The organism is Sinomonas susongensis (genome assembly GCF_005877005.1).
In the GTDB taxonomy this organism is placed as follows: Bacteria; Actinomycetota; Actinomycetes; order Actinomycetales; family Micrococcaceae; genus Sinomonas; species Sinomonas susongensis.
Map to the genome: position 1 here is coordinate 1 of NZ_SSNH01000015.1, position 56,306 is coordinate 56,306.

The window sequence follows — 56,306 nt, forward strand, 5'->3', positions numbered from 1 at the left end:
CCTACCTCGAGGCCATCGCCTTCGAGATGAACAACCGGCCACGCAAGACACTAGGCTTCAAAACACCACGAGAAGTCTTCCTCGAAGACATCGAACAGGCCGTTGCCAACATGCCTTGAATCCGCCTATCTTCGCTGACGCCACTGTGCCTCGGCGCGTCGTTCACGGCGCGCCGAGGCACAGTCGTAGAAACGGGCTGGACGCGGCGCCGATCCGGCAGCACCGACGCGTGCGCGCCTACTCGTCACCAGCCACGGCCCGCTCGATCCGCCGGTCCGGCACGATCCAGACGGCCGCGACCGCGACGTACGCTGCCGCGCTGATCCACACCGAGAGGTAGGCTCCCAGGCACCCGATCGCATAGAGGGCCAGAGACCACTTGCCCTTCGCGTCGTTCTGGATCGCACGCGCGAGCCGGCTGTCCGCGCCCTGGATCCTGATGAGCCTCGTCTGCAGGATCGTGTAGGCGATCGCCGCGAGCAGGAGGTTGATCCCGTAGACGAGCACGGGGAGGGGGCTGAGGCTGCTCTCGTCCATCCACCGGGTCGTGAACGGAACGATCGAAAGCCAGAACAGCAGGTTGAGGTTGGCCCAGAGCGCACCACCGTCGACCCGCTCGCTCAGGTGCATGAGGTGGTGGTGGTTGTTCCAGTAGATGCCGATGTAGACGAAGCTCAGCACGTACGTGAGGAACGTCGGGAGGATCTGCAGTACGCCGCGCAGGTCAGGGGTGTCAGGCGTCTTGAGTTCGAGCACCATGATGGTGAGCGCGATGGCCATGACGCCGTCGCTGAAGGCCTCGACCCGGTTGGTCTCCACGCAGACGATTCAATCACCACGAGCCGGCCAAGACACCCCGTGTCGCTGGCCCGGGCTGGCAGGATGGTGGAATGCGCATCCTGATCGCCCCGGACAAGTTCAAGGGCTCCCTCACCGCCGCCGAGGCCGCCGACGCTATGGCCGAGGGCGCCATGAGCGTCTACCCGGACGCGCAGATCAGCCGGGTTCCGATCGCCGACGGCGGCGAGGGAACCCTCGAGGCGGCCGTCGCCGCGGGCTTCGAGGAGCGGAACAACGCCGTCGTCGGACCGATCCTGCGGCCCGTGGGCGCCTCGTGGGCGCTCAAGGGCACGACCGCCGTCATCGAGACCGCACAGTCCTCGGGCCTTGCCGCCCTCGGCAGCGAGCCCACTCCCGAAACGGCCCGGCGCGCCCATTCGTACGGCGCAGGCCAGCTCATCGCCGCCGCGCTCGACGCCGGCGCAACTGAGATCATCCTCGGCCTCGGGGGTTCGGCCATGACCGACGGGGGCTCTGGCGCCCTCCGAGCGCTCGGGCTCACGCCCCTCGATGCCGCCGGCAACGTCGTTCCGCTCGGGGGCGCCGCGCTCGCGGAAGTCGTCGCCGTCGACGCCTCGGCCCTCGACCCCCGGCTCGCGCGCACGCGGTTCCGGATCGCCGTCGACGTCCGCAACCCCCTGACCGGGCCGGACGGCGCGGCGTACGTCTTCGGGCCACAGAAGGGAGCCGACGCGGAGGCCGCCGAGGCGCTCGACGCAGGCCTCCGGACGTGGGCGCGGGTCCTCGCCGAGGCCGGGGGACGCGACGTCGACGTCCCCGGGTCCGGCGCCGCCGGCGGCTTCCCCGCGGCCTTCCTCGCTTACACCGATGCTGAGCTCGAGAGCGGGTTCGAGCTCGTGGCCGACCTCGTCGGCCTTGATGCCCAGCTGGACGCGGCCGACCTCGTCATCACCGGTGAGGGCTCCCTCGACGGGCAGTCGCTCACGGGCAAGGCGCCTATCGCGCTTGCGGACCGCGCCCGGGAACGCGGAGTCCCCGTCGTCGCCGTCGCGGGGCGCATCCTCGTGGCGCCGGAGGAGCTGGCCGCGCACGGGATCGAGGTCGCGGGCGCCCTCGTCGACCTCGCCCCGAGCCCGGCGGAGGCTATTGCCGAGGGCGCCGCCTATGTCCGGCGCGCGGTCGCGGAGCTCCTGGCCGGCGCCTGACCCCGGGCTGTTCAGGGAGGGCCGCCTGCCCGCAGGCAGGTCGTCAGTCGGGCGTGCCGCTGGCCGTCGTCGTCTCGTGCCGCGGGCTTTCCGGGTTCAGCAGAGAGTGCCGACGCGAGTAGCCGAAGTAGATCGCGAGCCCGATCACGAGCCAGACGGCGAAGCGCACCCAGGTCTCCCACGGCAGCGAAATGATGAGCCAGAGGGAGAAGAGCACACCGACGGCGGGCACCACCGGCATCCACGGCGTCCGGAACGTGCGGGGGATCTCCGGGCTCCGGTACCGGAGCACGATGACCGCCACGCAGACCACGACGAACGCGGACAGGATGCCGATGTTGGTCAGCTCGGCAACGGTGTTGATGGGCAGGACGCCCGCGAGGACGGCGGATCCGATGCCGACGATCCACGTCACCCGCGTGGGGACGTGCCGTTCCGGGTGCGTCTTCGCGAACCACTTCGGCAGGAGCCCGTCGCGGCTCATCGAGAACCAGACCCGCGTGACGCCGAGCATGAACGTGAGCATCACGGTGAGGATCGAGATGATCGCGCCCACGGCGATCACGTCCGCGACGGCCGGCAGCCCGACGGCTGAGAAGGCGCTCGAGAAGCCGGACTTGGGGTCGATCTCGGTGTACTTCTGCATCCCCGTCAGCACGAGGGTTGCGAGCACGTAGAGGGCCATCGCGATCGCGAGCGAGTAGATGATGGCCTTCGGCATGTGCCTCGTCGCATCGCGCGACTCCTCAGCGGCCGTGCTCATTGCGTCGTAGCCGAACACGGCGAAGAACACCGTCGCGGCCCCCGTCATGACGCCCCCGAAGCCGAACGGGAAGTAGGGGTGGTAGTTCGCACTGTTGATGTGGAACACGCCGAGCACCACGATCGCGACGACGAGCACCACCTTGAGCGCGACGATCACGAGCTCGAAGCGCCCCGTGCTGCGGATTCCCCGCGTGAGGATCCACGCGGTGAGGAGGCACAGGATGATCGCGAAGAGATCCACGACGTGGCCCGGCCCGGTGCCGGACGCTCCGAGCATCCAGGCTGGGAGGTTGACGCCGAACTGCCCGAGGAGGAAGCCGAAGTAGCCCGAGATGCCGATGGCGACGACGGCGACGATGGCCGTGTACTCGAGGAGGAGGTCCCAGCCGATGAACCAGCCGACGATCTCGCCGAGCGCCGCGTAGCCGTAGGTGTACGCAGAGCCGGCCTTCGGGATCATGCCTGCGAACTCTGCATAGGAGAGCGCCGCCGCGGCGCTCGCCACACCTGCCACAAGGAAGGAGATGAGGACGGCGGGGCCCGCTGTCGCGTGGGCGACGGCGCCCGCGAGGGAGAAGATCCCGGCGCCGATAATGCCGCCGACGCCGATAGCCGTGAGCTGCCACAGCCCGAGTGATTTGGAGAGCTGGCCGACGCCGCGCTCTTCCTCGATCTCGCCGATCGGCTTCCGCCGGAGTATGGACTGCTGCGTCATCGGACCCCTCCTGCTCACGTTCGCTCTTGCATCGGTGGGCGGCATTCTACGCCGGGGCCTGCCGCGAACGGGCGAGCTGAGGGCGGCCGGCTAGACCCGCTCGGTCTCGGGCTCCCGCACCGTGCCGCGCCAGCGCGCGAGCCCCGTCATGCCGTGGTAGATCAGCAGCGCGGCAGCCGAACCGAGCGCGATTCCGGCGAAGCTCAGCTGGCCCACGTTCCACGTGTAGTCGGCGACGCCGACGATGAGCGCCACCGCCGCCGTCGTGATGTTGATCTGGTTCGAGAAGTTGACCCTGCCCTGGACCCAGATCTTGACGCCGAGGACGCCGATCATGCCGTAGAGCATCGTCGCCGCACCCCCGAGCACGCCCGGCGGGACGGTCGCGATGAGCGCGCCGAACTTCGGCGAGAAGCTCAGCACGAGCGCGCAGAGGCCCGCGACCCAGTAGGCCGCGGTCGAATACACCTTTGTCGCCGCCATGACCCCGATGTTCTCGGCGTACGTTGTGGTGCCGGAGCCGCCGCCCAGACCCGCAAGGACGGTCGCGAACCCGTCGGCGATGAGCGCGCGCCCCGCGACGCCGTCGAGGTTCTGGCCGGTCATCGCGGAGACGCTCTTGACGTGCCCGACGTTCTCGGCCACCAGCACGAGCACTACGGGCACGAACAGGCCCAGGACTCCGAGGTGGAAGGTGGGCGTCTGGAAGTGCGGGAGGCCGATCCAAGCCGCGGAGTCGACGTTGGAGAAGTTGATCTCGCCCCGCGCGACCGCCACGACGTACCCCACGAGGACGCCGATGAGGATGCTGAGACGTCCGAGGATCCCCCGGAAGAGGACGCTCGCGAGGATGATGGCGAGAAGCGTCACGAAGGCCGTGAGGGGGGCCGCCACGAAGTTCTGCTTGGCCGAGGGCGCGAGGTTGAGGCCGATGAGCGCGACGATCGACCCCGTCACGACGGGCGGCATGACGACGTTGATCCAGTGCGCGCCGAACGCCTGGACGACGCCGCCGACGAGCGCGAGGACGATCCCCGCGGCGACCACCCCGCCGAGCGCGCCCGCGACGCCGAACTGCTGCTGGGAGGCGAGGATCGGGGCGATGAACGCGAACGACGAGCCGAGGTAGCTCGGCACGCGTCCCCTCGTGATGACGAGGAACAGCAGTGTCCCGATGCCGGAGAAGAAGAGCGTCGTGGCCGGCGGCATGTGCGTGAGGATCGGGACCAGGAACGTCGCCCCGAACATCGCCACCACGTGCTGGAGGCCGATCCCGATCGTGAGGGGCCATGCGAGCCGCTCGTGCGGTGCGACGACCTCGCCGGGACGGACGGAACGACCGTCTCCGTGAAGCTTCCATCTGGTTCCGAGCAGGCTCATGCAGGGCCCTTCCGATGCGGGGGATGTGGGGATGCCGGAGAAATCTTACCCGTGGGCTGCGACGTCCGGGCCGGGAGGGACGCTCTCCGTGTGTCGAACCTCACCACGGATGTCGGAAGCCTAACGGACGACGGCGGGTTTGACCCCTTGAGAGGACGGCCGCTCGGCCGCCGTCGTGAATGTGGAGAAGGAGACCCCTTGAGCATCGCCCACCAGGAAGCCGCACTGGATGCCGCCGCCGTCGACGCCCTGTTCGTCGAGGCGCGCACGGCCAACTCGTTCACCGGAGAGGTGACCGAGGAGCAGGCACAGGCCATCTACGAGCTGACCAAGTTCGGCCCGACCGCCTTCAACAACCAGCCTCTCCGCGTCACGTACGTGCGCTCGGCCGAGGCCCGCGAGCGGCTCGTGGCCCGCATGATGCCGGGCAACCAGGAGAAGACGCGCAACGCCCCGCTCGTCGCGGTCCTCGCGTTCGACACCGAGTGGCATGAGAAGTGGGAGGAGTTCCTCCCGGCGGCACTCCGCGTCAAGGCCATGTACGACGCCGACGAGTCCCTGCGCTACGGCACGGGCCGTGACAACGCGCACCTCCAGGCGGGCTACTTCATCCTCGCCGTCCGCGCCCTCGGCTTCGCCGCCGGCCCGATGACGGGTGCCGACTTCGAGGCGATCGATGCCGAGTTCTTCCCCGAGGGTGGCCGCAAGAGCTTCCTCGTGGTGAACATCGGCCTCCCGGGTGCGGACGCCTTCGGCCCCGCAAAGCCGAAGTTCGCGTACGAGGACGTCGTCGAGGTCCTCTGACGGGTCCTCTGACCTTCGGGTCTGACCCCCGCGTCACGCAGGCTGATCCCCCGTTGCCACCTCGGCAGCGGGGGATCAGTGCTTTAGGTCAGTTCTTGAGCGGCTCCCGCGCGGCCGCCGCGGAGTCGCCGGTGTCGACCGTGCCACTCTTCCCAGGCTCGGGGACCGGCGCCGTGACGGGGGTGTTGAGCACGGTGGGCCGCTCGGCGGCCGCTGCGGCCGACCCCGCGCCGTCATTCGTCTTCCGGGCCAGCTCCTCGTCGTGCCTCGCCGTCCAGACGGCCCGCAGCTGGTCGCGCAGCGTTCCCTCGCCCCAGCGCGTGAGGGCGACGACGCCGAGGACGCCCGCTACGAGCGCGGCGAACCCCCCGATGACGATCGACCAGCGCGCGCCGGCGGAATTGGCGATCCAGCCGATGATCGGTGCGCCGATCGGGGTTCCGCCCTGGATCACCGCCATGTACAGCGCGAGTACTCGCCCGCGGTACCGGGCGTCCGTGCTGAGCTGGACGATCGTGTTGCACAGATTGAGGAACGTGATCGAACAGAGCCCGACCGGGATGAGCAGGATCGCAAACCACAGGTAGCTCGGCATGGCGGCGGCGACGATGGTCGCAACACCGAGCAGGATCGCCGCGGCGACGAGCAGGCTCATCCGCGCGCTCCGGCGCCGGGCCGAGAGCAGAGCACCGAGAAGCGTTCCGACGGCCATGACGGAGCCGAGGAGACCGTAGGCATCGGGACCGGTGCGGAAGACGTTCGCCGCCATCAGCGCGTTCGTCACCTGGAAGTTGAGGGTGAACATGCCGACGATGCCCGCCATGGCGAGGATGAGCACCGTCCTCGGCTGGCTGCGGACATAGCGGATGCCCTCGATGATCTGATGCTTCCCACGGGGCACGGGTGCGGACCGCTCCAGGAGGTCCACCCGGAGCTTCATGAGGGAGGCGATGACGGCCGCGAAGGAGACCGCGTTGAGGAAGAACACCCATCCGGTGCCGATGACGCCGATCAGGACACCCGCGACGCCCGGCCCGGCGAGGCGGGCGAGGTTGAACGACGCGCTGTTGAGCGCGACGGCATTGGGCAGGTCCTGCCGGCCCACGAGCTCGGAGACGAAGGCCTGCCGCGCCGGGGCGTCGAAGGCGCTCGCGACGCCGAGGAGCAGCGCGATCGCGTAGATCTGCCACAGCTGCGCGGTCCCGGAGAGCACGAGCGCGGCCTGCAGGAGAGCGAGCGCGCCCATGGCGCACTGCGTGCCGATGAGGAGCTTGCGCTTGTCGAGCCTGTCGCCGACGACGCCGGCGTAGGGGCCGAGCACGAGGATGGGCAGGAACTGGAGCCCAGTCGTGACACCGACGGCTGCGCCGTCGTGCTGGGTGAGCTGGGTGAGGACGAGCCAGTCCTGGGCCACGCGCTGCATCCACGTGCCCACGTTGGACACGAGGGCGCCAGCAGCCCAGAGGCGGTAGTTCGGGTGGCGGAGGGCGCTGAAGGTCTTGTTCATCGGGCGCACATCTCCACGAGGAGCTCTGCGGCACGGTGCATGACGGCCCTGTCCTGCTCGGGTAGCCCCTCGAGCCGGCTCGCGAGCCACTCGGATCGCAGCCGCCGCGACTCTTCGAGGACGGCGGCGCCCTCGGGCGTGAGGGAGACGACGACCTGACGGCCGTCCGTGGGGCTCTCCTTCCGCTCGACCAGGTTCTGCGCCGACAGCGCATTGACGGTGCGCGTCATGCTGGGCGCCTGGACGCGCTCGGCGTCGGCGAGCTGCCGCATGGTCTGCGGGCCGCGCTTGGCAAGGAGGCCGAGCACGGTGGTCTGACCCGGAGTGACGACGTCGCTTCCCGCCTGCGTGCGGAGCACACGGGACGTGCGCATGACGGCGACGCGCAGTTCGACGGCGAGCTCGCCGAGGCCCGGGAGGGTTTCCAAATCTGAGGTTGCTGGTGGGGTCATCATCGATACTTAGCATAGTTCATTACTCTGGCTAAGTATATGAGGCCGGTCACCTCGCCCCGGTGCCTTGGTCACAAGGTGGGCTGTCCCTAGGCGATGACTGAGTCGACGAGCGCCTTCGCCTCGGCCTGCACCTGCTTGAGGTGCTCCTCACCCTTGAAGGACTCTGCGTAGATCTTGTAGACGTCTTCGGTCCCTGACGGGCGGGCGGCGAACCAGGCGTTCTCCGTGGTCACCTTGAGGCCGCCGATCTTCGCCCCGTTGCCGGGCGCCTCGGTCAGCTTCGCGGTGATGGCTTCCCCCGCGAGCTCGGTCGCCGTGACGTCGTCCGCCGAGAGCTTCCCGAGCTTCGCCTTCTGCTCCCGGTTCGCTGCGGCGTCGATCCGCGCGTACGACGGCGATCCGTACTTCGCGGCGAGGTCGGCGTAGCGCTGGGAAGGGCTCTGCCCCGTCACGGCCTGGATCTCGGAGGCGAGGAGGCATAGGAGGATCCCGTCCTTGTCCGTCGTCCAGACGCCGCCGTCGAGCTTCACGAAGCTTGCGCCCGCGCTCTCCTCGCCGCCGAACGCACCCTCCCCGCTCAGCAGGCCCGGCACGAACCACTTGAACCCCACGGGCACCTCGACGAGCTTCCGGCCGAGACCCTCCGCGACCCGGTCGATCATGGTAGAGCTCACGAGCGTCTTGCCGACGACCGAATCGGGGCGCCAGCCGGACCGGTTGCGGTAGAGGTAGTCGATCGCGACGGAGAGGTAGTGGTTCGGGTTCATGAGACCTGCATCCGGCGTGACGATGCCGTGCCGGTCGGCGTCGGCGTCGTTGCCCGTGGCGATGTCGAACTTCATGTCTCCCGAGTTGACCTTCGAGATGAGTCCGGCCATTGCCGAGGGGGAGGAGCAGTCCATCCGGATCTTCTCGTCCCAGTCGAGGGTCATGAAGGCCCACTGCGGGTCCACGGTCGGGTTCACGACCGTAAGGTTGAGGTGGTGGCGCTCGCCGATCTCCCCCCAGTAGTCCACGGAGGCGCCGCCCATCGGGTCTGCTCCGATCCGCACCCCGGCGTCGCGGATGGCCGCGATGTCGAGCACGAGGGGAAGATCGTCGACGTAGCTCGAGAGGAAGTCGTACTGGCCGGTCGTGTCGGCAGAGAGCGCCTCCTGGAGCTGGACCCGCCTGACGCCCTCGAGGTTCGCCTCGAGGAGTGCGTTGGCCCTGTTTGCGATCCAGCTGGTCGCGTCGGTATCGGCGGGGCCGCCGTGCGGCGGGTTGTACTTGAAGCCGCCGTCCGCGGGCGGGTTGTGGCTCGGCGTCACGACGATGCCGTCCGCCCGAGCAGGATCGTCCTCGGCGCGGCCTGCGTTGTACTTCAGGATGGCGTGGCTGAGCGAGGGCGTCGGGGTGTAGCCGTGCCGAGCGTCGACCAAGACCGTCACACCGTTCGCCGCGAGCACTTCGAGGGCAGTGTTCGTCGCGGGTTCGCTCAGGCCGTGGGTGTCCTTCGCGAGGAAGAGCGGGCCGCGGATCCCCTGCCCGGCCCTGTACTCCACGATGGCCTGGGTAATCGCGGCGATGTGCTTCTCGTTGAAGGAGGCCCTCAGGCTCGAGCCCCGATGGCCCGACGTGCCGAAGGCGACTCGCTGGCCCGGGTCGCTGAGGTCCGGGGAAATGTCGTAATAGGCATCGAGGAGTGCCGTGATATCGACGAGGTCACTGGGAAGGGCAACGGTGCCTGCTCGGTTAGCCATGCTCATAGCTTTGCAGAGAACACGGAGGCTGGGTGCCGTCCGGGTAAAGATTTCCGGTGGGAATCCCCGCTGGGAAACCATCGGTCCGGCCTTTCGTGGCCTGTCCAGCCGTCGCGAGTAGGCTGGTGCCAGCATCCCGCCGGATTCCTTCCCGCGGGGCGGAAGCTCTTCTACACCGAGGGGGAGACGTGTCCGAGACCAATGAGGGCCCCGATCAGTCCGAGCCGTCGCGGCCGTCCGCCGACGAGCGCCCAACCGAGCCGATCTCCCGCGAGCATCGGCACGCGACGAGCCCCATCCCACCGGTTCCCCAGGCGCCCACGGTTCCCGGCGGCTCCGCCTCCCCGTACGGCGCGGCCGGCGCGCACAGCCAGAATCCGTCTGGGCAGAACGCGTCTGGCCAGAACCCCTACGGCCAGAACCCCTACGGCCAGAACCCCTACAGCCAGCCCCAGGGCAGCAGCCCCTACAGCCAGAGCCCCTACGGGCAGGGCTCCTACGGGCAGGGCCCTTACAGCAGCAGCCCGTACGGGCAGGGCTCCCAGAGCCAGCCCACCCCGCCGCCCTACGGACAGCAGTACCCGCCGTCGTACGGCTACCAGCAGTGTCCGCAGCCGTACGCCTACGCCCAGCCCGAGCCGCGCACACTCAGCATCGTCTCGATGGTGTGCGGCATCGCGTCGCTCCTCGGCTTCGGCTTTCTGCTCCTCCCGCAGCTCGCGGCGATCGTGCTCGGCCACCTCGCCCTTTCGCGTGAGCCGGCGGGGCGGGGCTTGGCAATCGCCGGGCTCGCGACCGGCTATTTCTGCCTGCTCATCACGGTGGTCGTGATCGCGTTCATCGTGATCGGCATCGCCTCGATCAGCCAGTACCACTCGGGCTACTCAGGCGCGAATTTCTGATGCCTGTGCCGCCCTGTGCGGTTGCGGCGCCTCGAGGATCCGGGCGAGCTGGAGGAGCCGCGCCTCCGAGCCCGTCGGCCCGATGATCTGCACGGCCAAGGGCAGGCCGAGGTCGGTCCACGCGACCGGCACGCTCACCGCGGGAAGCCCGCAGACGTTGACCATCGATGACCAGGGCGCGAACTCGCACTGCCTCGCGTAGTCGTCGTCCGCCGTCGTCTGCCACTCGGGCCCCGAGAACCACCCGACGGGGCGCGGAGTCTGCGCCAGGGCGGGCATGAGCATGACGTCCCACCGGGAGTACTGGGCAATCGTGTCCCGCTCGAAGCGCCGGAGGAAGTGGAGCGATTCGGCGAGCTTGGCCGGGGTCCGCTGCTGTGCGCGGCGCCGGAAGGCCCGCGTGATCGGGGTGAGGAGGGGCTCGCTGTGAGAGGCGAGACGCAGCAACCCGACTCCGGCTGTCCACGCGGCCGTGAAGGCGTCGGGGTAGCGGTTGTCGTAGCGGACGTCGGCCTCGCCGACATGATGCCCCTGAGCCTCGAGCCTGGCGGCCGCGACGTCGAGTGCCGCCAGCACCTCGGGCTCTGGCTGGATGCGGTACCTCTGGTCCCAAGGGCTTGCGAGGGTCACGCCGATGCGGAGTCGCCCCGGGTCGCGCACCACGGCGTCCGCGTACGACGCCGCGTGCCGGCCGTGCGCCTCGGCCTCGCCTGGGTGCCCGCCGCTCCGGTTCGGCGGGCCGACGAGCGCATCGAGCAGCACCGCGGCGTCCTCCGCGGTGCGGGCGAGCGGCCCGGATACCACGAGCCGCGCGGCATCGCCCGTACCCTGCGGCAGGGCTACGAGCCCACGGCCCGGCTTGAGCCCGACTATCCCGCAGGCTGCGGCGGGGATCCGGATCGATCCGCCCCCGTCGCTCCCGGGCGCGAACGGGAGCATCCCGGCCGCGACCGCCGCGGCCGAGCCTCCCGAGGACCCACCCGAGCTGAGGGCGTGCCCGTGCGGATTGCGGGACGGCGGAGCGATGCGGTTCTCGGAATAGGCGGTGAGCCCGAATTCGGGCACCTGCGTCTTGCCGAGGGAGATAGCCCCCGCCCTCCTGAGGAGGGCCACGACCGGGCCGTCGTGCTGGGCGGCCCGGGCCTCGACGGTTGCGCTTCCGTGGGTCGTCGGCACACCTTTGACGTCGACGAGGTCCTTGAACGCTGTCGGGACGCCGTGGAGCGGCGGCAGGGTTTCGAGGTTGCCCGCGCGGCGGGCCGCCGCGTGGGCCTCGTCGGCCGTCGCGGCCTCGGCCAGCGCGGATTCGGCGGTCACCGTCACGAAGGCCCCGAGGTGCGGGTTCTGGGAGCTGATCGCCTCGAGGAAGTGCGCGACGGCGTCCCTCGCCGAGAGTTCACCGCTGCGCAGCGCGTCACGGAGGCCACGCGCCGAGAGGCTGGCCACGCCGTCGTCCATGCCGTCTCCCTCCGGGCGTCCGCTGGGGCCTAACCACTATAGGCTGGAGGGAATCCGCTCTCCGTTCCGGGTCCATACGTTCGCAGTCCACTGGAGGAATCAATGGCCGACTTCGAATCCGTGCGCATCGACGCCCTGCCCGCCGGCACGCTGCTCGACGTCCGTGAGGACTACGAGTGGGAGGCCGGGCACGCCGAAGGAGCCGTGCACATCCCCATGGACCAGCTGCCTTCGCGGCTCCATGAACTCGACCCCGATGAGGACCTGCTGGTCGTCTGCCGCACGGGCGGACGCTCTGCGAGGGTCACGAGCTGGCTCGTTGCCCAGGGCTATTCGGCGATGAATGTCGTCGGAGGCATGGACGCTTGGCTCGAAGCCGGACGTCCCCTCGTGGCCGAGAACGGCCAGCAGCCGACCGTCCTCTGAGGCCCGCCGGGTCCTCGCCTGCAGCTCCCTGGCAGCCTTCTCGCTCTGGCGCCTAACTCGCTACGCGCACGAGGAGCGAGAGCGGATGCACCTCGACCTCGATGTCGGTTGCGGGGCCGGTGGGATCTCCGTCAGCCTGCGTCTCGACCGGCTCCGCGCTGCGCAGGCGCACCTTCTGCGCCCCGTAGAAGGACATGACGGGGAGCGGCCCGTTGTGCTGGAACAGGATCTTGATGTACATCGCCACCCAGCCAATGAGGCTGCGGGGACTCATGACGACGATGTCGAGGACGCCGTCGTCGATGTAGGCCTCGGGGATGAAGTCGACCCCGCCCGGCAGCTTGCTGCAGTTCGCGAAGAGCACGCTTCGGACGCGGCGCGTCTGGAAGTCGCTGTCGTTGAGCGAGATTTCGACGCGTTTGCGTCTCCGTCCCGGCATGTGCCGGATTCCCGCCTCGGTGTACGCGATCCAGCCGACGGCCCGCTTGAGGTCCTCGTTGGTATCGCTCAGGATCTCGGCGTCCAAGCCCACGCCTGCGATGACGAGGAACGTGTGCGTCGACTTCTTCCCGGTGGTGCGGTCCTCGAGGGACATCGTTGCCGTGTCGATCCGCCGCTGTCTGCCGAAGAGCGCCGTGTGGACGCACTGCGAGATCCGGGTGATGTCCAGATCCAGGTTGCGCGCGAGGAGGTTTCCCGTCCCGAGCGGTACGAGACCGAGCGGGACATCCGTGCCGGCGAGGGCTTCGGCGACGACCCTGACTGTCCCATCGCCTCCGCAGGGGATGACGACGTCCGCCCCCGCCGCGAGCGCCTTGCGGGTCATGGAGTGACCTGGGTCCTCGGCCGTCGTCTCGAAGACGAGGGGCTTCGGCCAGCCCGCACCGCGGCACGCGGCCTCGATGAGCATCTCGGCCTCAGCGGCCCGGGCCTTCGTAGGGTTGAGGATGACGGCGACCTGCTGGGGGCCGGGCGGCGGCGCCTGGGCGGGCTCCCCCACGGCGCTACGGCTGTGCTGCTCACGCAGCCGCCGCACACCCCACCAGCTGGTGACCGCGACGGCCCCAGCCGTCGTGACGGCTCCCGCGATGATCCAATTGCGCATGGTTTCCTCACTCTATCCCGCGTCGACGGGACGTACGGGCGCCTCCCGTTAGGCTAGGGGGCGTGATCGACGTTCGAGAGCTCAGCGAGAACCCCGAGAAGTTCCGGTCCAGCCAGCGTGCCCGTGGCGCGGACGAGTCCCTCGTGGACCGGCTCCTTGCTGCTGATTCCCGTCGGCGGGCTGCCCTAACCCAGTACGAGACGCTGCGCGCCGAGCAGAACTCCTTCGGCCGGAAGGTCGCGGCGGCCAAGGGCGAGGAGAAGCAGACCCTGCTCGCGGAGGTCAAGGAGCTCGCGGCCAAGGTGAAGTCGGCCTCCGCTGACGCCGATGCCGCGCAGGCCGAGCAGGACGAACTGCTCAGGGTGTTCCCGAACCTCGTCGTCGACGGCGTGCCGTCAGGTGGGGAGGACGACTTCGTCGTCGTCAAGACCGTGGGGACGCCCCGCGACTTCGCCGCCGAGGGCTTCGAGCCCCGCGACCACCTCGAGATCGGCGAGCTGCTCGATGCGATCGACATGGAGCGCGGCGCCAAGGTCTCCGGGGCTCGCTTCTACTTCCTCAAGGGCGTGGGCGCACGGCTCGAGCTCGCGCTGCTCCAGATGGCGTTGGACCAGGCGGTTTCCGCTGGCTTCATCCCGATGATCACGCCGACGCTCGTCCGCCCCGAGACGATGCAGGGCACGGGGTTCGACGTCAAGCACGACGCCGAGATCTACAGGCTCGCCGAAGACGACCTCTACCTCGTGGGCACTTCCGAGGTTGCGCTGGCCGGCTATCACGGGGACGAGATCCTCGACCTCTCGGACGGTCCGATCCGCTACGCGGGCTGGTCCTCGTGCTATCGCCGCGAGGCGGGGTCGCACGGCAAGGACACGCGCGGCATCATCCGGGTCCACCAGTTCAACAAGGTCGAGATGTTCTCGTACGTCCCACTCGAGGAGGCTGAGGCCGAGCACGCCCGTCTCCTTGCGTGGGAGGAGGAGATGCTCGCGAAGGTCGAGCTGCCCTACCGGGTCATCGACACGGCGGCGGGTGACCTCGGAATGAGCGCCGCGCGCAAGTTCGACTGCGAGGCCTGGGTTCCGACCCAGGGTCGCTACCGAGAGCTGACGTCCACGTCGAACTGCACGGGTTTCCAGGCGTGCCGCCTCAACATCCGGGAACGGACCTTCGACGGCGACGGCGCCCCGAAGGGCACGCGCAGCGTCGCGACGCTCAACGGCACCCTCGCCACGACCCGCTGGCTCGTCGCGATCCTCGAGCACCACCAGAACCCGGACGGCTCCGTCACGGTGCCAGCGGCGCTCCGCCCCTACCTCGGCGGCCTCGAGGTCCTCCCGGTCCGCTGAGCCCCGCCCCCGGTTCTGCCCCGGTTTTGGACTTCGCCCCCCGCTTCGGCCCGGGGCAGTGTCCGAAACGCGGGGCAATCGCGGAAGTTGTCCACATGGCAGCCGATCGCGCTGTCTCCTGCCGGGCCCGTGCGTTTGGCTGGAGGGATGCAATTCCCCTCAGTCCGCTTCCACAGTTCGGCAGCTGCAGCCCGAACCGGGCGCGATCCCCGGTCTCTGAGCCGGGCCTACGCCGCCGGCGACCTCGTCAGGCTGCGCCGTGGGGTGTACCTCCCAACCGCGGACTGGCTGAACGGGACGGCGCTGAGCCGCTACGCCTTGACGACGGCGTCCCTCGCCGTATGCGGGCCTGCGCCAGTTCTCTGCCGGGAGACTGCCCTCATAGCGTGGGGCCTCGGGTTCGCCCGAGTTCCTTCCCATGTGCACTACCGGACGACGCGGCGATCGGCGGTCGGTTCGGCGGCGCCCGTCGCCCTCTACGGCGACCGGGCAGCAGTCCTTGCCGCCCACTCGGCGACGACTCCGGGAACGAGTTCGGGGGCGCGCAGGCTGCCCTCGGGGTTCCCTGATGCCCGCCACTTCGAACTGACTTCCTCGTCTGTTCCCCTGCGGATACCGAACCTCGGGCTCAGCCTGCTCCTCGAGCCCTTCGACGTTGCGTTCCCCGACACGCTGCACCGGCTTCCGTTCGCCGACGCCGTGGTCCTGTCGGACGCGGTGCTCGCTGGCCGCGGCCTGCATTCGGTCACAAGGTCGCGCGACGCACTGCTGGCGCTGGCGTCGGGTCTCCCCTCGGGCGCCGCACGACGTCGCATGGTCGCCGTCGTCAGTTTCGCGGACGAGGGCGCCGAGTCGGTGGGCGAGTCGTACAGCCGTGCCCTCATGCGGGAGCTCGGCTTCGAGCTTCCCCGTCTCCAAGTCTGGCTGGATCGGGATGGCCGACGCATCGCGCGCGTGGACTTCTACTGGCCGAGACTCCGGCTCGTGGGCGAATTCGACGGAGTGATGAAGTACACGCGGTCGAAGGAATTCAGCGGGCAGGCCCCGGCCGAGGTGCTCGTGGCGGAGAAGCGACGCGAGGACGAGATCAGGGCCTTGGGGGAACGCGTTGTCAGATGGGGCTGGGACGACCTCATGCACCCCCAGCGTTTCGGGCGCAATCCTCCACCGGGCGGGGGTCCTCAGGGCGGCCTGATCCTGCCCCGGGTTTTGGACTTCGCACCCCGCTACGGCCCGGGGCAGTGTCCGAAACCGGGGGCAATCCCGGCTCGCCGCCTTCCGAAACTGCTCGGAGGTTGTCCGGGGGGAGTGGTTCACTAGACCCATGACTACAACGATCAGGGCTGGCATCGACGACCAGCCGATTCCAGCACTTCCAAAGCTCGTCGCGCTCGACGTCGACGGAACCCTCGTGGACCACGACGGCCACATGAGCCCCGAGGTCCGGGAGGCCGGCCAGGCTCTCGTCGCGGCCGGACACGAGTTGGTCGTGGCAACCGGCCGGTCGCTGGGCGCGACCCTCCCGATCGTCGAGCTGCTCGGCATCGAGCACGGCTACGCCGTCTCCTCGAACGGCGGCGTCGTGACCCGCATCGACGCCGGGGCGAACGGTGGCTACACGGTCATCGACCGGCGCCTCTTCGACCCATCGGCCGCGCTCCTCGCGCTGCGGCATCGCCTGCCCGGCGCCAAGTACGCGATCGAGGACGCCGAGGGGAACTTCTTCTCGACGGAGCGGTTCCAGGACCCGAGCTTCGGCGTCGAGGCCAGGGGCGTCTCCTTCGAGGAGCTGCTCGAGCTCACTGCCGTCCGCCTCGTGGTGTTCTCGACAGACGCGACCGCGGAGGAGTTCGGCGACGCCGTCGAGGTGATCGGCCTCCACGGGGTCACCTACTCGGTCGGCTGGACGCCGTGGCTCGACATCGCCGCCCAAGGCGTCACGAAGGCGAGCGGCCTTGAGCTCGTCCGCCGCCGGGTGGGGATTGACGCCGCCGACACCGTGGCCGTCGGCGACGGGCGCAACGACATCGAGATGCTCCAGTGGGCGGGTCGCGGGGTCGCGATGGGGCAGGCCCCCGAAGAGGTCAAGGCCGCGGCCAACGAGGTCACGTCTACGGTGGAGCAGAACGGGCTGGTCTCCGTCCTGCGCTCGCTCGTCTGACCCCGCGCGCATCTGACCCGTCCGCTCCCGGCGGCTCGCCGCCCAACAGCTCGCGCCCAACAGCTCGCTGCGAGACTCTCAGTGCGGCTCGAGCATGAGCCGCAGGAGGTGCGCGACGGCCGGCCGCGCATCGAACTCCTCGTTCCAATGCGCTCGTGCGATCGCCTTCGAGACCGCCTGCGCCGTGATCCCGAGCGCCTCCGCAATCGCCTTCTGCTGTCCCCGCACCCCAGGCGTGAGGAGCTCGAGGACCCGCCATTCCGCCGTCGTGCGGCGCGCCACGGTGAGCGCGAGCAGCCGGAGGACGGCCCCCGCCTCGGCGGCGAGCACGCGGTCCGGACCGTCGACGGCGACGGCACCCTCGTCCTTGATGTGCTGGGCGCGCTCGACGGCGCGGCGGGAGTAGACGAGCCCTAGGCCCGTGACGTCCTGCATTTCCTTCGGCAGCGGTTCCCCGAGGGGGCCGACGCCGATGCCGACGTTCCAGCGGACCCCACCGCATGCGTCGGCGTGCATGGCGGTCAGGGCGGCGTCGACTGCGGGCTCTGGAGCGGAGAAGACGCCCTGGACTTCGTCGCCGACGGTCCGGGCGAGCGGCACGTCGGGCGTGAGCCGGGCCAACGCCCGGAGAAGCTGGGGAACCCGGTCGCCCGGTGCGCGGTCGCGCTGGTTGATCGTGACCGTGTACATGGGGTCGAGCCTAGCGGGGGAGGGGTTACCGGCACGGGAGGCCGGAGCCGCAACACGAAGGACGGGACCCTGCGGCTGCGGGGTCCCGTCCCGGGTGATTCTGGGTTGCTAGTGTCCTTCGCCGAACCGCTTGATGGAGGCCTCGAGTTCGGCCTCGGCGGCAGCGCGGTCCGCCCAGCCGGCGGGCTTGACCCACTTGCCCGGCTCGAGGTCCTTGTAGCGGCTGAAGAAGTGCTCGATCTCCTTCACAAGCCACTCGTCGAGGTCGGAGGCCTCCTGGATGTGGTCGAACCGCTTGTCCGCGGGGACGCACACGAGCTTGGCGTCTCCGCCGGACTCGTCCTCCATGTTGAAGACGGCGATCGGGCGCGCCTCGAGGACGATGCCCGGGAAGAGGTCGACGTCGGGGTAGAAGACGAGGGCGTCGAGCGGGTCGCCGTCCTCGCCGAGGGTGTTCTCGAAGTAGCCGTAGTGCGTCGGGTACTGCATCGAGGTGAACAGGACGCGGTCCAGGCGGACTCGGCCGGTCTCGTGGTCCACCTCGTACTTGACGCGGGACCCGCGGGGGATCTCGATGGTGACGTCGTGCTTCATAGTGCTCCTTGAGGTCGTGCCGGTGCGGCAATCAGTGTCTTGGGCGGCAACTAGTATTGAGGATATCTGCACTGGGGGCGCGCCCTCCCACTGCGCAGAGAACCGCGCAGCCCGCCGTAAAGCCCGACCCCAGGACCACAACGCATGATTTCGTCGCCCGAGCGCGCCCATCGAGCCGTGACATGGGGCCTCGTCTCCTTCCTCGTCCTCGTGGTCTCGGCACTCGTCGGGGCGGTCCTCGGACCGGTCATCGCCCCGGTCTTCCCGGCCTCGCTCCTCGCCCCCCCGACGCCCTCGGCGAGCGTGCCGCCGTGGCTGCTCCCGCCGTCGTCCGACGCGCCGCTCGCAGGGGCGACGCCGCTCGCGACCACCGCGCCCGAGCCCGTCCCCGCCTCGGTCGCGAAGCAGCTCGACGGCCTGCTCGTCGCGGACGGCGGGAGCTTTTCGGGGGAGGTGGTCGATGGGGTGACCGGGCAGAGCCTCTACAGCCGGGCGGGCAACCAGCCGGTGGCCCCCGCGTCGAACCTCAAGCTCCTCACCGCCGCGGCCGTGCTCACGACCCTCGGCCCGGACGCCGTCCTCCAGACACGGGTCATGCGGGGGAGCACGCCCGGCAGCGTCGTGCTCGTGGCGGGCGGCGACGTCTTCCTCGGCGCGGGCGACTCGCAGCCCGGGCAGGTCGTGGGCCACGCAGGCCTGGCCACGCTCGCGCGCGAAACGGCAGCCGCGCTCGGTCCGGTCCACGGGCAGGTCTCGGTACAGCTCGACACGTCGCTCTTCACGGGGGCCCCGCTCAATCCCGCGTGGGCCACGGGCGACGTCGACGCGGGCGAGATCGCTCCCATCGCGCCGATCGCGCTCAACGTTGCCGGCGCCCAGCCCGGCGACACGGCCCCTCGGCCCTCCGACCCGGCCATGGCCGCGGGGAATGCCTTCCGGGACGCGCTCGCCGCCGCGCTCGGTCCGGGAGCGAACGTGGCCGACGGCGTCGCCCTCGGTTCCGCGGGGCAGGGGGCGCAGCAGCTTGCGAGCGTCGCCTCATCGCCGATCGCGGACCAGCTCGCCTACACGCTCCGTGAGTCGGACAACTACGCGGCCGAGACGCTCGCTCGTCTCGCGGCCGCGGCAAGCGGCAAGGAGGCAAGCATCGCCGGCGCCCGCGCCGTCCTGGAGGCCACCGCCCAGCGCATCCTGGGGACGACGGCGGGGCTCCAGCTCGACGACGCGTCCGGCCTTGCCATCTCGGACCGGATCTCGCCCGCCGACCTTGCCGCGCTCATGCGCGCCATGACGACGGGCGACGACGCGCGGCTCCGGAGCGCCCTCGACGGCCTCCCCGTCGCAGGTCTGACGGGAACGCTGGCCAAGCGCTACCCGGACAACTCGCCGGGGGCCGGCTTCGTGCGGGCCAAGACGGGGACCCTCAACACCGTCATAGGCCTCACCGGGTACGTCGTCGACGCCGACGGGCGACTGCTCGTGTTCTCGTTCGTAGGAAACGGGCTCACCCCCGGCAGCACGGCCAACGTCTCAGCCGTCGACGCCGCCGCCTCGGCCCTTGCCGGCTGCGGCTGCCGGTAGGAATCCGCCCCGCGGCGAGCAACAGCCCTCAGCGAACGCGGTCCTGCGCCTGCCCGGAGCCCATGTGCTGCGTCGCGTCCGTGTGGTCTGATGGGGTGTATGGATGTCCATGAGACGGCCCCGCAGCTCATCAAGTGGGACCTCGCGGCCGCCACGGCAGCGCGTCTGAGCCCTCCCGGGCCGCAGCTCGAGCCGTGGGAGGCCGCCGACGCCGTCGCGAGCCTCCACCGGCTCGCCGACGCCGCCGTGCCCCACGTGCACCGCATCACGGGCCTCGCGGCCGCCGAGGACCTGCGCGATTCCCAGGTGCTCGTCGTCGACCGCGGGTCCTGGGCGAAGGCGAACACGCAGGGCTTCCAGGTCATGCTCGGGCCGGTCCTCACGCATCTCCTGGAGAAGAGGGCGAGCGATATCACGCCGTCCGCTGCCCGGATGGGCGGCGCGATCACGGGTGCCCAGCTCGGCGCGGTCCTCGCATTCCTCTCGAACAAGGTGCTGGGCCAGTACGAGCCCTACTCCGCGCTCGCTCCCGGTTCGACGGTCCCCGAAGCCGGCCGCCTCCTCCTCGTCGCGCCGAACATCGTGCAGATCGAGCGCGAGCTCAACGTCGACCCGGAGGACTTCCGGCTCTGGGTGTGCCTCCACGAGCAGACCCACCGGGTCCAGTTCGCTTCGGCCCCGTGGCTGCGCAACCACATCCTGGATCAGGTCGCCCAGCTCTCGGACAGCCTCATCGGCAACATGGATTCGCTCATGGAGCGCGCCACGGCCGCGGCGAAGTCGCTCCGCGACCGTCCGTGGGCGGGCGTCGGCCAGCCCGTTCCGAGCAGGGGCGCGATCCTCGACCTCCTCCAGGACCCTTCGGAGAAGGCCGCGATCTCGCGGATGACGGCGATCATGAGTCTTCTCGAGGGGCACGCGAGCGTAGTCATGGACGCAATCGACGACGCCGTCGTCCCCAGCGTGCGCACCATCCGCCAGCGCTACAACGCGCGCAGCGAGAACAGGGGGGCGCTCGAGTCGTTCGTCCGGCGGCTCCTCGGCCTCGACGCCAAGATGCGGCAGTACACGGACGGCGCGAAGTTCGTGAACGCCGTCGTCGACCGGGTCGGAATGGAAGGCTTCAACCGCATCTGGGAGCAGCCCGAGAACCTTCCGACCGAGGAGGAGATCCACGCCCCGGAGTCGTGGGTCTCCAGGATGGGTTGAGCTCCCGGGACTCTGCTTCGCCCTCGAGGCGCAGGCTGGATCCCGCGGTGGGGCGGGCGCGCAACGCGGTCAAGGCGGCACTCGAAGAGGCCGGGTGGCCCCTACGCGTGCTCGTCGCCTGCTCAGGAGGGGCCGATTCGCTTGCGCTCGCGGCCGCCGTCGCCCATTTCGCCCGTCGCGGCGAGGTCGACGGGCACCCACTCGAGGCGGGCGCCGTCGTCGTCGACCATGGGCTCCAGGAGGCCACGGCGGAGGTTGCCCGGACGACGGCGGGCGTGCTGCGGGAGCTCGGGCTCTCGCCTGTCCGGGTGGTCGCCGTGGAGGTGCGCCGCTCGGGGGAGGGGCCCGAGGCCGAGGCCCGGGCCGCGAGGTTCGCGGCCCTCGAGGCCGCGGCTGCGGAGTGGGGTGCGCGCGGCGTGCTGCTCGGACACACGCTCGACGACCAGGCGGAACAGGTCCTGCTCGGGCTCGCCCGCGGCTCCGGCACGCGCTCGCTCGGGGGCATGCGTCCCGTCCGTGGACTGTACGTGCGTCCTTTCCTCGGGCTCCGCCGCGCGGACACGGTCGCGGTGTGTGCGGCCGAAGGCATCGAGCCCTGGTACGACCCCACGAATGAAGACCCCCGGTACATGCGCTCCCGCGTACGGGTCGGCATCATGCCGTTCCTCGAGGCGGAGCTGGGGCCGGGGGTGGCGGAAGGCCTGGCCCGGACGGCCACCATCCTCGGCCGGGACGCCGACTACCTCGATGCCGAGGCTGGCCGGGCCTATGCATCGCTCGTCGAGCGGGCGGAGCCGGGCACGCTGCTCCTTCCGGGCCCCGAGGTCCGTGCCCTCCCGGCCGCTATCCGCAGCCGCGTCCTCTGGCTCGCGGTCGTCGAGCTCGGCGGGCAGCCGACATTCGAGCGGCTCGCGGCAGTCGAGCGCCTCCTCGACCGCCGCGGATCCGCCGGGCCGATCGAGGTTCCGGGGCACGTGAGCGTCCGCCGGCAGCCGCGGAGGAAGGATGCGGCGCCCGGAACGGAGTATGGGAAGCTAGTGTTTGTATCGCATCCCCGACGCTGAGCTCGTCACCGGCCCTTTCTGGCACTGGCCGAGCCGCAGCCGAGACCGAGTCCCAGGAGCCCAGGTGGATTCTCAAGACGTCCAGGCAGACCTCAAGCACGTCCTCTACGGCAGGGAGCAGATCCAGCAGCGGATCTCCGAGCTCGCCGCCCAGATCGACGAGGACTACGCAGGGCGAGACCTTCTGATCGTCGGAGTGCTCAAGGGAGCCGTGATGGTCATGGCAGACCTCGCGCGCGCCCTCCACAGCCACGTCACGATGGACTGGATGGCGGTCTCCTCGTACGGGTCCGGGACGCAGTCCTCCGGCGTGGTCCGGATCCTCAAGGACCTCGACACGGACCTCATGGGCAAGCACGTGCTGATCGTCGAGGACATCATCGACTCCGGCCTCACCCTCTCGTGGCTCAAGACGAACCTCGAGTCGCGCGGGACCGCGTCGGTCGAGATCTGCACGGCATTCCGGAAGCCGGGTGCCGCCAAGGTCAATATCGATGTCAAGTATGTGGGCTTCGACATTCCCAACGAGTTCGTGGTCGGCTACGGGCTCGACTACGCCGAGAAGTACCGGAACCTTGATTTCGTGGGTACTCTCGCTCCGCACGTCTACGAGTAGTCGGACAGGAGCTCTTCCGGCACCCTTCATCGAGGAGTTGCCCTCGGGCGCACGCTGGGGGAACTTTTGTCCGCCGCTGTGCGTGAAGGTCTCCGAACGGTATAGCTTGTTGCGGTACTGCTCGACAGCAGAAGGCAGCAGGGGCAGGGGACCCCAGCAGTTACTGGCGCCGCGGCACAACAGAAGGGACGGGGCTCGGCCCCGAGTTCATGAACGTCAAAAGCTTCGTCAAGGGTCCGGGGATCTGGATCCTCGTCGTGATCGCACTCCTCCTCATCGCCTTCGGAACCCTGGCTCCGGGCGGGAGCGCGACGGTCGACACGAATGTGGGCATCCAGCTCATCAAGGACGGCAAGGTCCAGTCCGCCAAGATCAACAACGGCGAAGAGCGCGTTGACCTGACGCTGAAGAACGACTACGTGGATCCCAGTGGGTCGGACAAGGGCAAGAACGTCCAGTTCTACTACGTCGACCCCCGCGGCAACGAGGTCGTCCAGGCGATCGACAACGCCAACCTCCCGGGCGGCTACAACGACGTCCCCACGGGGAACAACTGGTTCGGCTCGATCCTCTCCCTCATCATTCCCGTCCTCCTGCTCGGCGCCCTGTTCTGGTTCCTGCTCTCCCGCATGCAGGGTGGCGGTTCCCAGGTCATGAAGTTCGGCAAGTCCCGGGCCAAGATGATCACCAAGGACATGCCGCAGGTCACCTTCGCCGACGTCGCCGGCGCGGACGAGGCGGTGGAGGAGCTCCAGGAGATCAAGGAGTTCCTGCAGGAGCCCGGCAAGTTCCAGGCCGTGGGCGCCAAGATCCCCAAGGGCGTCCTGCTCTACGGCCCTCCCGGTACCGGCAAGACCCTCCTCGCTCGGGCTGTCGCGGGCGAGGCGGGTGTCCCCTTCTTCTCGATCTCCGGCTCGGACTTCGTCGAGATGTTCGTCGGCGTGGGTGCCTCGCGTGTCCGGGACCTCTTCGAGCAGGCGAAGTCGAACTCGCCGTCCATCGTCTTCGTCGATGAGATCGACGCCGTCGGCCGCCATCGTGGCGCGGGCATCGGCGGCGGCAACGACGAGCGCGAGCAGACCCTGAACCAGCTCCTCGTCGAGATGGACGGGTTCGACCCGAAGACCAATGTGATCCTCATCGCGGCGACCAACCGTCCTGACGTCCTCGACCCCGCCCTCCTGCGCCCCGGCCGCTTCGACCGCCAGATTCCCGTGGAGGCCCCCGACCTCGTGGGCCGCGAGCAGATCCTCTCCGTGCACGCGAAGGGCAAGCCGATGGCGGGCAACGTCGATCTCAAGGCCGTCGCGAAGAAGACCCCGGGCTACACGGGTGCGGACCTCGCCAACGTGCTCAACGAGGCAGCCCTGCTCACCGCGCGCTCCAACGCGCAGCTCATCGATGACCGCGCTCTCGACGAGGCGATCGACCGCGTCATGGCCGGCCCGCAGAAGCGCAGCCGGGTCATGAAGGACCTCGAGCGCAAGATCACGGCGTACCACGAAGGCGGCCACGCCCTCGTGGCGGCAGCGCTGCGGAACTCGGCGCCGGTCACCAAGATCACGATCCTTCCGCGCGGGCGTGCCCTCGGCTACACGATGGTGGTCCCGGAGGACGACAAGTACTCCGTGACGCGCAACGAGCTGCTCGATCAGCTCGCTTACGCGATGGGCGGGCGCGTCGCCGAGGAGATCGTCTTCCACGATCCCTCCACCGGTGCGTCCAATGACATCGAGAAGGCAACGTCGACGGCCCGCAAGATGGTGACCCAGTTCGGCATGAGCGAGCGCGTGGGTGCGGTGAAGCTCGGCCAGGGCGGCGGCGAGCCGTTCCTCGGCCGTGACGCTGCCCACGAGCGCAACTACTCCGACCAGGTCGCGTACGTCGTGGACGAGGAGGTGCGCCGCCTCATGGACCAGGCCCATGACGAGGCATATGCGATCCTCACGGAGAACCGCGACATCCTCGACCGGCTGGCCGGCGCGCTGCTCGAGCACGAAACCCTCAATCAGCGCGAGATCGCCGCTATCTTCACCGACGTGCGCAAGCGGGACTTCCGCGAGGTGTGGCTCTCCAAAGCGTCACGGCCCGTGCAGCACATTCCGCCGGTCGAGACCGAGAACGAGCGCCGGCTGCGCGCGGAGCTCGAGGCCAAGGCCAACCACGATCACGATGAGACCGACGCCGAGATCAAGGCCCAGGAGGAGGCGAACGACGCGCGGCGCAACCAGCCGCTCGACGCGCAGCATCCGCATGTGCACACCGGGGGCGAGCAGGACTTCTCCTCGGGCAACGGCCAGCCGCCGCACGACGGTCAGCCCCGAGGCCCCCGACACGGGGCGTGAGCTGCCCCCGATAGGATCATTCCGTGACCCACATTGACGACGACGACGTTGCCGCCGCCGCCGACTTCGACCCGCACATCGACTTGCCGCGGATCGAGGCTGCTGTCCGCGAGATCCTGCTCGCGGTAGGAGAGGATCCGGAGCGGCACGGGCTGCGCGATACCCCCAAGCGGGTGGCCAGGGCGTATGCCGAGACGTTTGCGGGGCTCCACCAGACCCCCGAGGACGTCCTCGGCGTGACCTTCGACCTCGACCACGAAGAGCTCGTGCTCGTGAAGGACATCCCGTTCTACTCGACTTGCGAGCACCATCTCGTCCCGTTCCATGGGGTTGCCCACGTCGGGTACATCCCGTCGCACGACGGCCGCGTCACCGGGTTGAGCAAGCTTGCACGCCTGGTCGACGTCTACGCGCGCCGGCCCCAGGTGCAGGAGCGCCTCACGACCGATGTGGCCGAGGCGCTCGTGAAGCACCTCAAGCCGCGTGGCGTGATCGTCGTCGTCGAGTGCGAGCATATGTGCATGTCGATGCGCGGGGTCCGCAAGCCCGGTGCGAAGACGGTCACGAGTGCGGTCCGCGGGCAGCTGCACGATCCTGCCACCCGCGCCGAAGCCATGAGCCTCATCCTCGGAAGGTAACCCCGACTATGGACACCCTCGCCGCCCCACCCGGGACCGGGCCCAACACCACCCCGCTGCCTGTTCTCCGCAAGCCCCGCCCCAGGGCCACCTTCGAGTCGCTCCCGACGGACCGCACGGTGGTCATGGGCATCCTCAACGTCACCCCCGACTCCTTCAGCGACGGCGGCCAGCACGACTCGGCCGATACCGCCATCGCCGCGGGCCTCCGGATGTTCTACGCGGGTGCTGACATCATCGACGTGGGCGGCGAGTCGACGCGTCCGGGTGCCGAGGAGGTGCCCGAAGACGAGGAGCAGCGCCGGGTCCTCCCCGTCGTCGAGGCGCTCGTCAAGGCGGGCGCACTCGTTTCCGTGGACACGCGGCGTGCCACCACGGCCGCCAAGGCGCTCGACGCCGGGGCCCTCATCGTCAACGACGTGTCGGGGCTCGAAGTGGGCCAGGACATGATCGACCTCGTCGCAGACCGCGGAGCCCACTACGTGCTCATGCACAACCGCGGCAATTCGCGCACCATGACCACCCTCGCGGACTACGACAACGTGCTCGAGGACGTCCTCGCGGAGACGGTCTCTGTCCGCGACCGCCTCCGGGCCGCCGGGGTGGCCGACGAGAAGATCATCGTCGACCCCGGACTCGGATTCGCGAAGAACGGCGAGCAGAACTGGGAGCTGGTCGCGGGCATCGACCGCTTCGTCGAGCTCGGCCACCGTGTCCTCGTCGCGGCCTCCCGCAAGCGCTTCCTCGGCGAGCTGCTCACGACGGCGGGGAAGGCCGCCGAACCGGAGCAGCGGGACGCGGCGACGGCCGCCATCACGGCACTCGTTGCGTCGAAGGGCGTGTGGGGAGTGCGCGTGCACGACGTCGCCCCGAACCTCGACGCGGTCAAGGTCGTCGCCCGGGCACGGACCTGAGGCGGCGCGCGTGGGCACCCGAGCCGATCTGATCAAGCTTCGCGGCGTCTCCGCCGTCGGCTACCACGGCGTCCTCGACTTCGAGCGCCGCGACGGGCAGCCCTTCGTGGTCGACGCCGTCCTGCACTGCGATTTCGCGGAGGCTGCCGCAGGGGACGACCTGACCAAGACGGCGAGCTACGCGGAGATCGCGGAGCGGATCACGCAGATCGTCTCCGGCGAACCCGTGAGCCTCATCGAGACGCTTGCAGTCCGGATCGCGAACGCCATCCTCGGTGAGTTCGCCGCGGTCGACGCCGCCGAGGTGACGGTCCACAAGCCGCAGGCGCCCATCGCGGTTCCATTCGACGACGTCGCTGTCACGGTCTTCCGGGAGCGCTGACGTGGACGCCGAGACTCCCGCCATCCAGTCCGAGTACACCCGCGCCGTCCTCGCGCTCGGGAGCAACCTCGGCGAACGGGCCGAGACGCTTGCGGAGGCGGTCTCGGACCTCGTCGACCGCCCGGAGGTCCGGCTCGTCGACGTCTCGCCCGTGGTCCAGACGAAGGCTGTGGGCGGCCCCGACGGCCAGCCCGACTTCCTCAACATGGTGATGATCGTGCAGACGAGCCTCGGCCCCTACGAGCTCCTCGCCCATTGCCAGGCCGTCGAGGCCAAGCACCTCCGCACCCGTGAGGTGCGATGGGGTCCGCGGACGCTCGACATCGACATCATCACCTACGGTGACCTGGTCCAGGACGACCCGGTCCTGACCCTCCCGCATCCTCGCGCGGCCGAGCGGGCGTTCGTGCTGTTCCCGTGGCTGCTCATCGATCCGACGGCCGTTCTCGAGGGCCACCCCATCGTGGAGCTCCTCGAGGACTGCGGCGACACGAGCGACATCGAGGACTACGACATGCTGCTCGACGAGGGCCTCGCATGAAGCCACTGCGCATCACGGTTCTCGGTCTCATCGGCATAGTCCTCGGCCTCCTCGGCTTCGCCGCCACCCAGCTCTCGGACCGGGCCTCAGCGGCGACTCCGGTGCTGCCGTACAGCGCACTCGGGAGCGTGGCGATCATCGCGGTCTTCACGCTCGCGCTCGGAATCCGCGTGCTGCGCTGGCGCAACGAGGAGACCAGGAAGCGGATGATCGACCCGATCTTCGCGGCGCGAACCCTCGTCCTCGCGCATGCCTGCGCGTATGCCGGCGCTGTACTGCTCGGCTGGCACGCCGGGATCGTGGCGGACCAGATCCCCGTGTGGATCGCACGCGCCACGAGCCCCGTCGTGCTGCAGGCGGTAGCGATGATGGGAGGCGGCGTCGTCATGGTCGCGATCGGCCTGCTCGTGGAGCGCTTCTGCAGGATCCCTCCCGAGGACACCGACGAGGGCGAGGGGGGCGGCAAGGGCGCGCCGCGGACGGGCGACGCCGAGGGCGGCTATGCGTAAGAGGTCCACGCTCGTGATGGATGCCCTGACTGGAGGGGGCGAGCGGTGGTGACTCGTCCCGGGCGCTTGGGGGTCGGCGTCATCGGCGCGGGAAAGGTGGGTGCCGTACTCGGTGCGGCCCTGCGCGCGGCCGAGCACGCCGTCGTCGGCGTTTCCGCTGTCTCGGAGGCTAGCCGCGACCGTGCGGAGGCCCTTCTCCCCGGCGTTCCGGTCCTCGAGATACCGGACATCGTGGAGCGCTCCGAGCTCGTGCTCCTCGCCGTCCCGGACGACGCACTGGGACCACTCGTCGAGGGGCTCGCGAAGCTCGGGGCGTGGCAGGCTGGCCAGCTCGTCGCGCACACGTCCGGCCGCCATGGCGTCGGCGTTCTCGCACCGGTCCGCTCCGCTGGGGCGATCCCGCTCGCCATCCACCCGGCGATGACGTTCACGGGCATGAGCCTTGACCTCCGCAGGCTCCTCGACTGCCGCTTCGGGGTGACTGCGGATCCGGCGATGCTGCCGATCGCCCAGGCCCTCGTGGTCGAGATGGGTGCGGAGCCCGTCGTCATAGCAGAGGGCGACCGGGTCACCTACCATGCGGCACTCGCGCACGGATCGAACCATCTCGTCACCCTTGTCGCGCAGGCGGCGGAGGTCCTCGGCCGGATCGGGGTGGACGAGCCGGACCAGCTCCTCGGGCCGCTTCTGCGCGCGTCGCTCGACAATGCGCTGGCCGCGGGCGAGTCGGCGCTCACTGGACCTGTCGCCCGCGGGGATGTCGGCACCGTCGGCGCGCACGCCGAGGCGCTCGTCGAGCTCGCGCAGGAGACCAGCGGCCCGGGCGACGGCGGCACCGCCGATATCCTTGAGGCCTACCGGGCGATGGCCCTTGCCACAGCCCGCCGCGCAGAGCGGCGCGGCCTCTTCGGTGCCGACGTCCGGGCCAGGCTCGAGGCCGCCCTCAGACCCGAGGACGAGCCCGGGGCGGAGGACCCAGGAGAGGAACCGTAGAGATGCCCATCACCGTCGGGACGAAGGCCGAGCTGCGGTCTGAGATCGCGCGCCTCATGGAGGAGCATGCGGGCCGGCGGGGTGGAGGGGCGTCACTCGGGCTGGGCGACGCCTCAGCGGCCAGACCATCCCTGGGACTCGTGCCGACCATGGGCGCCCTCCACGACGGCCACCGGAGTCTGGCCGAGGCAGCCGTCGCGGCGAACGACGTCGTCGTGGTGAGCATCTTCGTCAATCCGCTCCAGTTCGGCGACCCCGAGGACCTCGAGCGGTACCCCCGAACGCTCGAGGCGGACGTGGCGCTCCTCGACTCCATCGGCGTCGACCTCGTTTTCGCCCCCTCCGTGGAGGAGATGTATCCCGGCGGCGACCCGCTCGTGCGGGTGACCGCGGGCCCGCTTGCCGAGAAGTGGGAGGGCGCTTCGCGTCCGGGTCACTTCGACGGTGTCCTCACGGTCGTGTCGAAGCTGTTCCACCTCGCCCTGCCGGGACCTGCGGCGGGGCGTCCCGCGGTGTTCCGCGCGTACTTCGGGCAGAAGGATGCGCAGCAGGTCGCGATCGTGCGGCGCATGGTGAAGGACCTCGACTTCCCGGTCGAGGTGGTGGGGGTCCCGATTGTGCGGGCCGAGGATGGTCTCGCCCTCTCGAGCCGCAACCAGTTCCTCGATGAGCAGGACCGCGAGGCGGCACTCGTGCTCTCGCGCGCCCTGCGTCTCATGGATGAGCGGGCCGCAGCCCGCGAGCCGCTCGAGCCGGACGACGCCGTCGCCCTCATCAAGTCGCAGCCCGGCGTCGACCTCGACTATTTCGAGGTCGTGGACCCGGACACCCTCGAGCCGTTGGCCTTCAACTGCCGCGAGACGCCCTTCACGGGTGAGGCCCTCGCGATCGTGGCAGCCCGCGTCGGCGGCGTTCGACTCATCGACAACATGCCCCTCGCCGCCCGCTGACCCCGCCCGGCCCCTTTGCCGTTTCGGGTACAGAAACCCGCCGGCTTCTGGCGTTTCGGGTACAGAAACCCGCCGGCTTCTGGCGTTTCGGGTACAGAAACCCGCCCGGCAACATTCTGAGACGAGGCAGTTGGTGTACCCGAAATGGGGTGGTGGGGGGAGTTGGTGTACCCGAGATGGGGTGGTGGGGGGAGTTGGTGTACCCGAGACGGGTCGAGGGGGAGTTGGTGTACCCGAGACGGGTGGGCTAGCTCGCGAAGAAGTCCGCGAGGCGGTCCACGAGGGCCTTCGCGGGCCGCTCGGGGGCGTCGTGGGCCAGACGCGGAAGGACTCCGAAGTCGGAAGCGGGCAGCACGCCGTCGAGCGCTTCCGCGGCTTCGGCGAAGTACTCCGGACTCGCGCCGCCGACCAGGAGCAGCGTCTCGAGCGGGAGCTGCTCGAACGGCTTGGCCTTCGAATCGGCGGCGACGACGGCACGGATTTCGCGAGGGCCGGTCGGCAGGAGGCTCGTGAGCACCTTGCCGGGCTGCGTCCGGCTGCCGATGCGATTCAGGACGGTGAGGATCGGCAGCGGCAGCTTCGCGATCGGACCAGCCGTCTGGAGCCCGCGCAGGAGGACGGCGAGGGCCTTCTCCTCGTCGCCCCTGCCGAGCGCTGACTCGTAGTCCTCGAGCCAGTCGGCGTTGAAGTTCCCGTTGAAGGAGATGATGGGGTCGTAGACGGCGAGCTGCGTGATGTCGAGCGTCCGGCCCGCGTTGAGCGCGATGCACCCTCCGTAGTTGTGCCCGAACACCGACTGCGACCGCGTCTGCGCGAGGACCGCCCCCAGATCGTTCACCTCGACGGTGAGCGAATAGTCGTCCGGCTGGGGCGACGATGCCCCACGGCCGCGGCGGTTGTAGACATGGACTGGGGCGTCGAGCGCCTCGGCCAGCCGTTGCGCGAGGTCTCGGTACAGTTCCGCCGTCACCATCGAGCCGTGGACGACGACGACCCCGCCTTCCGCCCGAGCCTCGCCGGTCGCGGCGGTGAACAGCTCGAGAACAGCGCCGTCCGGAGTCGGGACGGTGGAGGCGACAAACTGGGAGGCTGCCATACGACGAGCCTAGCCCACAGGCTGCTGGCCTAGAATTGAACACTGTGACTGCGCAGAACACCGCCCCTGGAGCCGAGCAGGCCCTTCCGTCCGGAACAGAGCCCGCCGACGCCAGCGAGCAGATGCACGTTCGCCTGGACAAGCGCGGCAAGCTCATCGCGCGGGGCGAGGAGCCCTATCCGGTGATGCTCGAGCGCAGCCACTCACTCGCCCAGATCCGCGAGAAGTTTCCTGATCTCGAGCCGGATACCGCCACGGGCGAAGTCGTGGGTGTCGTGGGTCGTGTCGTCTTCGTGCGCAACACGGGCAAGCTGTGCTTCGCGACCCTCCAGGAGGGGGACGGGACGCGTCTCCAGGCCATGCTGAGCCTCGCGAACGTCGGCGAGGAGCGTTTGGCCGACTGGAAGTCCCTTGTCGACCTCGGTGATCATGTCTACGTCCACGGCGAAGTCATCTCGTCCAAGCGCGGCGAGCTCTCGGTCATGGCGGACGACTGGAAGATGGCGTCGAAGGCCCTCCGGCCGCTCCCGACCCTGCACGCTGAGCTCAATGAGGAGACCCGGGTTCGCCAGCGTTATGTCGACCTCCTGATCCGGGAGGAGGCGCGGCAGATGGTCTATACGCGGGCCAAGATCACGAAGTCCGTCCGTGACACCCTCGATTCCCACGGATATGTGGAGGTCGAGACACCTATGCTCAATCTCATCCATGGCGGCGCAGCGGCTCGGCCGTTCGAAACGCACCTCAATGCATTCGACCAGCGGATGACGCTGCGCATTGCGACGGAACTGTATCTCAAGCGCGCTGTCGTGGGCGGAATCGAGCGGGTCTACGAGATCGGCAGGGTGTTCCGCAACGAGGGTGTGGATTCGACGCACAGCCCCGAATTCACGACGCTCGAATGCTACGAGGCGTACGCCGACCAATTCACGATGGCCGAGCGGATGAAGGAGATCATCCTCAACGTCGCGGATGTTGTGGGCAGCCGGCAGATTGAGACGCCGCAGGGAACGATCGACCTCGACGGCGAATGGCGCTGGCTCGGGGTGTATCCGGGCCTGTCCGAGGCGGTGGGCGAAGAGATCACGCCCGATACGCCCCTCGAAAAGCTCCTCGAGATCGGCGACCGCCATGGCGTCAGGACCGACCCGCTGTGGACGGCGGAAAAGGCCGTGGTCGAGCTCTTCGGAGACATCGTGGAGCCGACACTGATCCATCCGACTTTCGTCTATGATTACCCGCCTTCGGCGCAGCCGTTGGCGCGTCCCCACCGTGACGACCCACGTCTCATTGAGGCTTGGGACCTGATTATCGGCGGAATGGAGCGCGGTACAGCATTCTCCGAGCTCATTGACCCCGTCATCCAGCGCGAGCGGCTCACGGAGCAGTCGCGCCTTGCCGCGGAGGGCGACGACGAGGCGATGCAGCTCGACGAGGACTTCCTGCGCGCGCTCGAATACGGTGCACCCCCCATGGGGGGCATCGGCCTCGGGATCGACCGCCTTGTCATGCTGTTCACGCAGGCGGGCATCCGCGAGACCATCCTGTTCCCCTTGCTCAAGCCGGAGGCCAACTGACATGGATTACGTAGAAGTCCTGCTCCCGCCGATCGTGGTCGGACTCATATTCTGGTTCGCAATCCGCGCAATTTTCAATGCGGACAAGTCGGAGCGTGAGGCTCTCGCTGCCGCCGAAAGGGAAGCGGACCTCCGTGAGCAAGGAAAAAGTTCTCCCTCTGGCGAGTGATTCGTTTTGACGCCATGGTGGCGCGGCAGCATAATGGCAGTGCAATAGCGACGCCAGCACGAATTGTGCCGTCTGCAAGTGCAGCGCCTGCCAGGCAGGCCGTCGATCAAGCACCGACAGAGAGAGAATGCCATGGCACAGAAAGTCAAGATCATCCTCGTTGACGACCTCGACGGGGGTTCCGCGGACGAGACCGTCCGTTTCGGCATCGACGGCTCGAGCTATGAGATCGATCTCTCCCATGAGAATGCGACGAAGCTTCGTGACTCCCTCCAGGGGTACGTGTCGGCGGCCCGCAAGTCGTCTGCCCGTGGGCAGCAGGCCCCCCGCGCCCGTTCTGCTTCGGGCAGCACGGGTTCACGCAATTCTGATTCCGCCAAGATCCGCCAGTGGGCTCGTGACAACGGTTACAACGTGAACAGCCGCGGCCGCATTCAGGCCGAGATTCAGGAAGCATACCGCAAGGCAAACGCCTGATTCTGACTTTCCCTGATTGATCGCGAAACCCGGCGCCGCAACGGCGCCGGGTTTTCTGCATTTGTTGGGCTAATTTCGAAATTACGGGAAGTGCGACGGCGGATGAAACGGCCCGCGGACGACTCCAGGGCGCACTCCGGGAACTTCCGTGACCACGGCGCGGTTCACCCCGTGGCGAACAGCGCTGTGCGGGCAGCAGCCGCCACGTAGCATCGAACTACTTGCCAGTGCTGTCTTTGGCAGCTCTGCACCCAATCAGCAACACCGGGGAGTTCGAGCGATGTTCGAGAGATTCACAGACCGCGCCCGTCGCGTGGTCGTGCTGGCCCAAGAAGAGGCCCGCATGCTCAACCACAACTACATCGGCACCGAGCACATCCTCCTGGGTCTTATCCACGAGGGGGAGGGAGTGGCCGCGAAGGCGCTCGAATCCCTTGGTATCTCCTTGGACGGTGTGCGGGAGCAGGTGCAGGAGATCATCGGCCAAGGCCAGCAGGCGCCTTCTGGTCACATTCCGTTCACGCCGCGCGCCAAGAAGGTGCTCGAGCTGTCCCTGCGCGAGGCGCTGCAGCTCGGCCACAACTACATCGGCACCGAGCACATCCTGCTGGGCCTGATCCGCGAGGGCGAAGGCGTCGCGGCCCAGGTCCTCGTCAAGCTCGGCGCCGACCTCAATCGCGTCCGCCAGCAGGTCATCCAGCTGCTCTCGGGCTACCAGGGCAAGGAGACGGCGTCGCCCGGCTCCGGCTCGGGCCAGCCGGAGGGGAGCCCCGCGGGTTCCGTGGTGCTCGACCAGTTCGGCCGCAACCTCACGCAGGCCGCCCGCGAGAACAAGCTCGATCCCGTGATCGGGCGCGAGCACGAGATGGAACGCGTCATGCAGGTCCTCTCGCGCCGCACCAAGAACAACCCCGTGCTCATCGGCGAGCCCGGCGTCGGCAAGACCGCCGTCGTCGAGGGCCTCGCGCAGGCGATCGTGCGCGGCGACGTCCCCGAGACGATCAAGGACAAGCAGCTCTACACGCTCGACCTCGGTTCCCTCGTGGCCGGCTCCCGCTACCGCGGCGACTTCGAGGAGCGCCTCAAGAAGGTCCTCAAGGAGATCCGCACCCGCGGCGACATCATCCTCTTCATCGACGAGATCCACACGCTCGTCGGTGCCGGTGCCGCTGAGGGCGCGATCGACGCCGCGAGCATCCTGAAGCCGATGCTCGCGCGCGGCGAGCTCCAGACGATCGGCGCGACGACGCTCGACGAGTACCGCAAGCACATCGAGAAGGATGCGGCGCTCGAGCGGCGCTTCCAGCCGATCCAGGTTGCGGAGCCGACGGTGGCGCTCACGATCGAGATCCTCAAGGGGCTCCGCGATCGCTACGAGGCGCACCACCGTGTCACGATCACGGACAGCGCGCTCGCTGCTGCGGCCAATCTGTCGGAGCGGTACATCAGCGACCGCTTCCTCCCGGACAAGGCCATCGACCTGATCGACGAGGCTGGCGCCCGCCTGCGGATCCGTCGGATGACGGCGCCGCCGGAGCTCAAGGCGCTCGACGAGCGCATCGCGAGCCTCAAGCTCGAGAAGGAATCTGCGATCGACGCGCAGGACTTCGAGGGCGCGGCGGCGCTGCGGGACAAGGAGCAGAAGCTCATTTCGGAGCGCGCCGAGCGCGAGCGTGCGTGGAAGTCCGGCGACATGGACGGCGTGGCCGAGGTGGACGAGGAGCTCGTCGCCGAGGTGCTCGCCAATTCGACGGGCATCCCGGTCTTCAAGCTCACCGAGGAGGAGTCTTCGCGGCTCCTGCACATGGAGGACGAGCTCCACAAGCGTGTCGTCGGCCAGGACGACGCCATCAAGGCGCTCTCCCGCTCCATCCGCCGCACGCGGGCCGGCCTCAAGGACCCGAAGCGCCCCGGTGGGTCGTTCATCTTCGCGGGCCCGACCGGCGTCGGCAAGACGGAGCTGGCGAAGGCCCTCGCGGAGTTCCTCTTCGGCGAGGAAGACGCGCTCATCACGCTCGACATGTCCGAGTTCTCGGAGAAGCACACCGTCTCGCGGCTCTTCGGTGCCCCTCCGGGCTACGTCGGCTACGAAGAGGGCGGCCAGCTCACCGAGAAGGTGCGCCGGCGGCCGTTCTCGGTCGTGCTGTTCGACGAGGTTGAGAAGGCCCACGCGGACCTCTTCAACTCCCTCCTGCAGATCCTCGAGGACGGACGCCTCACGGACAGCCAGGGCCGGGTCGTGGACTTCAAGAACACGATCATCATCATGACGACCAACCTGGGTACCCGGGACATCTCGAAGGGCGTCATGACCGGCTTCCAGTCGGGCACGGACACGAAGACGACCTACGACCGCATGAAGGCCCGCGTGACGGAGGAGCTCAAGCAGCACTTCCGCCCCGAGTTCCTCAACCGCGTCGACGACATCGTCGTGTTCCCGCAGCTCACGCAGGACGAGATCATCGAGATCGTCGATCTCATGATCGAGCGGCTCGAGCGGCGGCTCAAGGACAAGGACATGGGCATCGAGCTCACCCAGAAGGCGAAGGTCCTGCTGGCGACCCGCGGCTACGATCCCGCCATGGGTGCCCGGCCGCTGCGCCGGGTGATCCAGAGCGAGATCGAGGACCAGCTCTCGGAGAGGATCCTCTTCGGGGACATCTCCGCGGGCGACATCGTGCTCGTCGATGTCGAGGGCGAAGGTGATCTCGCGAAGTTCACGTTCGTCGGCACGGCGCGCCCGCACCTCCCCGAGGTGGTCACGGCGGGCAAGGGCGGCTCGAAGGAGCTCGGCGCCTGATCCGCTGATCCTGCACACAGGCTGATTGACGACGCGGCCCCCACCTCCCGAGGTGGGGGGCCGCCGTCGTCTGCTGTCGAACTCGGCGCGCGGTCCTCTCCGCCTGAGCTCGAAATTGTCTGCGGGCTCTGGAGTTGTGCGGGCACCTCTGCTTACGGTCGGAGGTGCCCGGCCCTGCCGGGCGCCGTCGGCGTGGCCGGCGGCCTACGACGGAAGGGGAGAGCCATGACGAGCACGAGCGGGTCTGAGGACGAGGGAGTCGAGCGCGCCGAGGAGCAGGGCGGCTACGGCAGCCCGACCCCCGAACAGGAGGCGGGCGGCCTGACGGGCCAGAAAAGCCAGGACAGCCAAGGCAGCCAGGGCAGCCAGGCACCCGGGCCGAGCGAAGACGATGACGAGGACCAGGGCGAGCACGACGTCGACTGACGGGGGCAGAGGAGCAAGGTGAAGAAGCTCATCAACGACCCGCGCGCGGTGGTAGAGGAGTCAGTCGACGGGTTCGGCCTGGCCCACGCCGATCTCGTCGAGGTGCACCGGGATCCCCTCTACGTCGCGCGAAGGGGCGGGGCCGTGCAGGGCAAGGTCGGGCTCGTCTCGGGCGGCGGGAGCGGGCACGAGCCGCTCCACGCGGGTTACGTCGGGCAGGGCATGCTCGACGCCGCGGTCCCAGGGCCGGTCTTCACCTCGCCGACGCCGGACCAGATCCTTCCGGCGACCCGGGCGGCGGACGGCGGCGTCGGCGTCGTCCACATCGTGAAGAACTACACGGGCGACGTGCTCAACTTCGAGACTGCTGCGGAGCTGTGCGAAGCCGAGGGCATCGAGGTGCGCACCGTCCTCGTGAACGACGACGTCGCGGTCGAGGACTCGCTCTACACGGCCGGTCGGCGGGGAGTCGCGGGGACGGTGCTCGTGGAGAAGATCGCGGGCGCAGCCGCCGAACGGGGGGAGTCGCTCGACGCGGTCGAGGCGGTGGCGCGGAAGGTCGTCGCAAACGTCCGTTCGATGGGCCTCGCGCTGGCCCCCGGCACAGTCCCGCACGTCGGGAGGCCGAGCTTCGAGCTCGAGGAGGGCGAGATCGAGGTCGGCATCGGGATCCACGGAGAGCCCGGCAGGAGGCGCGTGGGCCTCGAGCCGGCCGACGCCCTCACGGAGCACCTGCTCACCCCGGTCGTCGAGGACCTCGGCGTCCGAGGGGGAGACAAGGTGCTCCTGTTCGTCAACGGCATGGGCGGGACACCGCTCTCGGAGCTGTACATCGTGTACCGGCGCGCCGCGCAGCTCCTCGCCGATCGCGGCGCGATTGTTGAACGGAGCCTTGTGGGTAACTACACCACATCGCTCGAGATGCAGGGCTGCTCTGTCACCGTCCTGCGGCTCGACGACGAGCTGACAACATGGTGGGACGCGCCGGTCAAGACTGCGGCGCTGCGATGGGGAGTGTGAGCATGACGGCTTTGGACGCTGCCTGGGCGGACCGCTGGCTCCGGGAGTGCGCCCGAGTCCTCGCGGAGCGCCGCGAGGAGCTCATCGACCTCGACCGCGCGATCGGGGACGGGGACCACGGAGAGAACATGGACCGCGGCTTCCGTGCCGTGGTCGCGAAGCTCGACGAGGCGCGCAGCGATTCCATCGCAGCGGCCCTCAAGCTCGCTGCGATGACGCTCATGAGCACGGTCGGCGGGGCGGCCGGGCCCTTGTACGGGACGGCGTTCCTGCGCGCGTCCGTGGCCGCCGGCGACCGGGACCGCCTCAACGGGCCGGCCGTCGAGGCGCTGCTCGCCGCGGCGCGGGATGGGATCGTGGCCCGCGGCAAGGCAGAACCGGGCGACAAGACGATGGTCGACGCGTGGACCCCGGCGGTCAAAGCGGCTGCGGCGCCCGCCGACGGCGAAGCGGCCCTCGAGGCCGCGGCCTCCGCTGCCGAGGCCGGCGCCCAGGCGACCAAGCCGCTCGTGGCCCGGAAGGGCAGGGCCAGCTACCTCGGGAGCCGCAGCGTGGGGCACCTCGACCCGGGGGCGGTGTCGACGTCGTACATCCTTCGGGCGGCCGTGACCGCGGCGATGTCCGAGATCAGCGCGGGGGGAGTTGCATGAGCCCGGTCGGCCTGCTGATCGTCTCGCACAGCGCGCGGCTCGCCGAGGGGGTCGTCGAGCTTGCGGAGCAGATGGCCCGTTCCGTGCCGCTCGTCGCGGCCGGGGGGACGGACGACGGCGGCGTGGGCACGAGTTTCGAGAAGGTCATGAAGGGGATCGCCGAGGCCGATCACGGTGCCGGGGTGGTCGTCATCGCCGATCTTGGCTCCGCGATCATGACAGCGGAGTCGGTGCTCGAGTTCCTCGACGACGAGCAGCGCTCGCGGGTACGGATCGCCGACGCTGCGATCGTGGAGGGGGCCGTGGCCGCAGCCGTGGCCGCCGAGTCGGGGGCGGGGCTCGACGCCGTCGTGCGCGCTGCCGAGGAGGCGGTGGCCGGTGCCGAGCCGGAGGAGGCGCCGGAGGCTGCCGAACCCTCGGAGTCGGCCGTCCTCACGCTCTCGAATCGCACGGGCCTGCACGCCCGCCCTGCCGCTGTCCTCGCGGGGAGGCTCTCGCAGCTCGATGCCGAGGTGACGATCAACGGCGTCGACGCCCAGTCCGTCATGGCGCTCATGGCGCTGGGAGCGAAGAAGGGCGAGCAGCTCGTCGTGGAGGCATCGGGGGCGGATGCCGCTCGGGCAGTGAGCCTCGTGCGGGAACAGGTCGAGCAGGGCTTCGGCGAGGTGTGAAAGAAGTGTTTCACCATAAGTGAACGCCTCTGTGCTCCGGGCCACAGAACAGGGTTGAATCGGTGCCATGAGCGCCGACGTCCAGAACCAAGAACCGCAGACCTCCCAAGCCGCGCCGAAGGCCAGCCCCGAGACCCCGTTCCACGACCTCGAACACTACGTCGCCCTCCCGCGACTGAGCGGCCTGGTCCTGAGCCCAGACGGTTCCCGGCTCGTCACGACTGTCGCGACCCTCAACGGCAAGGGCACCGAGTACGGTTCGGCGCTCTGGGAGATCGACCCCTCAGGAGACCGCCCCGCCCGGCGCATCACGCGCAGTGCGAAGGGCGAGGCGGGCGCGGCGTTCACGGCGAACGGGGACCTGTTCTTCACATCGGCCCGGCCCGATCCGGAGAAGCCCGACGAGGACCCCGTCACCGCCCTGTGGCTGCTCCCGCGGGACGGCGGCGAGGCGAGGGTAGTGCAGAGCCGGGCGGGCGGGGTCGGCACGGTGCTCACGGCGCGCGCGGCCGACGCCGCCTTCCTTCAGGCCTCCGTCCTCCCGGGAAGCTCGGACGAGGAGGACGACGAGAAGCGCCGCAAGGCCCGCAAGGACGGCAAGGTCGCAGCGATCCTGCACTCGGGCTACCCGGTCCGCTTCTGGGACGCCGATCTCGGCCCCGACGAGCCGCGGCTCTTCGCCGTCGAACGCTCCTCGAAGGAGCCCGAGCCCGGCAGGCCCACCACAGTCGACGAGGGGCCAGCGCTCGAGCTCCGGAACCTCACCCCCGACATCGGTGGCGGCCTCCGCTTCGGAGAAACCCATGTAAGCCCCGACGGCACGACGCTGTACGCTGCGGTCCTCAAGCCGCTCGCGAAGGCGGACCAGCGGAGCGAGCTCGTCGCGGTCGACGCCGCGACAGGCGCCCGCCGCACGCTCCTCGCCGAGGAGGGCAAGGACTTCTTCCCCGGCCCGGCGAGCCCCGACGGCCGCACGCTCGCCGTCGTCGTCGAGCCGCACACGACGCCGACCGAGTCCTATCGGAGCGAGCTCCACCTCCTGGACCTCGAGAGCGGCGAGCTGCGCCGCGTCGCCCCCGACTGGGACCGCCAGGCGCACCCCCACGCGTGGCTTCCGGACGGCTCCGCGCTCCTCGTCACAGCGGACGACGCCGGCCGCTCGCCCGTCTTCCGCATCGACCAGGAGAGCGCCGGCGTCAGCCGGGTGACGGACGACGACGCGACGTACAGCGACGTCGTCGTCGGCCCCGACGCTTCCCTCGCCTACGCCCTGCGCAGCTCGTACCTGTTCCCGCCAGAGGCCGTCCGCATCGATCTCGCGAGCGGGGACGTGACCCGGCTGTCGAATCCGGTGGAGCGCCCCGAGATCCCGGGCCGCCTCGAGGAGGTCACTGCCACGGCCGAGGACGGGACGCCGCTGCGTGCGTGGCTTGCCCTTCCTCCGGGCGGGGAGGGGACCCGCCACCCGCTGCTCCTGTGGATCCACGGCGGCCCCATCGGCTCCTGGAACGCGTGGACCTGGCGCTGGAACCCCTGGCTCATGACAGCGCAGGGCTACGCCGTCCTGCTCCCGGACCCGGCCCTCTCGACCGGCTACGGGCAGGACTTCATCCAGCGGGGCTGGGGACGGTGGGGCGCGGAGCCCTTCACCGACCTCATGGCGATCACGGACGCCGCGCTCGAACGGCCCGACCTCGACCCCGAGCGGACGGCCGCGATGGGCGGCTCGTTCGGCGGGTACATGGCCAACTGGGTGGCGGGCCACACAGACCGCTTCCGGGCGATCGTCACCCACGCGAGCCTCTGGGCGCTCGAGGGCTTCGGCATGACAACGGACATGGCCCACTACTGGGCGAAGGAAATGGACGAGGCCATGCAGGAGGCCTACTCGCCGCACCGCTCGGTCGGCGACATCCGCACACCCATGCTCGTCATCCACGGCGACAAGGACTACCGCGTCCCGATCGGGGAGGGCCTGCGCCTCTGGTACGAGCTCCTCAGCAAGTCGCAGCTCTCCATCGACGAGTCGGGCCGCACGCCGCACCGCTTCCTCTATTTCCCGGACGAGAACCATTGGATCCTCAAGCCGCAGCACACGAAGGTCTGGTACGGCGTCGTGAATGCGTTCCTCGCGCAGCATGTCCTCGGGGAGGAGCGTGAGCTGCCGGAGGAACTCGGGCTCTAGGATGGCTGCATGACAGCCGCGGAAGCCACGACCGAGCCCACCGCTGCCCCGCCCTTCAGGGTTCGACGCGCGCGGACGAGCGATGTCGCCGCCATCAGGCGGCTCGTGGCCCCGCTCGCAGAGCGCAGGATCCTCATATCCAAGGAGTCCGTCGCCTACTTCGAATCCATCCAGGAGTTCCGGGTCGCGGAGACGGACGACGGCGAAGTCATCGGCTGCGGGGCGCTCCACGTCATGTGGGAAGACCTCGCCGAGGTCCGCACTCTTGCCGCCGCCGACAGCTGGCGGGGGCACGGGGTGGGCCATGCGCTCGTCGAGCGGCTCCTTGACGACGCGGCCGAGATCGGTGTGCAGCGGGTCTTCTGCCTCACGTTCGAGGTGCGGTTCTTCGAGCGGCACGGCTTCGAGGTCATGGCCGACCAGACGGCCGTGGACCCCGAGGTCTACTCGGAGCTCCTGCGGTCGGCCGACGAGGGCGTTGCCGAATTCCTCGACCTGGCCAGGGTCAAGCCGAACACGCTCGGCAACACGCGCATGATCAAGTGGCTCGCGGGGCGCGCCCGGGAGTAGCCGCGCCTAGTGGGGGAGTGAGAGCCCCGCGGGGAGCTCTACCGCGAGTCCGTCCGCGAGGAGCCCGGCGATGCAGCGTTCGAGCTGTTCCGGGGCGGGCGCGAGCGTGTGGAGGCGTGCGAGCTCGGGATTCGTGCTCTCCCGTTCGGCGACCGCCATCGCCGGGCCTTCCAGGACGACGCGAGGAACCGGGTGCGAGGCCCCACGGAGCACGGCCATGACGGCGCCCCGCACCTGCCGGTCCGTCCCGTGCCAGGCCTGGCCCTTCGGGACGTATGACGGCGGGGGCTCACCTGCCGCCCGCCACGCACACGCGTCCGCTACCGGGCAGATCAGGCATTTCGGCGCCCGGGCCGTGCAGACCATGGCTCCCAGCTCCATGACGCCCGCGTTCCAGCGGACGGACGTCTCGTCGTCGTCCGGGAGGAGCGTCTCGGCGAGCCGTCGCTCCGCGGCCGTGAGGGCCGGAGCGGGAAGGGCCTCGCCACGGATCAGCCTCGCGTGCACCCGCCGGATGTTGGTGTCGACCACGGATGCCCGGCGCCCGAACGCGAACGCCGCGACGGCGGCCGCGGTGTAGCCGCCCACTCCGGGCAGCGCGAGGAGGCCGTCCTCGGAATCGGGGAGCTCGCCGTCGTGCGCGGTGGCGATGACCGTCGCGGCGGCGTGAAGGCGCAGCGCCCGGCGCGGATAGCCGAGCCGCCCCCAGGCCCGGACCGCCTCCCCAGACGGCTCGGCGGCCAGGTCGCCGGGCTTGGGCCAGCGTTCCATCCACGCGCTCCACACCGGGAGCACCCGCACGACCGGCGTCTGCTGGAGCATGACCTCGCTCACGAGCACACCCCACGGGCTGCACTCCGGGTGCCGCCAAGGGAGGTCCCGCGCCTCGGCGGCGAACCAGCGGACGACGGCGCCATGCAGTTTCGCGGTCAGGGCTCCTCCTCCGGGTATGGTCGCCGGTGCGGTATTGATGGCCGGCTCGTGGGCGATTCCACTCTAGCTGCGCGGCGCGGCGTGGCCGCGGGCGCCCCAAGGTTTCCTAGCCTAGAAGCATGGCAGCGCGCGGAACACAGGGTGAAGGACCGGGCACGGGCGGGCCGGGCGCGTCCCGCCCGGCATCCCCTCGCCCCGCACCCCGTCGCCACAGTCCTGCCGTCTACCGCCGGCGGCGCCTCGTTGTGGGCACGCTGCTCGCCCTCGTGCTGGTCGCCTTCGCCGGCGGCGCCTGGGCGCTCGTGCGCGGCTCAGCTCATCAGGCGGCGCCAGGCAGGACGTCCGCCGATGCGGGTCCCGTTGCGCTCCCAACGGCCTCGGCGCCGCCCGCGTCAACCGGCGCCAGCCCAACGTCCCCGACCACCCCGTCCGACGCGGGAACGGGAATGCCCGCGTCGGCAAGCACCGCGGCGTCTAGCTCGCCGAGCCCCACGCCGACCGCAACCTGCGACCCCGCGAAATTCGCGCTCACGGCCTCGACCGACAAGCGGGAGTACGGCCCCACGGAGGACCCTGTGCTGACGCTCAAGGTCACCAACCAGAACAGCATGCCGTGCACCCTGAACGTGGGCACGTCCCAGATGGAGTACCTCATCGTGAGCGGCGCCGACCGCATCTTCGACTCCAAGGACTGCCAGGACGGCTCGTCGGACCTCCTCAAGACCCTCGCTCCCGGCGCGAGCGAGACCGCGAACTTCCCGTGGCCGCGCGTGCGTTCATCCGAGGGCTGCAAGCCCGTCCCGGTCAAGCCCCTTCCGGGGACCTACGTCCTCACCACGTCCCTCGGTCCGTTGGACAGCCCGAAGGCCGTGTTCACACTCCAGTAGCCGCAGGTGCCGGCCTCAGCTGAAGTGGGTGTTGGGGTCCGCATCGTCGAAGCGGGCGAGGATCGAGGAGGCGACGTCGCGCAGCTTGACGTTTCGCTGGTTCGACGCCCGCTTGAGGATCTCGATCGCCTCGTCCGAGGTACAGCGGGACTGGGCCATGATGATCCCAGCGGCGAGATTGATCGAGGTCCGGGATTCCAGAGCCGTTGCGAGGTCGGCCGCACGGTCCGACTCCGAGGTGAGACGTACGGCAAGCGCGACAGAGGTCGAGGCGAGCTGGGCGAACTCGAGGACCTCCTGGCGAGCCTCGCCTCCGAAGGCCCCGGGAGTCTCGGAGTAGCAGTTGAGCGCCGCGGAAGCACCGCCCGCAAGCGGGATCGGCACCGCGAGGACCGATCGGATGCCAGTGGGACGGAGTCCGGCCGTGTACCGCGGCCACCGTTCCTCCTGACCGACGTCTCGCACGTCCACGACATGGCCCGTGCGCAGCGCGTCAATGCAAGGCCCCTCGAGGGCGGCGTACTGAATCTGGTCGAGCTCGCCAGCGAGCTCCGCGCTCACCCCCATGGTCGCCGGCCTGCGTTCGCGGGAGACGGTCACGCTGCACTGAACCGGCGTCTCCCCCGAAATGCTGCGCGCGGCCGCCGACGAGAGCCCGTCGAGGAATGTCCTGATGTCGGCGCTGTCCAGAAGCAGGTTCTGTAACTCGGCGACACTCGTCTGTTCTTGATTCTCGACCATGTGCTTCGCGGCCTTTCGCAGGAGGCCAGAGACCCGGCCTGTCCTCTAGCCTAGGCCTCTTCCGGCGCGCGGGACCCGCTCGTACCGCGCAAACGACCTGAGGGAAGCTGTCTCAGAGGAACCGGTCGAGAAGGCTCGCCTCAGCCATGCGGCTGAGCCCCTCGCGGACGGTCCGTGCCCGCTGCTCGCCGATGCCGTCCACCGTCATGAGGTCCTCGATGGTCGCGGCCATGAGGTTCTGCAGTCCGCCGAAGTGGTCCACGAGCCGCTCGGCAACGGCGCGGGGCACGGGCTTGAGCCCCGAGATGAGCCGATAGCCGCGGGGTTCGACAACCGCGTCGAGCGTGCTCTCGCCCCCGGCGTAGCCAAGGATGCCGGCAATGCGGTTGAGGTCGATGAGATCCGTCGAGGAGAGCTCGGTGAGGGCGAGGACGGCGGCGTCGATCGTCTCGGCTGTCGCGTCGTCCCCGGCGTAGTCGCGGATGACGACGTCGCTGCCCGGGCCCCGGCCGACCGTGAGCTCCTCGAGCTGAAGGGACAGCAGGCGCCCGTCCTCCCCGAGCTCGAGGACGTACTGCCCGATCTCGTCCGAGATGCGGCGCACCATTTCCTGGCGCTGGAGGGTCTGCGTGACGTCGCGGACCGTCACCATCGCCTCGATCTCGAGCGCCGACAGGGAGTTCGTGACCTGGTCGAGGCGCGCGCGGTAGCGTTCGAGCGTCGCTAGCGCCTGGTTGGCGCGGGCGAGGACCTTCTCCGAGCCCTCGAGCACGTAGCGCAGGCCACGTACGTAGAGCGCGATGATCTGCATCGACTGGCTCACCGAGATCACGGGGAGCCCCGTCTGGATCGCGACCCGTTCGGCCGTCCGGTGCCGGGTGCCGGATTCGGAGGTCGGAAGCGTCGGGTCGGGAACGAGGTGGACGCCTGCGCGCAGGATCGTCCGCGCTTCGCGGTCGGTGACGATCGCCCCGTCCATCTTGGCGAGCTCACGGAGCCGGGTGGGGGAGAAGTCGATGCCGATCTCGAAGCCGCCCGAGCAGATGGATTCGACCGTGCGGTCGAAGCCGAGGACGATGAGCGCACCCGTGCGGCCCCTGAGGATCCGCTCCAGACCGTCGCGGAGACCCGTTCCCGGTGCTACCCGACCCAAGGTGGCGGCTAGCACTTCCTCGGGACTCCGAGCCATATGTCATTCCCTTTCGCGGCACAGCAAAGGCACCCACGCGGGCACGACTCCCATGCTATATGCGCGTACAGGCGCGTGATGTTCGCCTACGGCAACGATTCGGCGACCATTCCGCGCTCACTTGCCGGCGATGAGCAGCCCGAGGGCCTCGGCGACGTGACTCACCTCGCGCACCGAGAAACCCGCCGGGATCTCACCCGGGCCGGTGGGGCTGGCGGGAACGACCGCGTGGGTGAAGCCCAGACGGTGCGCCTCCTGGATCCGCTGGTTGATCCCGGGCACCGGCCTCACCTCGCCCGCGAGGCCGACCTCGCCGAACGCGATGAGCCGCTGCGGGAGCGCCTGGCGGCTCTTGGCGGACGCGACGGCGAGGGCGACCGCCAGATCGGTGGCCGGCTCGCTGAGCTTGACGCCCCCGACCGTCGCGACGTAGCTGTCGTCCTTGTGCAGAAGGCAGCCGGCGCGCTGCTGCAGCACCGCGAGCAGCATCGCGACCCGCGATGAATCGAGTCCGCTCGTCGCGCGGCGCGGCTGGGCGTTCGTGCTTTCGGCCAGGAGCGACTGCACCTCCGCGAGCAGCGGCCGGCGGCCCTCGAGCGTGACGGTGATGCAGGTGCCCGAGACGGGTTCCTTAGTGCGGGACAGGAAGAGCCCCGACGGGTCCGTGACGCTCGCGATCCCGTCCTCGCCGAGGTCGAAGCAGCCGACCTCGTCCGTGGGGCCATAGCGGTTCTTGACGGCCCGGATGAGTCGGAGCCTCGAATGCCGCTCACCCTCGAACTGGCACACGACGTCGACGAGGTGCTCGAGCAGGCGCGGGCCTGCGATGGACCCGTCCTTCGTCACATGCCCGACGAGGAGCGTGGTCATGTTGCGCCGCTTGGCTGCCGCGATGAGCGATGCCGCGACCTCCCGGACCTGGGATACCCCGCCCGCGCTGCCCTCGACCTCCGCGCTCGAGAGCGTCTGGACCGAATCGACGACGAGGAGCCGCGGCTCGAGCTTCTCGACCTGCCCGAGCGCCTGGCCGAGGTCCGTCTCGGCAGAGATGTACAGCCCGGGGGAAACCGCTCCGATGCGCTCGGCGCGGAGCTTGACCTGTGCGGCCGACTCCTCGCCCGTCACGTAGAGAACTCCCGAAGCGGCAGCCGAGGAGCCGGCCGACGCGACTCTGGCCGCGACGTCGAGCAGGAGCGTCGACTTGCCGACGCCCGGTTCTCCCGCGAGCAGGATGACAGCGCCGGGCACGAGTCCGCCGCCGAGGACCCGGTCGAGCTCCCCGACCCCGGTCGGCAGGAAGGCCGCCTGGGTCGCATCGACGTCGGCGATCAGGCGCGCAGGTTCGCGCACGGTGACGGCCGCCGTCGTCCGCGCTACCGGCGCGCCGACCTCCTCGACGGTGCCCCAGGACTGGCATTCGCCGCAGCGTCCGACCCATTTCGCCGTCGTCCAGCCGCATTCGGCGCAGCGGTAGCTGGCGGCGGGCCGGGACGAGCGCGAGGAGGTCTTGGAAGGCATGCCCCAAGGCTAGTCGGAGCCCACGACATTCCTGCGGGCCATCAGAGGGCCGGGAGCAGTTCGACGGCCTCGTCGTGGTCGTAGCCGGAGGCTTCGAGGAGGTCGACGAGCATGGGCCGGAGGAGGATCACGAGGGCCTCGCCCTCGAGCCGTTCGACGTGGAGCTTGCGGGGGTGTGCCCGGGCCGCGATCTCCTCCAGCATGAGACCGGCTGAGCGGCGGTTGACGCGCCGCTCCTCGCGGTCGGTCGTCGAGAGACCTGCCGCGACGAGGTCGAGCGCCTCGGCGGTGTCCTCGAGAAGTTCCGCGATGCTCTCTGCGGCCAACTCGGAAAGGGCCGCGTTGTTGATCGCGCTCGCGATCCTGCGCGCGACCACGCGCCCGTTCCGCAGTGCGAGGTCGAGGTATTCGACCGCATGCTCGTAGTTCTCGATCTCCTCCCGGTAGCGGCGATAGGCAGGTGCGAGCCGGGTGACCTCGCTCGAGGTCTTGAGGGTCGTCCGGATGGCGTCGACAAGGGCCTGCGAGCCGCGGCCTCGCACGAGCGCGTGCCACGCGCGGGTCGAATCGGCCTCCGTGAGCGCCTCCGAGCACTCGCGGAGCATCTCCGAGAACGCGCCGACGAGCTGTTGAAGGTCGTGCCGGGGCTGGACGCGGGGGTCCCGCGGGAGGAGCGCCGTGATGAGGAGGGAGACGAGGCCGCCGACGACGGCGTCGATGCTCCGCGTGAACGGACCGCCCACGGGGGCCGGGAGCAAGACGACGAAGAGCGACTGGATGCCCAGCTGCGTCGCGAAGATCACGCCGCGGTCGAGGAAGCGTGCCAGCAGAAGCGAGACGACGAGCACGACCGCCGTCTGGGCGATCCCCGACCCGAAGAACGTCACCATGAGGTCGCCCAGCACGATTCCGAGTGTGCAGCCGCCGGAGACTTCGAGCACCTTGCGCAGTGTGAGGTCGCGCCCGAAGCCCAGTGAGATGAGGGCGGAAGTCGCTGCGAAGATGGGGCCGACGTGGCCCAGGAGATGCTGGGCGATGAGGTAGGCCGAGACCGCGCCGAACGTCATGAGGAGCACGGGCATGATCGAGGCACGCGTGCGCGCCCAGCCTGCGCGCGCCCGGTCCCTCGCTGCCCACGTCACGGGGGCGAGCTTGGCTCGCCCCGAAGCGCGCGGCGGCTCTCGCCGCGGTCCTTCCCCTCGTCGAGCGATCTCCATAGAGGCAGTCTAGGGAGGCCTGCTGGGCGCCGGACGACGCCGGGGCGGCGCACCCGCGTTCATCTCGACGTTGCCTCCCGTCACCTCGGCGACGCTTTCCGCTTGGGAGACGTTCCAATACTCAGGCAAGACTGTGATGTGCAAGGCCCCCGCACCAGATGTCACCGTTCCTCCCCCACCCGTTCACCTTGTGTTAACCATCGGCGAGGAATCTCGTTACCTGAGGCTCTTACGTTCGAGGTCAGTACGACTCGTACGCACCCGATGGTCCGCGCCATTCGCACGGCGCACACCTCAGATCACCCTGGAAGGGGTCACTTCGTGAAGGCTCTCCGTTTCGGCCGTGTCTCGGCCGTTGCTGTCGTCGCCGCTGGCGCGCTTGCCCTGTCCGCGTGCGGTTCCGACAACGGGACCGGCAGCTCCGCAACCGCGACCGGCTCCGCCACTTCCGCCGGCCCGAAGGTCACCGGCACTCTCACCGGTGCAGGCTCGACCGCCCAGTCGGCGGCCATCGACGCCTGGAAGCAGGGCTTCACCGCCGCCAACCCGGGCGTCACGGTCCAGTACAACCCGGTCGGCTCTGGCGCCGGCCGCAAGACGTTCATCTCGGGTGCCGGCCAGTTCGCCGGCTCGGACGCCGCGATGACCAGCGATGAGCTCACCCAGTCGAACGCCGTGTGCGGCACCGACGGCGCGCTCGACCTGCCGGTCTACATCTCCCCGATCGCTGTGGCCTTCAACCTCCCGGGTGTCACGACCCTGAACCTCTCGCCTGACACGATCGCGAAGATCTTCCGCGGCACGATCACCACCTGGAACGATCCGGCCATCGCGGCGGACAACTCCGGCGTGAGCCTGCCGAGCATGAAGATCACGCCCGTCCACCGTTCGGACGACTCGGGCACGACGCAGAACTTCACCGACTACCTCAACAAGGCCGCCCCGTCGGTCTGGACCGACAAGTCGAACCAGACCTGGCCGGCCTCGCTCCCGGGTGAGAACGCCAAGGGCACGTCGGGCGTCGTCACGACCGTCACCAACACCCAGGGCGCCATCGCCTACTCGGACGACTCCGCCGTGAGCGGCAGCCTCGGCAAGGCCAAGGTCAAGGTCGGCAGCTCGTGGGTCGCCCTCTCGGCTCAGGGTGCCGCCAAGGCCGTCGAGCTCTCGCAGCCGGCCACGGGCCGCTCCGCGAACGACCTCGCGCTCAACCTCGACCGCACCCCGACGGACACCTCGGCCTACCCGATCGTGCTCGTCTCGTACCACATCGTCTGCTCGACCTACAAGGATCAGGCGACCGTGGACCTCGTGAAGGCGTGGGAGAACTACGTGGTCTCTGACTCCGGCCAGCAGACCGCCGCTGCCGCCGCGAAGAGCGCCCCGCTCTCCTCGGCCCTCGCCTCCAAGGCCAAGACCGCGATCGCCTCGATCAAGGTCAAGTCCTGATAGCTTCTTGATGATGGCGCCAGCCCGCTCCGGCCGTTTCGGCTGGGGCGGGCCTTGCGCTGAGTGAGAGAGGACGTGCCAAGATGGCGAAAACCCTCCATGAGACCCCCAGCGTGACCAAGGGACGAGATGTGACTGCAACCCAGACAAAGACTCCGGAGAGCCCGAAGGAGCTCCGGGAGATGTCCTCCGGTCGTGGCGCCGCAGGAGACAGGATCTTCTCGGGTGCGGCCCTCGCGGCTGGTGTGCTCATCCTCGTAGCGCTCGTCGCCGTCGCCGTCTTCCTCGTCGTCCAGGCACTGCCCGCGTTCGTCGCACCGCAGAGCCAGATCGCGAACGGGCAGGGCTTCTGGCCCTACATCTTCCCTCTCGTGGTCGGCACGGTCATCGCTGCCGCCATCGCGCTGCTCATCGCCACGCCCATCTCGATCGGTGTCGCCCTCTTCATCTCGCACTACGCGCCGCGTCGCCTCGCGCAGATCCTCGGATACGTCATCGACCTGCTCGCGGCCATTCCTTCCGTCATCTTCGGCGCATGGGGCATCTCGTTCCTCGCGCCCGCGCTCGTGCCCGGATACACGTGGCTCTCCAACGCCCTCGGCTGGATTCCGATCTTCGCCGGGCCTCCCTCCGCCACCGGCAAGACGCTTCTGACGGCCTCCATCGTGCTTGCCGTCATGGTCATCCCCATCATCACGTCGGTCTGCCGAGAGATCTTCCTCCAGACGCCCAAGCTGCACGAGGAGGCCGCACTGGCCCTCGGCGCAACCCGCTGGGAGATGATCCGGATGACCGTTCTGCCGTTCGCGCGGCCCGGCATCATCAGCGCCGTCATGCTGGGCCTCGGCCGCGCCCTCGGCGAGACGATGGCCGTCGCCCTCGTGCTCTCCTCGGGGCCGCTCATCGCGAGCCTCATCCGGTCCGGGAACCAGACGATCGCCGCGGAGATCGCCCTCAACTTCCCCGAGGCGAGCGGCTTGAGCCTCAACACACTCATCGCTGCCGGCCTCGTCCTCTTCCTCTTCACCCTCGCGGTCAACATCCTGGCCCGCTGGGTCATCAGCCGCCACAAGGAATTCTCGGGAGCGAACTGACATGACAGCGATCGCGACCTCTGGGCGCCGCAGTGCCCTCACCCGCAACCGGCTCCCGCGCTATGCCCCTTGGGCTTCTCTCGCCGTCGGCCTCATCGTCGGCGCGGCGCTCTCGACCCTCGTCGGCTTCAGTCTGTTCGGATGGGGCCTCTTCGCGGCGATCGTCTACACGCTCGTCTACGTCTCGTGGAGCGGCGCGGTCGAGGGCGGTCGGAAGGCACGGGACAAACTCGCCACGTCTCTGGTGATCGGCGCGTTCATCATCGTTGTCCTGCCGCTCTTCTCCGTCATCTGGACTGTGCTCGAAGGTGGGATAAAGGGCTTCCTGACGCCCGGCTTCCTCAATACGTCGATGAACGGCGTGAGCGGCATCCAGGACAACATGTCCGTGAACACGGGCGGTCGGGTCCTGGGCGGCATCTACCACGCAATCATCGGTACGCTGCTCATCACGCTGTGGGCGACGGTCATCTCGGTGCCCATCGGCCTGCTCACCTCGATCTACCTCGTGGAGTACGGGGAGGGCCGCCGTCTGGCGAGGGCGATCACGCTGTTCGTCGACGTCATGACCGGCATCCCGTCGATCGTGGCCGGCCTCTTCGCCGCAGCCCTCTTCGCCACGATCTTCGGCCCGGGTACGGAAACCGGCTTCGTCGCGTCCATCGCGCTCACGGTCCTCATGATCCCCGTCGTCGTCCGCTCGAGCGAGGAGATGCTGCGCATCGTCCCCAACGAGCTCCGCGAGGCCGCGTACGCGCTCGGAGTGCGGAAGTGGCGCACGATCCTCATGGTCGTCATCCCCACCGCGATCTCGGGCATCGCGTCCGGCATCACGCTCGCGATCGCGCGAGTGATCGGCGAGACTGCGCCGATCCTGCTCACGGCGGGCTTCGCGACGAAGATCAACTTCAACGTGTTCTCGGACTGGATGGCATCGCTTCCGACCTACATCTACTTCCAGATCCTCAACCCGGCTTCGCCGTCGAACCCGGGGCCGAGCATCCAGCGGGCGTGGGGCGCCGCCCTCGTCCTCATCATCTTCGTGATGGTCCTCAACCTCGTCGCGCGCCTCGTGGCCCGGATCTTCGCCCCGAAGACCGGCCGCTGAGCGCCGCCCCAGATCGACCCCTTTCGAACCGAAGGAAAGCATGTCCAAGCGAATCGACGTCAAGGACCTGAACGTCTACTACGGCAACTTCCTCGCCGTCGAGGGCGTCTCCATCAACATTGCCCCGCGCTCCGTCACCGCGTTCATCGGCCCTTCGGGCTGCGGCAAGTCGACCTTCCTCCGCACGCTCAACCGCATGCACGAGGTCATTCCGAATGCGCGGGTCGAGGGAGAGGTGCTCCTCGACGGGGACAACCTGTACGCCCCCGGGGTCGATCCCGTGGCCGTGCGGAGCCATGTGGGCATGGTGTTCCAGCGTCCCAACCCGTTCCCGACGATGTCGATCCGCGACAACGTCCTCGCGGGAGTGAAGCTCAACGGCGGTCGTCTCTCGAGGTCGGAGGCGCAGGAGATCGTCGAGTCCTCGCTCCTGGGCGCCAACCTCTGGAACGAGGTCAAGGACCGCCTCGACAAGCCGGGTTCCGGTCTCTCGGGCGGCCAGCAGCAGCGCCTGTGCATTGCCCGGGCGATTGCGGTGAAGCCGGACGTCATCCTCATGGACGAGCCCTGCTCGGCCCTCGACCCGATCTCCACGCTCGCGGTCGAGGACCTCATCAACGAGCTCAAGGAGCAGTACACGGTCGTCATCGTGACGCACAACATGCAGCAGGCCGCGCGCGTGTCCGACAAGACCGCGTTCTTCAACATCGCGGGCACGGGAAAGCCGGGCAAGCTCATCGAGTACGCGGAGACGGCGACGATCTTCAACAACCCGAAGGAGAAGGCGACCGAGGACTACGTCTCGGGCCGCTTCGGGTAGACCACTCTCGATCGGCGCGCTGGCGCGGGGAAGGCGTGCCCTAGCGCACGAGCGGGTCGAGCGCTAGCGCGAGGACGAGCCCGAGGAGCGCGGTAGCGAGCGGCGTCGCGATCCAGAAGGCCACGAGCCGGGTGAGCAGCCGCCGGTGGATGGCGGCATATCCTTGGTTGCTTCCTGCGCCGAGGATCGAGGCGGCCACGGTGTGGGTCGTCGAGAGCGGCCACCTGAGCCACAGGGCGCCGAAGAACAGCATGAGCGTGGTCACGAGCTGTGAGACGAAGCCGCGCAGGGGGTCCGTGCGGATCAGGCGGTGGCTCAGGGTGTAGGTGACGCGCCACCCACCTGCGAGGGTCCCGAGGCCGAGGGCCAGGGCGGCCAACGTCACGATCCACCCTGGGACCCCCGCCCAGTCGCCCTGGTTCCCGATCGCGGCGACGACAAGGACCGCGATGATGCGCTGCCCGTCCTGGAGGCCGTGGCCGAACGCGACGGCGGCGGTTCCCACCGACTGTGCCGCGCGCAGGGTCGCGTGGGCCTGACTCGGCTGGCTGTGGCGCGCGATCCACGTGGTGAAGCTCGTGAGGAAGAACGCCGCTCCGAAGGCGAGGAGCGGTGAGACGAGCAGCGGAAGCCACACCTGGAGCCACAGGAGGTCCGCGAGGCCGTGCTGGAACGCCTGCCCGCGGATCACCTCCGCGAGAGTCGCGCCGACGAGGCCCCCGACAAGGGCGTGGGTGGACGACGACGGATAGCCCCGCCACCAGAGGTAGACGTTCCACAGGCTCGCGCCCACCACGGTGGCGAGCAGCACGACGAGGCCCCGCGTGCCGCTCGGCGCCGTGAGCCACTGGCCGCCGAAGTAGTCGAGGAGCCACGCGCTCGTGACCGTCCCGATGACGTTGAAGACGGCGGCGAGGACGACGGCGATGCTCGGCGTGAGCGCGCGCGTGCGGACGGTCAGGCCTACGGCGTTCGAGGCGTCGCGGAAGCCGTTGAGGAATCCGAAGAGGCACGTGAACACGACCACCGCGACAAGGAGCGCGATGGTCACCTCACGACTCCTTGACGATGATCCGGCCTACGTTGGCACCGACGTCCCTGAGCGCATGGGCCGCACCGAGAAGCGCCCTCGCCATCTCGATGGTCCGGGCATAGGTGTTGAGGGAGAGCTCGCGCATCGCGTTGGCGCCCCACAGGCGATGCGTGTGGTTCGCCCTCTTGGCGAGGCGGATCATCTCGATCCAGTAGTCCTCGAGATCGTCGAGATGCCCGAGGCCCCTCATCGCCCCCACCGTGAGCTCCGCCTGGCGGTTCACGATCTCGAGCTGGTCGGATGCCTCCCGTGCGATCCTGTCGAGCCGGTTCACGAGCGTGATCTCCGCGACGCCTACGAGCTGCTCCATGGCGTTGCCGAGTCCCTCGGAGAGGTCGAGGAGGTCTTCGCGGGGGAGCGGGTTGACGAAGCTCGTGCGCAGCTGGGTCAGGAGCGTGCGCTGGAGCTCGGTCGCCCGACGATCGATCCGCAGGAGCTCCTCGTAGATCCGCTCGTGCTCCTCGATCCGGGCTCCGAACATCTCGGAGAGCACCTGCACGGCGAGCACCGACTGCTGCGCGAGGTCCGCGAGGAGTTCGAGCGCGGCCGTCTCCTGGGGGAAGAGGCGCAGCTTCATGGATTCTCCGGGGGCCAGGCCGTACGGCGGGTCATCGTTCCGGCGGCGGCCGGCATGACGCATGGTACGCGAACAAGGTGAATTGCCGCGGGAACGGCCGGGAATCGAGGCCGATGGGGAAAACGGCGTCATGGCTTCGGCAGCTTGTACTCAGTAGCAGGGGGAGAGCGATTTCTGATCTGGGAGAGCTGAGCACTGATGCCGAGCCTGCGCCACCACGGAGTGAACCGAGTATTTCCACGGAGAGGCGCCTGTGGTGACACCGAGACGACCGGTCTGACCCTTACCTTCATCCAAAGGCAGTGCGCGCGGCGTTTGCGTCATCCTTCTCCTTTCGAGCACGACGACGGTCCAACTCTTCGGCTCGAAGGCGAAGGCTGCTGGGGGGCAGACAACAGCGAAAGGTCTTCTAGTCTTGTTTGAGCAGGTCACCGACCGCGTGCTGCGCTATGTCGCGCGCGATCTCGGAGTTCGGATCGTGGGGGCGCCGGGAAGCGGCCGGACCTCCGTTGCCAAGAGAGTCGTCGACGAGCTCGAGGGTCACGGGACGCGGGTGTACACAGTCTTCACCACGCCGTCGCTGGCCAACGTCCCGTTCGCCGGGATCGTCTCGATGGGGATCGACCTCCGCCCCCGGGCCGCGGGGATCCTCGGCATCGCGGACCTGCTCTCAGAGCATGTCTCACGCATCGGCCAGCGGCTCATCGTGGTCGATGACATCGAGAGCCTGGACCGCGAGTCCCTCGCCGTCATCGACATCGTGCAGAGGCGGACCGAGGTGCCGCTCGTTGTCACCATGGGCGACGTGCCGTTCGAGTCCCGGACACCCGCCGTCGTCCTCGGCCGGTGGCCCGAAGCGACGGTGAGGCTCGCGCCGCTGCGCTATGAGCAGATCAACGCGCTCGTGCTCCAGATGCTGGGTTCTCCTGCCGAGGTGGACGTCGCCGCCCGCATCCTGGCGAAGTCCGGCGGCAACCTGCGCCTCGCCGTGCGCATCATCGAGACGGCAGTGCTGAGCGAGCGGCTCGTCCTCCGCGACGGGAAGTACGCGATGACGGGCGCCTCGCTCATGAACGAGCACCTCCACCCCGCCGTCGAGGCGATGCTCCACGGCTTGGGCCCGGACGAGTTCCGGGCCCTCACGACCATGGCCGTGCTCGGGCCCACACCCGTGTCGGAGCTTGTTGCCTCCGTGGGCGCGAACGTCCTCGACAGCCTTGAGCACCGCCGCCTCGTCTCGGCCGTGCCCGGCGCGGACGGGCAGCTCTTCGCGTCCGTCTTCCCCCCGGTCATCGAAGACTATCTTGCGGGCCATGTGCTGAGCTCCCGCAAGATCCTCCGGGACTCGTTGAGGGCCGGGCTCGAGGCGGTCCGGCCCGACGACGAGTTCCCGTCGTCGGACGGCTCCGCGGCGTCAGAGCTCGCCGCTCTGAGGGAGGAGCAGAGCGGAAGCCACGCCGCGACCGTGCGCTACTTCCACAAGCGGCTCGAAGCGGTCGAGCAGCTCTACTACACCGCCTGGGAGGCCGAGCGGACGATGTGCAACGCGGTGGCGTTCCTCCGCGTCTACTGGGGAGGCGCGATCGACCGGAACCGCATCCACCGAGTCTTCGAGCTCACTGATCCCACGGGGAGCGCCCCCGCGGACCGCCTGTTCTTCACCATGACGCGGGCCCTCTGGATGGTCATACACCGCAGTGACGTCGCCGGCGGCCTCGCGGTCCTGGAGGAGTTCGCGGAGGCCGAGCCCGACTGGGCCGAGGAGGCCCGCGCCTTCAGCCTGCTGGTCCGGGCCCAGCACACGAGGATGCCCGAAGACCTCGATGCGGAATTCGCCCGGCTGCCGGTGCGTCAGTCCAGGAGCGGCGTCATCGCTGTGGCGCGCGGCCTGCTCGAGCTCTTCAGGCTCAAACCCGACGCAGCCCTGGCGGCCGTGGACGAAGCGGAGGGATTCGAGACCCTGCCCCGCTTCGAGCCCCTCATCCGGGGTCTGGCCCTCTTCGCAAGCGGACGCGTCGACGAGGCGATCGCGTACTCGCTCGAGCGGCGGCGTGCCGCTCTCCGCACCGTGGACCAGTTCACCCTCGTCACGCAGAGCTACGTGGCCTCGCTCGCGCTCCTGTACCGGGGCCTGTTCGACGAGGCCGAATACCTCATGGGGTGGGCCTTCTCGCTCAGGCGTCCGGGCTTCCTCCTCGGCTCGCTGTACAACGCGATGCTGCGCCTCTCGGCGCTTCG

52 protein-coding genes and 1 pseudogene (1 of these 53 running past the window's edge) are annotated in these 56,306 nt (G+C 69.2%); 35 read left to right on the forward strand and 18 right to left on the reverse strand.

What is annotated here, in order from left to right; genetic code table 11:
• Positions 1 to 119 (forward strand): annotated as a pseudogene (locus E6A21_RS18240) (IS30 family transposase); the annotation flags it as partial.
• 118 nt (positions 120 to 237) lie between these two features.
• Here E6A21_RS18240 and E6A21_RS15990 read toward each other — a convergent pair.
• Positions 238 to 819 carry a TMEM175 family protein gene (locus tag E6A21_RS15990; RefSeq protein WP_138445161.1) on the reverse strand — a complete coding sequence of 194 codons (582 nt, stop codon included), beginning with the start codon at positions 817 to 819 and terminating at the stop codon, positions 238 to 240.
• Between the two features lie 71 nt (positions 820 to 890).
• Between E6A21_RS15990 and E6A21_RS15995 the strand changes: the two genes are divergently transcribed.
• Positions 891 to 2,006, forward strand: a complete 1,116-nt coding sequence (locus E6A21_RS15995) for a glycerate kinase (RefSeq protein WP_138445162.1) — start codon at positions 891 to 893, stop codon at positions 2,004 to 2,006.
• 43 nt (positions 2,007 to 2,049) lie between these two features.
• Here E6A21_RS15995 and E6A21_RS16000 read toward each other — a convergent pair whose 3' ends face one another.
• Both E6A21_RS16000 and E6A21_RS16005 read right to left on the reverse strand, forming a co-directional pair.
• Positions 2,050 to 3,486, reverse strand: a complete 1,437-nt coding sequence (locus E6A21_RS16000; protein ID WP_138445163.1) for an amino acid permease — start codon at positions 3,484 to 3,486, stop codon at positions 2,050 to 2,052.
• Positions 3,487 to 3,576: 90 nt separating this feature from the next.
• Positions 3,577 to 4,866: a uracil-xanthine permease family protein gene (locus tag E6A21_RS16005; protein ID WP_138445164.1), complete on the reverse strand. Its 1,290-nt coding sequence runs from the start codon at positions 4,864 to 4,866 to the stop codon at positions 3,577 to 3,579.
• Positions 4,867 to 5,064: 198 nt separating this feature from the next.
• Between E6A21_RS16005 and E6A21_RS16010 the strand changes: the two genes are divergently transcribed.
• Complete coding sequence (locus E6A21_RS16010) at positions 5,065 to 5,670, forward strand: malonic semialdehyde reductase (protein WP_138445165.1); 606 nt, start codon at positions 5,065 to 5,067, stop codon at positions 5,668 to 5,670.
• Between the two features lie 88 nt (positions 5,671 to 5,758).
• On the opposite strand, the gene E6A21_RS16015 is transcribed toward E6A21_RS16010, so the two are convergent.
• The 3 genes from E6A21_RS16015 to pgm all read right to left on the reverse strand — a co-directional run bounded on the left by E6A21_RS16015 (position 5,759) and on the right by pgm (position 9,374).
• A complete protein-coding gene (locus E6A21_RS16015) occupies positions 5,759 to 7,177 on the reverse strand; it encodes an MFS transporter (protein ID WP_138445166.1) in 1,419 nt (472 codons plus the stop codon).
• Positions 7,174 to 7,629 carry a MarR family winged helix-turn-helix transcriptional regulator gene (locus tag E6A21_RS16020; protein ID WP_138445220.1) on the reverse strand — a complete coding sequence of 152 codons (456 nt, stop codon included), beginning with the start codon at positions 7,627 to 7,629 and terminating at the stop codon, positions 7,174 to 7,176. Before E6A21_RS16020 ends, E6A21_RS16015 begins: the two co-directional genes overlap by 4 nt.
• 89 nt (positions 7,630 to 7,718) lie before the next feature.
• Complete coding sequence (gene pgm, locus E6A21_RS16025; protein WP_138445167.1) at positions 7,719 to 9,374, reverse strand: phosphoglucomutase (alpha-D-glucose-1,6-bisphosphate-dependent); 1,656 nt, start codon at positions 9,372 to 9,374, stop codon at positions 7,719 to 7,721.
• A gap of 188 nt (positions 9,375 to 9,562) precedes the next feature.
• Here pgm and E6A21_RS16030 point away from each other — a divergent pair, with 188 nt between their 5' ends.
• A complete protein-coding gene (locus E6A21_RS16030) occupies positions 9,563 to 10,276 on the forward strand; it encodes a DUF4190 domain-containing protein (protein ID WP_246036577.1) in 714 nt (237 codons plus the stop codon).
• On the opposite strand, the gene E6A21_RS16035 is transcribed toward E6A21_RS16030, so the two are convergent.
• Positions 10,259 to 11,734, reverse strand: coding sequence for an amidase (locus tag E6A21_RS16035; RefSeq protein WP_138445168.1), 1,476 nt, complete (start codon positions 11,732 to 11,734; stop codon positions 10,259 to 10,261). The two genes, E6A21_RS16030 and E6A21_RS16035, sit on opposite strands and share 18 nt — an antisense overlap.
• A 102-nt stretch (positions 11,735 to 11,836) precedes the next feature.
• On the opposite strand from E6A21_RS16035, the gene E6A21_RS16040 reads away from it, so the two are divergent.
• Positions 11,837 to 12,160 (forward strand): rhodanese-like domain-containing protein, encoded by a 324-nt coding sequence (locus E6A21_RS16040; protein ID WP_138445169.1) that lies wholly within the window; start codon positions 11,837 to 11,839, stop codon positions 12,158 to 12,160.
• A 52-nt stretch (positions 12,161 to 12,212) separates the two neighbouring features.
• Here the strand turns inward: E6A21_RS16040 and E6A21_RS16045 are convergent, their stop codons facing one another.
• Entirely contained in the window at positions 12,213 to 13,265 is a 1,053-nt protein-coding gene (locus tag E6A21_RS16045) for a diacylglycerol/lipid kinase family protein (protein WP_138445170.1), read from the reverse strand.
• A gap of 62 nt (positions 13,266 to 13,327) precedes the next feature.
• Here E6A21_RS16045 and serS point away from each other — a divergent pair, with 62 nt between their 5' ends.
• The 3 genes from serS (at position 13,328) to E6A21_RS16060 (ending at position 16,775) form a co-directional block, all read left to right on the forward strand.
• Positions 13,328 to 14,614: a serine--tRNA ligase gene (gene serS, locus E6A21_RS16050; protein ID WP_138445171.1), complete on the forward strand. Its 1,287-nt coding sequence runs from the start codon at positions 13,328 to 13,330 to the stop codon at positions 14,612 to 14,614.
• A gap of 147 nt (positions 14,615 to 14,761) precedes the next feature.
• Positions 14,762 to 15,934 (forward strand): type IV toxin-antitoxin system AbiEi family antitoxin domain-containing protein, encoded by a 1,173-nt coding sequence (locus tag E6A21_RS16055; protein ID WP_138445172.1) that lies wholly within the window; start codon positions 14,762 to 14,764, stop codon positions 15,932 to 15,934.
• A 4-nt stretch (positions 15,935 to 15,938) separates the two neighbouring features.
• A complete protein-coding gene (locus tag E6A21_RS16060; RefSeq protein ID WP_138445173.1) occupies positions 15,939 to 16,775 on the forward strand; it encodes an HAD family hydrolase in 837 nt (278 codons plus the stop codon).
• Between the two features lie 78 nt (positions 16,776 to 16,853).
• On the opposite strand, the gene E6A21_RS16065 is transcribed toward E6A21_RS16060, so the two are convergent.
• Positions 16,854 to 17,465, reverse strand: coding sequence for a MarR family transcriptional regulator (locus E6A21_RS16065; protein WP_138445174.1), 612 nt, complete (start codon positions 17,463 to 17,465; stop codon positions 16,854 to 16,856).
• A gap of 108 nt (positions 17,466 to 17,573) precedes the next feature.
• The gene (locus E6A21_RS16070) at positions 17,574 to 18,059 is read right to left on the reverse strand and encodes an inorganic diphosphatase (RefSeq protein WP_138445175.1); all 486 of its coding nucleotides are present in this window, start codon (positions 18,057 to 18,059) and stop codon (positions 17,574 to 17,576) included.
• A gap of 144 nt (positions 18,060 to 18,203) precedes the next feature.
• On the opposite strand from E6A21_RS16070, the gene dacB reads away from it, so the two are divergent.
• The 12 genes from dacB (at position 18,204) to panC (ending at position 29,801) form a co-directional block, all read left to right on the forward strand.
• Entirely contained in the window at positions 18,204 to 19,640 is a 1,437-nt protein-coding gene (dacB, locus tag E6A21_RS16075; RefSeq protein ID WP_138445176.1) for a D-alanyl-D-alanine carboxypeptidase/D-alanyl-D-alanine endopeptidase, read from the forward strand.
• A gap of 99 nt (positions 19,641 to 19,739) precedes the next feature.
• Positions 19,740 to 20,849 carry a zinc-dependent metalloprotease gene (locus E6A21_RS16080; RefSeq protein WP_246036578.1) on the forward strand — a complete coding sequence of 370 codons (1,110 nt, stop codon included), beginning with the start codon at positions 19,740 to 19,742 and terminating at the stop codon, positions 20,847 to 20,849.
• Positions 20,850 to 20,896: 47 nt separating this feature from the next.
• Entirely contained in the window at positions 20,897 to 21,913 is a 1,017-nt protein-coding gene (tilS, locus tag E6A21_RS16085; RefSeq protein ID WP_138445178.1) for a tRNA lysidine(34) synthetase TilS, read from the forward strand.
• Between the two features lie 64 nt (positions 21,914 to 21,977).
• A complete protein-coding gene (gene hpt / locus E6A21_RS16090; protein ID WP_138445179.1) occupies positions 21,978 to 22,529 on the forward strand; it encodes a hypoxanthine phosphoribosyltransferase in 552 nt (183 codons plus the stop codon).
• 209 nt (positions 22,530 to 22,738) lie between these two features.
• Positions 22,739 to 24,874: an ATP-dependent zinc metalloprotease FtsH gene (gene ftsH / locus E6A21_RS16095; protein WP_138445180.1), complete on the forward strand. Its 2,136-nt coding sequence runs from the start codon at positions 22,739 to 22,741 to the stop codon at positions 24,872 to 24,874.
• 23 nt (positions 24,875 to 24,897) lie between these two features.
• Complete coding sequence (gene folE / locus E6A21_RS16100) at positions 24,898 to 25,512, forward strand: GTP cyclohydrolase I FolE (RefSeq protein WP_138445181.1); 615 nt, start codon at positions 24,898 to 24,900, stop codon at positions 25,510 to 25,512.
• 8 nt (positions 25,513 to 25,520) lie between these two features.
• Complete coding sequence (folP, locus tag E6A21_RS16105) at positions 25,521 to 26,426, forward strand: dihydropteroate synthase (RefSeq protein ID WP_138445182.1); 906 nt, start codon at positions 25,521 to 25,523, stop codon at positions 26,424 to 26,426.
• Between the two features lie 10 nt (positions 26,427 to 26,436).
• Positions 26,437 to 26,808, forward strand: coding sequence for a dihydroneopterin aldolase (gene folB, locus E6A21_RS16110; protein WP_138445183.1), 372 nt, complete (start codon positions 26,437 to 26,439; stop codon positions 26,806 to 26,808).
• Positions 26,809 to 26,830: 22 nt separating this feature from the next.
• Positions 26,831 to 27,349: a 2-amino-4-hydroxy-6-hydroxymethyldihydropteridine diphosphokinase gene (gene folK / locus E6A21_RS16115; protein WP_138445222.1), complete on the forward strand. Its 519-nt coding sequence runs from the start codon at positions 26,831 to 26,833 to the stop codon at positions 27,347 to 27,349.
• Positions 27,346 to 27,858 carry a DUF3180 domain-containing protein gene (locus tag E6A21_RS16120; RefSeq protein ID WP_138445184.1) on the forward strand — a complete coding sequence of 171 codons (513 nt, stop codon included), beginning with the start codon at positions 27,346 to 27,348 and terminating at the stop codon, positions 27,856 to 27,858. The genes folK and E6A21_RS16120 overlap by 4 nt, the downstream gene beginning before the upstream one ends.
• Positions 27,859 to 27,906: 48 nt before the next feature.
• Entirely contained in the window at positions 27,907 to 28,851 is a 945-nt protein-coding gene (locus E6A21_RS16125) for a Rossmann-like and DUF2520 domain-containing protein (protein WP_138445223.1), read from the forward strand.
• 2 nt (positions 28,852 to 28,853) lie between these two features.
• Positions 28,854 to 29,801, forward strand: coding sequence for a pantoate--beta-alanine ligase (gene panC / locus E6A21_RS16130; RefSeq protein ID WP_138445185.1), 948 nt, complete (start codon positions 28,854 to 28,856; stop codon positions 29,799 to 29,801).
• A 247-nt stretch (positions 29,802 to 30,048) separates the two neighbouring features.
• Here panC and E6A21_RS16135 read toward each other — a convergent pair whose 3' ends face one another.
• A complete protein-coding gene (locus E6A21_RS16135) occupies positions 30,049 to 30,897 on the reverse strand; it encodes an alpha/beta hydrolase (RefSeq protein WP_138445186.1) in 849 nt (282 codons plus the stop codon).
• Positions 30,898 to 31,019: 122 nt separating this feature from the next.
• Here E6A21_RS16135 and lysS point away from each other — a divergent pair, with 122 nt between their 5' ends.
• From lysS to E6A21_RS16180, 9 genes are all read left to right on the forward strand, one after another.
• A complete protein-coding gene (gene lysS, locus E6A21_RS16140; protein WP_171041444.1) occupies positions 31,020 to 32,474 on the forward strand; it encodes a lysine--tRNA ligase in 1,455 nt (484 codons plus the stop codon).
• A gap of 301 nt (positions 32,475 to 32,775) precedes the next feature.
• A complete protein-coding gene (locus E6A21_RS16145; RefSeq protein WP_138445188.1) occupies positions 32,776 to 33,120 on the forward strand; it encodes a histone-like nucleoid-structuring protein Lsr2 in 345 nt (114 codons plus the stop codon).
• 280 nt (positions 33,121 to 33,400) lie between these two features.
• A complete protein-coding gene (locus E6A21_RS16150; protein WP_138445189.1) occupies positions 33,401 to 35,920 on the forward strand; it encodes an ATP-dependent Clp protease ATP-binding subunit in 2,520 nt (839 codons plus the stop codon).
• Between the two features lie 225 nt (positions 35,921 to 36,145).
• Positions 36,146 to 36,346, forward strand: coding sequence for a hypothetical protein (locus E6A21_RS16155; protein WP_138445190.1), 201 nt, complete (start codon positions 36,146 to 36,148; stop codon positions 36,344 to 36,346).
• 18 nt (positions 36,347 to 36,364) lie between these two features.
• Positions 36,365 to 37,366, forward strand: coding sequence for a dihydroxyacetone kinase subunit DhaK (gene dhaK, locus E6A21_RS16160; RefSeq protein WP_138445191.1), 1,002 nt, complete (start codon positions 36,365 to 36,367; stop codon positions 37,364 to 37,366).
• Between the two features lie 2 nt (positions 37,367 to 37,368).
• Positions 37,369 to 38,016, forward strand: coding sequence for a dihydroxyacetone kinase subunit DhaL (dhaL, locus tag E6A21_RS16165; protein ID WP_138445192.1), 648 nt, complete (start codon positions 37,369 to 37,371; stop codon positions 38,014 to 38,016).
• Entirely contained in the window at positions 38,013 to 38,687 is a 675-nt protein-coding gene (gene dhaM / locus E6A21_RS16170) for a dihydroxyacetone kinase phosphoryl donor subunit DhaM (RefSeq protein WP_138445193.1), read from the forward strand. Before dhaL ends, dhaM begins: the two co-directional genes overlap by 4 nt.
• Positions 38,688 to 38,754: 67 nt before the next feature.
• Complete coding sequence (locus E6A21_RS16175) at positions 38,755 to 40,872, forward strand: S9 family peptidase (protein WP_138445194.1); 2,118 nt, start codon at positions 38,755 to 38,757, stop codon at positions 40,870 to 40,872.
• Positions 40,873 to 40,881: 9 nt separating this feature from the next.
• Entirely contained in the window at positions 40,882 to 41,442 is a 561-nt protein-coding gene (locus tag E6A21_RS16180) for an amino-acid N-acetyltransferase (protein ID WP_138445195.1), read from the forward strand.
• A gap of 6 nt (positions 41,443 to 41,448) precedes the next feature.
• Here the strand turns inward: E6A21_RS16180 and E6A21_RS16185 are convergent, their stop codons facing one another.
• Complete coding sequence (locus E6A21_RS16185) at positions 41,449 to 42,393, reverse strand: HhH-GPD family protein (protein ID WP_425471573.1); 945 nt, start codon at positions 42,391 to 42,393, stop codon at positions 41,449 to 41,451.
• Positions 42,394 to 42,494: 101 nt separating this feature from the next.
• Here E6A21_RS16185 and E6A21_RS16190 point away from each other — a divergent pair, with 101 nt between their 5' ends.
• Positions 42,495 to 43,262: a hypothetical protein gene (locus tag E6A21_RS16190; protein ID WP_138445197.1), complete on the forward strand. Its 768-nt coding sequence runs from the start codon at positions 42,495 to 42,497 to the stop codon at positions 43,260 to 43,262.
• Between the two features lie 15 nt (positions 43,263 to 43,277).
• Here the strand turns inward: E6A21_RS16190 and E6A21_RS16195 are convergent, their stop codons facing one another.
• From E6A21_RS16195 to E6A21_RS16210, 4 genes are all read right to left on the reverse strand, one after another.
• Positions 43,278 to 44,003, reverse strand: a complete 726-nt coding sequence (locus tag E6A21_RS16195) for a GAF and ANTAR domain-containing protein (RefSeq protein ID WP_138445198.1) — start codon at positions 44,001 to 44,003, stop codon at positions 43,278 to 43,280.
• 112 nt (positions 44,004 to 44,115) lie between these two features.
• A complete protein-coding gene (gene disA / locus E6A21_RS16200) occupies positions 44,116 to 45,192 on the reverse strand; it encodes a DNA integrity scanning diadenylate cyclase DisA (RefSeq protein WP_138445199.1) in 1,077 nt (358 codons plus the stop codon).
• A gap of 117 nt (positions 45,193 to 45,309) precedes the next feature.
• Complete coding sequence (radA, locus tag E6A21_RS16205) at positions 45,310 to 46,710, reverse strand: DNA repair protein RadA (protein ID WP_138445200.1); 1,401 nt, start codon at positions 46,708 to 46,710, stop codon at positions 45,310 to 45,312.
• Positions 46,711 to 46,751: 41 nt separating this feature from the next.
• Positions 46,752 to 47,927, reverse strand: coding sequence for an FUSC family protein (locus E6A21_RS16210; RefSeq protein WP_138445201.1), 1,176 nt, complete (start codon positions 47,925 to 47,927; stop codon positions 46,752 to 46,754).
• 321 nt (positions 47,928 to 48,248) lie between these two features.
• On the opposite strand from E6A21_RS16210, the gene pstS reads away from it, so the two are divergent.
• The 4 genes from pstS to pstB all read left to right on the forward strand — a co-directional run bounded on the left by pstS (position 48,249) and on the right by pstB (position 52,398).
• Positions 48,249 to 49,376, forward strand: a complete 1,128-nt coding sequence (pstS, locus tag E6A21_RS16215; protein WP_138445202.1) for a phosphate ABC transporter substrate-binding protein PstS — start codon at positions 48,249 to 48,251, stop codon at positions 49,374 to 49,376.
• 182 nt (positions 49,377 to 49,558) lie between these two features.
• Positions 49,559 to 50,470, forward strand: coding sequence for a phosphate ABC transporter permease subunit PstC (gene pstC, locus E6A21_RS16220; RefSeq protein ID WP_138445224.1), 912 nt, complete (start codon positions 49,559 to 49,561; stop codon positions 50,468 to 50,470).
• Between the two features lies 1 nt (position 50,471).
• Complete coding sequence (gene pstA, locus E6A21_RS16225; protein WP_138445203.1) at positions 50,472 to 51,578, forward strand: phosphate ABC transporter permease PstA; 1,107 nt, start codon at positions 50,472 to 50,474, stop codon at positions 51,576 to 51,578.
• 40 nt (positions 51,579 to 51,618) lie between these two features.
• Positions 51,619 to 52,398 carry a phosphate ABC transporter ATP-binding protein PstB gene (gene pstB, locus E6A21_RS16230; protein ID WP_138445204.1) on the forward strand — a complete coding sequence of 260 codons (780 nt, stop codon included), beginning with the start codon at positions 51,619 to 51,621 and terminating at the stop codon, positions 52,396 to 52,398.
• Positions 52,399 to 52,438: 40 nt separating this feature from the next.
• Here the strand turns inward: pstB and E6A21_RS16235 are convergent, their stop codons facing one another.
• Positions 52,439 to 53,449 (reverse strand): inorganic phosphate transporter, encoded by a 1,011-nt coding sequence (locus E6A21_RS16235; protein WP_138445205.1) that lies wholly within the window; start codon positions 53,447 to 53,449, stop codon positions 52,439 to 52,441.
• Position 53,450: 1 nt separating this feature from the next.
• Positions 53,451 to 54,068 carry a DUF47 domain-containing protein gene (locus E6A21_RS16240; protein ID WP_138445206.1) on the reverse strand — a complete coding sequence of 206 codons (618 nt, stop codon included), beginning with the start codon at positions 54,066 to 54,068 and terminating at the stop codon, positions 53,451 to 53,453.
• A gap of 415 nt (positions 54,069 to 54,483) precedes the next feature.
• On the opposite strand from E6A21_RS16240, the gene E6A21_RS16245 reads away from it, so the two are divergent.
• Positions 54,484 to 56,306 carry the 5' portion of a LuxR C-terminal-related transcriptional regulator gene (locus E6A21_RS16245; protein WP_138445207.1) on the forward strand. Its footprint extends 718 nt past the window's final position, so only the first 1,823 of its 2,541 coding nucleotides appear in the window; the start codon lies at positions 54,484 to 54,486; its stop codon lies off the right edge, out of view.

Coding starts and splice junctions, on each gene's coding strand:
- E6A21_RS16155 (WP_138445190.1), top strand. CDS start 36,146: ATGACGAGCACGAGCGGGTCTGAGGACGAGGGAGTCGAGCGCGCCGAG.
- lysS (WP_171041444.1), top strand. CDS start 31,020: ATGCACGTTCGCCTGGACAAGCGCGGCAAGCTCATCGCGCGGGGCGAG.
- E6A21_RS16045 (WP_138445170.1), bottom strand. CDS start 13,265: ATGCGCAATTGGATCATCGCGGGAGCCGTCACGACGGCTGGGGCCGTC.
- E6A21_RS16150 (WP_138445189.1), top strand. CDS start 33,401: ATGTTCGAGAGATTCACAGACCGCGCCCGTCGCGTGGTCGTGCTGGCC.
- E6A21_RS16060 (WP_138445173.1), top strand. CDS start 15,939: ATGACTACAACGATCAGGGCTGGCATCGACGACCAGCCGATTCCAGCA.
- E6A21_RS16070 (WP_138445175.1), bottom strand. CDS start 18,059: ATGAAGCACGACGTCACCATCGAGATCCCCCGCGGGTCCCGCGTCAAG.
- ftsH (WP_138445180.1), top strand. CDS start 22,739: ATGAACGTCAAAAGCTTCGTCAAGGGTCCGGGGATCTGGATCCTCGTC.
- E6A21_RS16180 (WP_138445195.1), top strand. CDS start 40,882: ATGACAGCCGCGGAAGCCACGACCGAGCCCACCGCTGCCCCGCCCTTC.
- E6A21_RS16195 (WP_138445198.1), bottom strand. CDS start 44,003: ATGGTCGAGAATCAAGAACAGACGAGTGTCGCCGAGTTACAGAACCTG.
- E6A21_RS16015 (WP_138445166.1), bottom strand. CDS start 7,177: ATGAACAAGACCTTCAGCGCCCTCCGCCACCCGAACTACCGCCTCTGG.
- folP (WP_138445182.1), top strand. CDS start 25,521: ATGGACACCCTCGCCGCCCCACCCGGGACCGGGCCCAACACCACCCCG.
- pstB (WP_138445204.1), top strand. CDS start 51,619: ATGTCCAAGCGAATCGACGTCAAGGACCTGAACGTCTACTACGGCAAC.
- E6A21_RS16080 (WP_246036578.1), top strand. CDS start 19,740: ATGGATGTCCATGAGACGGCCCCGCAGCTCATCAAGTGGGACCTCGCG.
- E6A21_RS16035 (WP_138445168.1), bottom strand. CDS start 11,734: ATGGACGACGGCGTGGCCAGCCTCTCGGCGCGTGGCCTCCGTGACGCG.
- E6A21_RS16210 (WP_138445201.1), bottom strand. CDS start 47,927: ATGGAGATCGCTCGACGAGGGGAAGGACCGCGGCGAGAGCCGCCGCGC.
- E6A21_RS16005 (WP_138445164.1), bottom strand. CDS start 4,866: ATGAGCCTGCTCGGAACCAGATGGAAGCTTCACGGAGACGGTCGTTCC.
- radA (WP_138445200.1), bottom strand. CDS start 46,710: ATGCCTTCCAAGACCTCCTCGCGCTCGTCCCGGCCCGCCGCCAGCTAC.
- pstA (WP_138445203.1), top strand. CDS start 50,472: ATGACAGCGATCGCGACCTCTGGGCGCCGCAGTGCCCTCACCCGCAAC.
- E6A21_RS16055 (WP_138445172.1), top strand. CDS start 14,762: ATGCAATTCCCCTCAGTCCGCTTCCACAGTTCGGCAGCTGCAGCCCGA.
- E6A21_RS16145 (WP_138445188.1), top strand. CDS start 32,776: ATGGCACAGAAAGTCAAGATCATCCTCGTTGACGACCTCGACGGGGGT.
- dhaM (WP_138445193.1), top strand. CDS start 38,013: ATGAGCCCGGTCGGCCTGCTGATCGTCTCGCACAGCGCGCGGCTCGCC.
- E6A21_RS16040 (WP_138445169.1), top strand. CDS start 11,837: ATGGCCGACTTCGAATCCGTGCGCATCGACGCCCTGCCCGCCGGCACG.
- pgm (WP_138445167.1), bottom strand. CDS start 9,374: ATGGCTAACCGAGCAGGCACCGTTGCCCTTCCCAGTGACCTCGTCGAT.
- E6A21_RS16120 (WP_138445184.1), top strand. CDS start 27,346: ATGAAGCCACTGCGCATCACGGTTCTCGGTCTCATCGGCATAGTCCTC.
- E6A21_RS16020 (WP_138445220.1), bottom strand. CDS start 7,629: ATGACCCCACCAGCAACCTCAGATTTGGAAACCCTCCCGGGCCTCGGC.
- pstC (WP_138445224.1), top strand. CDS start 49,559: ATGTCCTCCGGTCGTGGCGCCGCAGGAGACAGGATCTTCTCGGGTGCG.
- E6A21_RS16190 (WP_138445197.1), top strand. CDS start 42,495: ATGGCAGCGCGCGGAACACAGGGTGAAGGACCGGGCACGGGCGGGCCG.
- E6A21_RS16065 (WP_138445174.1), bottom strand. CDS start 17,465: ATGTACACGGTCACGATCAACCAGCGCGACCGCGCACCGGGCGACCGG.
- E6A21_RS16240 (WP_138445206.1), bottom strand. CDS start 54,068: ATGAAGCTGCGCCTCTTCCCCCAGGAGACGGCCGCGCTCGAACTCCTC.
- E6A21_RS15995 (WP_138445162.1), top strand. CDS start 891: ATGCGCATCCTGATCGCCCCGGACAAGTTCAAGGGCTCCCTCACCGCC.
- E6A21_RS16135 (WP_138445186.1), bottom strand. CDS start 30,897: ATGGCAGCCTCCCAGTTTGTCGCCTCCACCGTCCCGACTCCGGACGGC.
- E6A21_RS16000 (WP_138445163.1), bottom strand. CDS start 3,486: ATGACGCAGCAGTCCATACTCCGGCGGAAGCCGATCGGCGAGATCGAG.
- dhaL (WP_138445192.1), top strand. CDS start 37,369: ATGACGGCTTTGGACGCTGCCTGGGCGGACCGCTGGCTCCGGGAGTGC.
- E6A21_RS16175 (WP_138445194.1), top strand. CDS start 38,755: ATGAGCGCCGACGTCCAGAACCAAGAACCGCAGACCTCCCAAGCCGCG.
- panC (WP_138445185.1), top strand. CDS start 28,854: ATGCCCATCACCGTCGGGACGAAGGCCGAGCTGCGGTCTGAGATCGCG.
- disA (WP_138445199.1), bottom strand. CDS start 45,192: ATGGCTCGGAGTCCCGAGGAAGTGCTAGCCGCCACCTTGGGTCGGGTA.
- dacB (WP_138445176.1), top strand. CDS start 18,204: ATGATTTCGTCGCCCGAGCGCGCCCATCGAGCCGTGACATGGGGCCTC.